55 protein-coding genes and 1 pseudogene (1 of these 56 running past the window's edge) are annotated in these 56,513 nt (G+C 62.7%); 27 read left to right on the forward strand and 29 right to left on the reverse strand.

The genetic code is table 11. The annotated features are described in order from the left end of the window. Positions 1-186, forward strand: a 186-nt coding sequence (locus tag ACXJKO_RS05440) for a hypothetical protein (protein WP_457090068.1), incomplete at its 5' end; no start/stop codon positions are given. A gap of 146 nt (positions 187-332) precedes the next feature. Here the strand turns inward: ACXJKO_RS05440 and ACXJKO_RS05445 are convergent. After that, on the reverse strand, positions 333-710 hold the full coding sequence (locus ACXJKO_RS05445; protein WP_457090069.1) for a TfoX/Sxy family protein: 378 nt from the start codon (positions 708-710) through the stop codon (positions 333-335). A gap of 3 nt (positions 711-713) precedes the next feature. Continuing rightward, the gene (locus ACXJKO_RS05450; RefSeq protein WP_457090070.1) at positions 714-1,097 is read right to left on the reverse strand and encodes a HesB/IscA family protein; all 384 of its coding nucleotides are present in this window, start codon (positions 1,095-1,097) and stop codon (positions 714-716) included. A gap of 174 nt (positions 1,098-1,271) precedes the next feature. Between ACXJKO_RS05450 and ybaL the strand changes: the two genes are divergently transcribed. Then, positions 1,272-3,134, forward strand: a complete 1,863-nt coding sequence (ybaL, locus tag ACXJKO_RS05455) for a YbaL family putative K(+) efflux transporter (protein ID WP_457090071.1) — start codon at positions 1,272-1,274, stop codon at positions 3,132-3,134. An 84-nt stretch (positions 3,135-3,218) separates the two neighbouring features. Here ybaL and ACXJKO_RS05460 read toward each other — a convergent pair whose 3' ends face one another. From ACXJKO_RS05460 to ACXJKO_RS05485, 6 genes are all read right to left on the reverse strand, one after another. After that, a complete protein-coding gene (locus ACXJKO_RS05460) occupies positions 3,219-3,602 on the reverse strand; it encodes an SUF system Fe-S cluster assembly protein (protein ID WP_457090072.1) in 384 nt (127 codons plus the stop codon). Between the two features lie 12 nt (positions 3,603-3,614). Then, positions 3,615-4,850: a cysteine desulfurase gene (locus ACXJKO_RS05465; protein ID WP_457090073.1), complete on the reverse strand. Its 1,236-nt coding sequence runs from the start codon at positions 4,848-4,850 to the stop codon at positions 3,615-3,617. 58 nt (positions 4,851-4,908) lie between these two features. After that, positions 4,909-6,222, reverse strand: a complete 1,314-nt coding sequence (gene sufD / locus ACXJKO_RS05470) for a Fe-S cluster assembly protein SufD (RefSeq protein ID WP_457090074.1) — start codon at positions 6,220-6,222, stop codon at positions 4,909-4,911. Between the two features lies 1 nt (position 6,223). Continuing rightward, positions 6,224-6,976 (reverse strand): Fe-S cluster assembly ATPase SufC, encoded by a 753-nt coding sequence (sufC, locus tag ACXJKO_RS05475; RefSeq protein ID WP_457090075.1) that lies wholly within the window; start codon positions 6,974-6,976, stop codon positions 6,224-6,226. 122 nt (positions 6,977-7,098) lie between these two features. Further along, positions 7,099-8,571, reverse strand: coding sequence for a Fe-S cluster assembly protein SufB (gene sufB / locus ACXJKO_RS05480; protein ID WP_457090076.1), 1,473 nt, complete (start codon positions 8,569-8,571; stop codon positions 7,099-7,101). Between the two features lie 70 nt (positions 8,572-8,641). Continuing rightward, complete coding sequence (locus ACXJKO_RS05485) at positions 8,642-9,814, reverse strand: cysteine desulfurase family protein (protein WP_457090077.1); 1,173 nt, start codon at positions 9,812-9,814, stop codon at positions 8,642-8,644. Positions 9,815-10,045: 231 nt separating this feature from the next. Here ACXJKO_RS05485 and ACXJKO_RS05490 point away from each other — a divergent pair, with 231 nt between their 5' ends. The 3 genes from ACXJKO_RS05490 (at position 10,046) to ACXJKO_RS05500 (ending at position 12,312) form a co-directional block, all read left to right on the forward strand. After that, entirely contained in the window at positions 10,046-10,708 is a 663-nt protein-coding gene (locus tag ACXJKO_RS05490; RefSeq protein ID WP_457090078.1) for an alpha/beta hydrolase, read from the forward strand. A gap of 61 nt (positions 10,709-10,769) precedes the next feature. Next, positions 10,770-12,032, forward strand: coding sequence for a tyrosine--tRNA ligase (gene tyrS / locus ACXJKO_RS05495; protein WP_457090079.1), 1,263 nt, complete (start codon positions 10,770-10,772; stop codon positions 12,030-12,032). A 70-nt stretch (positions 12,033-12,102) separates the two neighbouring features. Then, positions 12,103-12,312, forward strand: coding sequence for a DUF1737 domain-containing protein (locus tag ACXJKO_RS05500; protein WP_457090144.1), 210 nt, complete (start codon positions 12,103-12,105; stop codon positions 12,310-12,312). A gap of 17 nt (positions 12,313-12,329) precedes the next feature. On the opposite strand, the gene ACXJKO_RS05505 is transcribed toward ACXJKO_RS05500, so the two are convergent. Further along, positions 12,330-15,704 (reverse strand): hypothetical protein, encoded by a 3,375-nt coding sequence (locus tag ACXJKO_RS05505; RefSeq protein WP_457090080.1) that lies wholly within the window; start codon positions 15,702-15,704, stop codon positions 12,330-12,332. A 242-nt stretch (positions 15,705-15,946) separates the two neighbouring features. Here ACXJKO_RS05505 and ACXJKO_RS05510 point away from each other — a divergent pair, with 242 nt between their 5' ends. Beyond that, entirely contained in the window at positions 15,947-16,417 is a 471-nt protein-coding gene (locus ACXJKO_RS05510) for a peroxiredoxin (RefSeq protein ID WP_457090081.1), read from the forward strand. 90 nt (positions 16,418-16,507) lie between these two features. Further along, a complete protein-coding gene (locus tag ACXJKO_RS05515; protein WP_457090082.1) occupies positions 16,508-17,929 on the forward strand; it encodes a matrixin family metalloprotease in 1,422 nt (473 codons plus the stop codon). Positions 17,930-17,983: 54 nt separating this feature from the next. On the opposite strand, the gene prfB is transcribed toward ACXJKO_RS05515, so the two are convergent. The 3 genes from prfB to ACXJKO_RS05530 all read right to left on the reverse strand — a co-directional run bounded on the left by prfB (position 17,984) and on the right by ACXJKO_RS05530 (position 23,128). Beyond that, a protein-coding gene (gene prfB / locus ACXJKO_RS05520) for a peptide chain release factor 2 (RefSeq protein ID WP_457090083.1) occupies positions 17,984-19,112 on the reverse strand; the annotation gives its coding sequence in 2 pieces (ribosomal slippage) (positions 17,984-19,042 and positions 19,044-19,112; 1,128 coding nt in all). A gap of 171 nt (positions 19,113-19,283) precedes the next feature. After that, a complete protein-coding gene (locus tag ACXJKO_RS05525; protein WP_457090084.1) occupies positions 19,284-21,737 on the reverse strand; it encodes a penicillin-binding protein 1A in 2,454 nt (817 codons plus the stop codon). A gap of 146 nt (positions 21,738-21,883) precedes the next feature. Then, on the reverse strand, positions 21,884-23,128 hold the full coding sequence (locus ACXJKO_RS05530; protein WP_457090085.1) for an N-acetylmuramoyl-L-alanine amidase: 1,245 nt from the start codon (positions 23,126-23,128) through the stop codon (positions 21,884-21,886). Between the two features lie 611 nt (positions 23,129-23,739). On the opposite strand from ACXJKO_RS05530, the gene ACXJKO_RS05535 reads away from it, so the two are divergent. After that, positions 23,740-26,436, forward strand: a complete 2,697-nt coding sequence (locus tag ACXJKO_RS05535) for an Rne/Rng family ribonuclease (protein WP_457090086.1) — start codon at positions 23,740-23,742, stop codon at positions 26,434-26,436. Between the two features lie 193 nt (positions 26,437-26,629). Here the strand turns inward: ACXJKO_RS05535 and ACXJKO_RS05540 are convergent, their stop codons facing one another. Continuing rightward, on the reverse strand, positions 26,630-27,811 hold the full coding sequence (locus tag ACXJKO_RS05540; protein WP_457090087.1) for a pyridoxal phosphate-dependent aminotransferase: 1,182 nt from the start codon (positions 27,809-27,811) through the stop codon (positions 26,630-26,632). Positions 27,812-28,107: 296 nt separating this feature from the next. Here ACXJKO_RS05540 and ACXJKO_RS05545 point away from each other — a divergent pair, with 296 nt between their 5' ends. The 6 genes from ACXJKO_RS05545 to aat all read left to right on the forward strand — a co-directional run bounded on the left by ACXJKO_RS05545 (position 28,108) and on the right by aat (position 32,895). Beyond that, on the forward strand, positions 28,108-28,899 hold the full coding sequence (locus tag ACXJKO_RS05545; RefSeq protein ID WP_457090088.1) for a DsbA family protein: 792 nt from the start codon (positions 28,108-28,110) through the stop codon (positions 28,897-28,899). Positions 28,900-29,147: 248 nt separating this feature from the next. Next, positions 29,148-29,615, forward strand: a complete 468-nt coding sequence (gene aroQ, locus ACXJKO_RS05550) for a type II 3-dehydroquinate dehydratase (RefSeq protein WP_457090089.1) — start codon at positions 29,148-29,150, stop codon at positions 29,613-29,615. A 26-nt stretch (positions 29,616-29,641) separates the two neighbouring features. Then, on the forward strand, positions 29,642-30,121 hold the full coding sequence (gene accB / locus ACXJKO_RS05555) for an acetyl-CoA carboxylase biotin carboxyl carrier protein (RefSeq protein WP_457090090.1): 480 nt from the start codon (positions 29,642-29,644) through the stop codon (positions 30,119-30,121). Positions 30,122-30,129: 8 nt separating this feature from the next. Beyond that, positions 30,130-31,488, forward strand: coding sequence for an acetyl-CoA carboxylase biotin carboxylase subunit (gene accC / locus ACXJKO_RS05560; protein ID WP_457090091.1), 1,359 nt, complete (start codon positions 30,130-30,132; stop codon positions 31,486-31,488). A gap of 82 nt (positions 31,489-31,570) precedes the next feature. Then, a complete protein-coding gene (locus ACXJKO_RS05565) occupies positions 31,571-32,173 on the forward strand; it encodes a class I SAM-dependent methyltransferase (protein WP_457090092.1) in 603 nt (200 codons plus the stop codon). A 56-nt stretch (positions 32,174-32,229) separates the two neighbouring features. Beyond that, entirely contained in the window at positions 32,230-32,895 is a 666-nt protein-coding gene (aat, locus tag ACXJKO_RS05570) for a leucyl/phenylalanyl-tRNA--protein transferase (RefSeq protein WP_457090093.1), read from the forward strand. 3 nt (positions 32,896-32,898) lie between these two features. On the opposite strand, the gene ACXJKO_RS05575 is transcribed toward aat, so the two are convergent. Next, positions 32,899-33,501, reverse strand: coding sequence for a DUF2155 domain-containing protein (locus ACXJKO_RS05575; protein ID WP_457090094.1), 603 nt, complete (start codon positions 33,499-33,501; stop codon positions 32,899-32,901). Positions 33,502-33,662: 161 nt separating this feature from the next. Between ACXJKO_RS05575 and ACXJKO_RS05580 the strand changes: the two genes are divergently transcribed. Both ACXJKO_RS05580 and ACXJKO_RS05585 read left to right on the forward strand, forming a co-directional pair. Then, the gene (locus tag ACXJKO_RS05580) at positions 33,663-34,994 is read left to right on the forward strand and encodes an alpha/beta hydrolase family protein (protein ID WP_457090095.1); all 1,332 of its coding nucleotides are present in this window, start codon (positions 33,663-33,665) and stop codon (positions 34,992-34,994) included. Then, positions 34,970-35,548, forward strand: coding sequence for a MepB family protein (locus tag ACXJKO_RS05585; RefSeq protein ID WP_457090096.1), 579 nt, complete (start codon positions 34,970-34,972; stop codon positions 35,546-35,548). Before ACXJKO_RS05580 ends, ACXJKO_RS05585 begins: the two co-directional genes overlap by 25 nt. Before the next feature lie 12 nt (positions 35,549-35,560). On the opposite strand, the gene ACXJKO_RS05590 is transcribed toward ACXJKO_RS05585, so the two are convergent. After that, positions 35,561-35,782: a hypothetical protein gene (locus ACXJKO_RS05590; protein ID WP_457090097.1), complete on the reverse strand. Its 222-nt coding sequence runs from the start codon at positions 35,780-35,782 to the stop codon at positions 35,561-35,563. Positions 35,783-35,803: 21 nt separating this feature from the next. Beyond that, a complete protein-coding gene (locus tag ACXJKO_RS05595) occupies positions 35,804-36,217 on the reverse strand; it encodes an NADH:ubiquinone oxidoreductase subunit NDUFA12 (RefSeq protein ID WP_457090098.1) in 414 nt (137 codons plus the stop codon). A 670-nt stretch (positions 36,218-36,887) separates the two neighbouring features. On the opposite strand from ACXJKO_RS05595, the gene ACXJKO_RS05600 reads away from it, so the two are divergent. The 3 genes from ACXJKO_RS05600 (at position 36,888) to ACXJKO_RS05610 (ending at position 42,500) form a co-directional block, all read left to right on the forward strand. Then, the gene (locus ACXJKO_RS05600) at positions 36,888-40,589 is read left to right on the forward strand and encodes a vitamin B12-dependent ribonucleotide reductase (protein ID WP_457090099.1); all 3,702 of its coding nucleotides are present in this window, start codon (positions 36,888-36,890) and stop codon (positions 40,587-40,589) included. A 356-nt stretch (positions 40,590-40,945) separates the two neighbouring features. Continuing rightward, the gene (locus ACXJKO_RS05605) at positions 40,946-41,395 is read left to right on the forward strand and encodes a hypothetical protein (RefSeq protein ID WP_457090100.1); all 450 of its coding nucleotides are present in this window, start codon (positions 40,946-40,948) and stop codon (positions 41,393-41,395) included. Then, positions 41,388-42,500 (forward strand): serine/threonine-protein kinase, encoded by a 1,113-nt coding sequence (locus tag ACXJKO_RS05610; RefSeq protein WP_457090101.1) that lies wholly within the window; start codon positions 41,388-41,390, stop codon positions 42,498-42,500. Before ACXJKO_RS05605 ends, ACXJKO_RS05610 begins: the two co-directional genes overlap by 8 nt. Before the next feature lie 1,016 nt (positions 42,501-43,516). Here the strand turns inward: ACXJKO_RS05610 and ACXJKO_RS05615 are convergent. Then, positions 43,517-44,017, reverse strand: coding sequence for a winged helix-turn-helix transcriptional regulator (locus ACXJKO_RS05615; RefSeq protein ID WP_457090102.1), 501 nt, complete (start codon positions 44,015-44,017; stop codon positions 43,517-43,519). Between the two features lie 97 nt (positions 44,018-44,114). Here ACXJKO_RS05615 and ACXJKO_RS05620 point away from each other — a divergent pair, with 97 nt between their 5' ends. Further along, positions 44,115-44,768: a glutathione S-transferase family protein gene (locus ACXJKO_RS05620; protein WP_457090103.1), complete on the forward strand. Its 654-nt coding sequence runs from the start codon at positions 44,115-44,117 to the stop codon at positions 44,766-44,768. Positions 44,769-44,998: 230 nt separating this feature from the next. Here ACXJKO_RS05620 and ACXJKO_RS05625 read toward each other — a convergent pair whose 3' ends face one another. Then, positions 44,999-45,880 (reverse strand): LysR family transcriptional regulator, encoded by an 882-nt coding sequence (locus ACXJKO_RS05625; RefSeq protein ID WP_457090104.1) that lies wholly within the window; start codon positions 45,878-45,880, stop codon positions 44,999-45,001. A 104-nt stretch (positions 45,881-45,984) separates the two neighbouring features. On the opposite strand from ACXJKO_RS05625, the gene ACXJKO_RS05630 reads away from it, so the two are divergent. Beyond that, complete coding sequence (locus tag ACXJKO_RS05630) at positions 45,985-46,692, forward strand: glutathione S-transferase family protein (RefSeq protein WP_457090105.1); 708 nt, start codon at positions 45,985-45,987, stop codon at positions 46,690-46,692. 203 nt (positions 46,693-46,895) lie between these two features. Here the strand turns inward: ACXJKO_RS05630 and ACXJKO_RS05635 are convergent, their stop codons facing one another. Together ACXJKO_RS05635 and ACXJKO_RS05640 are read right to left on the reverse strand one after the other, a co-directional pair. Further along, positions 46,896-47,477, reverse strand: coding sequence for a YdeI/OmpD-associated family protein (locus tag ACXJKO_RS05635; protein WP_457090145.1), 582 nt, complete (start codon positions 47,475-47,477; stop codon positions 46,896-46,898). 268 nt (positions 47,478-47,745) lie between these two features. Continuing rightward, positions 47,746-48,549, reverse strand: coding sequence for an SDR family oxidoreductase (locus ACXJKO_RS05640; RefSeq protein ID WP_457090106.1), 804 nt, complete (start codon positions 48,547-48,549; stop codon positions 47,746-47,748). 590 nt (positions 48,550-49,139) lie between these two features. On the opposite strand from ACXJKO_RS05640, the gene ACXJKO_RS05645 reads away from it, so the two are divergent. Continuing rightward, on the forward strand, positions 49,140-49,571 hold the full coding sequence (locus ACXJKO_RS05645; protein ID WP_457090107.1) for a hypothetical protein: 432 nt from the start codon (positions 49,140-49,142) through the stop codon (positions 49,569-49,571). Here ACXJKO_RS05645 and ACXJKO_RS05650 read toward each other — a convergent pair. Next, positions 49,552-49,869: a hypothetical protein gene (locus tag ACXJKO_RS05650; protein WP_457090108.1), complete on the reverse strand. Its 318-nt coding sequence runs from the start codon at positions 49,867-49,869 to the stop codon at positions 49,552-49,554. The two genes, ACXJKO_RS05645 and ACXJKO_RS05650, sit on opposite strands and share 20 nt — an antisense overlap. A gap of 276 nt (positions 49,870-50,145) precedes the next feature. On the opposite strand from ACXJKO_RS05650, the pseudogene ACXJKO_RS05655 reads away from it, so the two are divergent. The 3 genes and pseudogenes from ACXJKO_RS05655 to ACXJKO_RS05665 all read left to right on the forward strand — a co-directional run. After that, a pseudogene (locus ACXJKO_RS05655) lies at positions 50,146-50,301 on the forward strand (DUF6894 family protein); the annotation flags it as partial. Positions 50,302-50,390: 89 nt separating this feature from the next. Further along, positions 50,391-50,612: a hypothetical protein gene (locus tag ACXJKO_RS05660; protein ID WP_457090109.1), complete on the forward strand. Its 222-nt coding sequence runs from the start codon at positions 50,391-50,393 to the stop codon at positions 50,610-50,612. Beyond that, positions 50,609-51,160 carry a sigma-70 family RNA polymerase sigma factor gene (locus ACXJKO_RS05665; protein ID WP_457090110.1) on the forward strand — a complete coding sequence of 184 codons (552 nt, stop codon included), beginning with the start codon at positions 50,609-50,611 and terminating at the stop codon, positions 51,158-51,160. The genes ACXJKO_RS05660 and ACXJKO_RS05665 overlap by 4 nt, the downstream gene beginning before the upstream one ends. 37 nt (positions 51,161-51,197) lie before the next feature. On the opposite strand, the gene ACXJKO_RS05670 is transcribed toward ACXJKO_RS05665, so the two are convergent. The 3 genes from ACXJKO_RS05670 to ACXJKO_RS05680 all read right to left on the reverse strand — a co-directional run bounded on the left by ACXJKO_RS05670 (position 51,198) and on the right by ACXJKO_RS05680 (position 52,564). Further along, positions 51,198-51,590, reverse strand: coding sequence for a response regulator (locus ACXJKO_RS05670; RefSeq protein ID WP_457090111.1), 393 nt, complete (start codon positions 51,588-51,590; stop codon positions 51,198-51,200). Position 51,591: 1 nt separating this feature from the next. Then, entirely contained in the window at positions 51,592-51,990 is a 399-nt protein-coding gene (locus tag ACXJKO_RS05675) for a response regulator (protein WP_457090112.1), read from the reverse strand. Positions 51,991-52,411: 421 nt separating this feature from the next. Further along, positions 52,412-52,564 (reverse strand): hypothetical protein, encoded by a 153-nt coding sequence (locus ACXJKO_RS05680; RefSeq protein WP_457090113.1) that lies wholly within the window; start codon positions 52,562-52,564, stop codon positions 52,412-52,414. A gap of 614 nt (positions 52,565-53,178) precedes the next feature. On the opposite strand from ACXJKO_RS05680, the gene ACXJKO_RS05685 reads away from it, so the two are divergent. Beyond that, complete coding sequence (locus tag ACXJKO_RS05685) at positions 53,179-53,316, forward strand: hypothetical protein (RefSeq protein WP_457090114.1); 138 nt, start codon at positions 53,179-53,181, stop codon at positions 53,314-53,316. Positions 53,317-53,378: 62 nt separating this feature from the next. Further along, complete coding sequence (locus ACXJKO_RS05690) at positions 53,379-53,996, forward strand: hypothetical protein (protein WP_457090115.1); 618 nt, start codon at positions 53,379-53,381, stop codon at positions 53,994-53,996. Between the two features lie 208 nt (positions 53,997-54,204). Here ACXJKO_RS05690 and ACXJKO_RS05695 read toward each other — a convergent pair whose 3' ends face one another. From ACXJKO_RS05695 to ACXJKO_RS05715, 5 genes are all read right to left on the reverse strand, one after another. Next, positions 54,205-54,384 carry a hypothetical protein gene (locus ACXJKO_RS05695; RefSeq protein ID WP_457090116.1) on the reverse strand — a complete coding sequence of 60 codons (180 nt, stop codon included), beginning with the start codon at positions 54,382-54,384 and terminating at the stop codon, positions 54,205-54,207. A gap of 242 nt (positions 54,385-54,626) precedes the next feature. Beyond that, the gene (locus ACXJKO_RS05700; RefSeq protein WP_457090117.1) at positions 54,627-54,974 is read right to left on the reverse strand and encodes a DUF2853 family protein; all 348 of its coding nucleotides are present in this window, start codon (positions 54,972-54,974) and stop codon (positions 54,627-54,629) included. A gap of 63 nt (positions 54,975-55,037) precedes the next feature. Beyond that, positions 55,038-55,553, reverse strand: coding sequence for a YidB family protein (locus ACXJKO_RS05705; RefSeq protein WP_457090118.1), 516 nt, complete (start codon positions 55,551-55,553; stop codon positions 55,038-55,040). A gap of 130 nt (positions 55,554-55,683) precedes the next feature. Beyond that, positions 55,684-56,151, reverse strand: a complete 468-nt coding sequence (gene mscL, locus ACXJKO_RS05710; protein ID WP_457090119.1) for a large conductance mechanosensitive channel protein MscL — start codon at positions 56,149-56,151, stop codon at positions 55,684-55,686. 332 nt (positions 56,152-56,483) lie between these two features. Then, a protein-coding gene (locus ACXJKO_RS05715; RefSeq protein WP_457090120.1) for a DUF3597 domain-containing protein crosses the window boundary here: on the reverse strand, positions 56,484-56,513 show its end. 414 nt of this gene lie beyond the right edge of the window; only the last 30 of its 444 coding nucleotides appear in the window; its start codon lies off the right edge, out of view; it ends in the stop codon at positions 56,484-56,486.

Raw genomic sequence — 56,513 nt, forward strand, 5'->3', positions numbered from 1 at the left:
GCCTGCCTCGATCTGCTCCAGTTTGCGCTCGAAGGTGGCCCAGCGCATGCCTTTGGGCTTGTCGATGGGATCTCCAATGCCACCATCAGCTCCGAGACGCCTTCAGCGCTTGAACGCCTGACTGACGGCGCGGTCATAGGGGCTTTGGCGCTGGCAGCGGTAGGCGAAGTCGCCGCATCACGCTAGACGAGGCTCTTAGGGAAGACTTGAGGGTTAAGGCTTTCACGTCATCATCGCCGGCCTCGTGGCGGTGATCTCGATTGTTCAAGCGCGGCGTTTTTCAGAAGCAGAATGGCTGGAACAAGCCCGAACCTGACGGAGAATGCTACCCCTCAAGCCGGATCGCGCGCTCTCCGAACACCCGAGCTTTTCTTAGGCTTCTTTGCCCCAGCCACTTTCCGGCGCTGTGCGGCCTGAACCGCCATCCTGCCCAACTGCGCCGCCTCATCTGAATCATCCAGAGCCGATTCCGGCATGAGCCAGTAGCTCATGAGCGTAGTCCTGCCGTCCTTGGTCGTGTAGGCGAAGGGGCGTGAGCCGAGATCGCGGAAGGTCGCGATGCTTTCGTCATCGACCTTCAGGTACAATTCGCCACCGGCTTCCAGGGCAAACATCAGCTCGCCCTGATAGACGCCTTGCCCGCCGAACATCCTGCGAATGTGAATCGGTCCGAGGCCTCGGAAGACATCGCGAATGGCCCCGGCGTCCATGAGCTAGCTTGCCGATGATTGAAGATTCGAAGGCGTGGCGGGCGTGATGGCGACGGATTCGCCACAGCCGCAGGCCGAGGTCTGGTTCGGGTTGTTGAACACGAACTGGGACGACATCTTCGAGGTCTGGAAGTCCATCTCGGTGCCGAGCAGGAACAGCACCGCTTTCGGATCGATGAGCACGGTCACGCCCTTGTCCTCGATCACCTCGTCGAGCGGGTTGATGCTCTCGGCATATTCCATGGTGTAGGACATGCCGGCGCAGCCGCCGTTCTTGACGCCGACGCGTACGCCGACGATGGGCCTCTCGGCCTTTGCGATGATATCCTTGACGCGGGTTGCTGCCGCGTCGCTCAAGGTGACGACCTTGAAACCGGGTAGAGCCATTGGCCTTCTCTCCTGGCAGCCGGGTTCAAGGCCCGGGCAGAACGAGTACGATTACCCTTAGATAAGAGATGAGAGGGCAAACGTCGAGACCGTTCGGGGTTGTGCATACGGCCTAGGTAGACCATATGGGGTGAGCCTTACCCATAAGGAAATCCCACCCATCGAGGAGAACAGATGCCGCACCATACGCCGCTGATTTCAACCATTGTCGTCGGCCTGGTCCTGGCATTTATCTTCGGCGCCTTAGCACATCGCGTCCGCATTTCCCCCCTCGTTGGATATCTCATCGCAGGCGTTCTCGTTGGCCCCTTCACACCGGGCTACGTGGCGGACCAGGGTCTCGCCAATCAGCTCGCCGAAATCGGCGTAATCCTGCTGATGTTCGGCGTCGGCCTGCACTTTTCTCTCAAGGATCTCCTCTCCGTCCGCGCCATCRCCATCCCTGGAGCCGTGGTTCAGATCGCCGTCGCCACGGCTCTCGGAATGGGGTTGGCCTGGGTCATGGGCTGGAGCATCGCGGCGGGCGTGGTCTTCGGCCTTGCGCTCTCGGTCGCCAGTACCGTGGTGCTCCTGCGCGCCCTCCAGGAGCGCCGCCTCGTCGAAACAGAGCGTGGTCATATCGCCGTGGGCTGGCTGATCGTCGAAGATCTGGCGATGGTGCTGACCCTGGTGCTGCTGCCGGCCTTCGCCAATGCTACCTCCAGCGCCTCGGCGGATATGGAATCCATCGTGATTTCGCTGGGCCTCACGCTAGGCAAGGTCGTGGCCTTCGTGGCCATCATGCTCATCGTCGGCCGCCGGGTGATCCCCTGGATCCTTCACTACGTGGCGCATACGGGCTCACGGGAGCTGTTTCGCCTCTCGGTCCTCGCCATCGCCCTCGGTGCCGCGTTCGGCGCGGCCGAGCTGTTCGGCGTGTCGTTTGCTCTCGGCGCATTCTTTGCCGGCATGGTGTTGAGCGAGTCGGAGCTCAGTCATCAGGCAGCTTCCGAGTCTTTGCCCCTGCGCGACGCCTTCGCGGTGCTGTTCTTCGTGTCGGTCGGCATGCTGTTCGACCCGATGATCCTGGTGAACGAGTTCGGCCCGGTGATGGCGACCTTCCTCATCATCGTCGTCGGCAAGTCGCTGGCGGCGTTTGCCATCGTCAGGCTGTTCCGCCACCCCGATTCCACGGCGCTGACCATTGCGGCGAGCCTTGCGCAGATCGGCGAATTCTCCTTCATCCTCGCGGGCCTCGGCGTCGATCTTCAGCTGCTGCCCGAGCAGGGCCGCGACTTGATCCTGGCCGGCGCCATTCTCTCGATCCTGGTCAACCCGTTTCTGTTCACCCTGCTCGACCGCTGGTTCTCGAAGGGCGAAAAGGCAAAGGCCACTGCGAAGGCAGAGGCCGTCAAAGCCGAAAAGGAAGCTGTCGCGGCGGAGAAGGCGGCTGCCGCCGCACGGGAGCCGCTTCCAGTTACGCCACTCACCGATCACGTCGTTCTCGTGGGACACGGACGGGTCGGCAAGTTCATCAGCCACAAGATGACAGCCGCCGGCACGCCCTATCTTGTGATCGAGACCGAGAAGAATCAGGTTACGGATCTGCAGAAGGAAGGCTCGCCGGTCATTATCGGTAACGCCGCCGATCCAGAGGTCGCTGCAGCGGCGAACATCAAGGAGGCCAGGTGCCTCCTGGTAGCGATCCCGGACGCATTCGAGAGCGGCCAAGTCGTCGAACAGTCGCGCAGGCTCAATCCAGATCTGCCCATTATCGTGCGGGTTCACTCCGACGCCCAGGAGGAACACGTCATGAAGTATGGTGCCTCCCGAATCGTCATGGGCGAGCAGGAGATCGCGCGGGCAATGTTCGCCGCCGTGCCCGACGCACCCCGCGAGCCGGTTCTGTCGGCCGTCGAGGATGCCAATGAGCACCCGGAAGTGGCGGCCCAGCTATCAGAGGATGAGGCAGACGTGAAGGCCCATGCCAGACCGACGGCCGAGGAGCCGGTGATCGAACGGCCGCTCGACAAAACGGCGGACGATTCGGGGCGCTGAGACCCTCACAACTCTTCCAGACATAAAAAAGGCCGGGACGAACCCGGCTATTTTCACGAATTGCGTATCGAGCCTACGACGGCCCTACCACATGTCGAGCGCGACACGGGCCTCGTCGGACATGCGGCTCTGATCCCACGGCGGGTCGAACACGATGGTGGCCTTGACGCTCTGGACACCCGGCACGGCCGCGACTGCGTTCTCTACCCAGCCCGGCATCTCGCCCGCGACGGGGCAGCCCGGTGCCGTGAGGGTCATGTCGATGGCCACGTTGCGGTTGTCGTCGATATCGACCCGGTAGATCAGACCAAGCTCGTAGATGTCGGAGGGGATCTCAGGGTCATAGACGGTCTTGAGGGCTGCGATGATGTCGTCCGTCATGCGGTCGAGCTCTTCGGGCGGAATCCCTGCGCCTGGGGAGACCTGCGGTGCGTTGGGCCCGTCATGGATGGGTGTCTGGTCGTTCACAGGTTTGATCCTTCAGGCAAACAGGGTTTCCGCCTTCTGCAAGGCGTCCGCCAGCTTATCGACTTCTTCCATGGTGTTGTAGAGGCCGAATGAGGCGCGGCAGGTGGAAGTTGCGCCGAACCGCTCTAGCAGCGGCATGGCGCAATGGGTGCCGGCACGAACCGCCACGCCCTGCCGGTCGATGATGGTCGCGACGTCATGGGCATGGGCGCCCTTCATCTCGAAGGCGAGAATTGGACCCTTGCCCTTAGCTCTACCGATGATGCGGATGGAGTTCATGGCGCCGAGYCGCTCATGGGCATAGGCCGACAGGGCCTCCTCATGGGCGCGGATATTCTCCCGGCCCAGGTGCAACATGAAGCGCAGAGCGGCATCGAGCCCGATGGCCTCGATGATGGCAGGAGTGCCGGCCTCGAAGCGGTGCGGCGGATCATTGTAGGTGATCGCGTCCTGGCGGACCTCGCGGATCATCTCACCGCCGCCGGAATAGGGCGGCATCTTCTCGAGCAAAGCGCTCTTGCCGTAGAGAACGCCGATACCCGTGGGGCCATAGACTTTGTGGCCGGTGAAAACATAGAAATCCGCATCGAGATCGCGCACGTCCACATCGAGGTGCACGGCGCCCTGTGCACCGTCCACGAGAACGGGCACGCCATGCGCATGGGCGATGCGGATGATGTCCTTGATCGGCGTCACCGTGCCGGTCACGTTCGACATATGCGTGATGGAAACGATCTTGGTGCGCGGCGAGATCAGCTTCTCGAATTCGTCGAGGAGGAAATTGCCCTCGTCGTCCACCGGCGCCCACTTGATCACCGCGCCTTTGCGCTCACGCAGGAAGTGCCAGGGCACGATGTTGGAATGGTGCTCCATGATGGAGAGGATGATCTCATCACCCTCCCCGATATTCATGCGTCCGAACGAATCCGCCACGAGGTTGTAGGCTTCCGTGGCCGACTTGGTGAACACGATCTCGTTGACGGACTCGGCATTGAGGAACGCACGCACGGTCTCACGCGCCTGCTCGAACCCTTCGGTCGCCGCGTTCGCCATGAAGTGCAGGCCGCGATGAACGTTCGCGTAGCCCGTCTGCATGGTGTTCACCATGGCGTCGATCACCGCGAGCGGCTTCTGGGCCGAAGCGGCGTTGTCGAGATAGACGAGGGGCTTGCCATAGACCTGCTCGYCCAGGATCGGAAACTGCGCCCGGATCGCTTCGACATCGTAGGGCTTCACAGGTGCGTTCATTGCCTGATCCATTTCTCTGACGTCATGGCCGGGCTTGTCCCGGCCATGACGTAGTGTCTTACGAACGAGCCTTCAGCCAGCCCTCGACGGTGCCGATCAGGGCCTCGCGGGCGGCTTCGTTCTCGACGAACTCGATCGCCTCGCCGAGGAAGGCCTGAACCAGCAGGCTCTCGGCCACCTTCTTCGGCAGGCCGCGAGCCATGAGGTAGAACAGGAGATCCTCGTCGAGCTGGCCGCAGGTGGCGCCGTGGGCGCACTGCACGTCGTCGGCGAAGATTTCGAGTTCGGGCTTGTTGTTCATCGACCCGCCCTCCTCCAGGAGGAGCGCCGCCGACATCATGCGGCCGTCGGTCTTCTGGGCGTGATGCGGAACGATGATCTTGCCCTGGAAAACGCCGGTCGCCTCATTGTCGATGACTGTCTTGAACAGCTCGCGGCTCTCGCAGTGGAGCGCATTATGCTCGACCACCAGCGTGGAATCGCTGTGCTGCGTACCTTTAAGCATCGTTGCGCCGTTGACGCGCAGGTTCGTGTTGTCGCCATTGAGAATGGCGTAAACCTGATGGCGGGACACGGCTGGGCCGGCCACCACGTTGATGCTGTTGAACAATGCATCGGCGCCGACCTTCAGGGCCAGCGTCGACAGGGCCAGCGACTTGTCGCCTTCCGCATTCACGCGCACGTGCTGCACGTTGGTACGGTCGCCCGCGATCAGCTCGATCACGTCGTTCGGCTGATGGTTCGCGCCATCGGTGCTCTCGTGGCTCTCGAACAGGGTCACGGATGCACCCTCCTCCACCACCACCAGAATGCGGGTCGCGGTGGCGACCGCCGAAGCGGAAGCCGTGACGAAGCGCAGGTGAACCGGGGTCTCGACGGGGCCGGCCACGCGGATCATGACGCCATCGGCCATGAACGAGGTGTTGAGCTGGTAGACCGGGTTCTCGCTCGCCCACGGAACCGGGCTGAGCTTGGCCAGCCATTCGTGGCCGTTCGCCAGAGCCTCGGCCAGGGGCACGATCTCGACGTTCTCGGGCAGGTTATGGAAGTCCACCGCATCGCGCACGAAATGGCCGTTCACGAACGGCACCTCAAGCGCCTCAATGCCCGCGAGCGTCTTGGCGTTCCGGAGAGCGCTCTTGGCCTCGTCCGCGGAGGGCACGCCAGCGAAGGGGGCGACCTCGCGCATCAGGGCGCGCAGATCCGTGTACTTGAACTCCTCGACCCGGCGGTGAGGAAGGCCGCGCGAGTTGAACTGCTCGAAGGCCTGGGCGCGCGATTCCGCATTGCCCGGGAGCACGGACTTCGTGCTCTCGAAGGCCTGCACCAGCGCTGTTTCCGCCGGCGTCTTCATGAGGGTCACGTCAGCCATGTTAGGCGGCCTCGCTTTCCCGGTAATCGGCATAGCCGTTGGCTTCGAGCTCGAGCGCCAGATCCTTGCCACCCGAGCGCACGATACGGCCGCCATGCATCACGTGCACGCTATCGGGCACGATGTGGTTCAGGAGGCGCTGATAGTGCGTGATGACGAGGAAGGCGCGATCCGGCGAACGGAGCGAGTTCACACCTTCCGACACGATGCGCAGCGCGTCGATGTCGAGGCCGGAATCCGTCTCGTCCAGGATGCAGAAGGACGGCTGGAGCAGCGCCATCTGCAGGATTTCCATGCGCTTCTTCTCACCGCCGGAGAAGCCGACGTTCAGGGCGCGCTTGAGCATGTCCTTGGGAATTTCGAGCTTCGCGGCGGCTGCGTTCACCTGCTTGATGAAGTCGGGAGTCGAAAGCTCATCCTCACCGCGCGCCTTGCGCTGGGCATTCATGGCGGCCTTCAGGAAGGTCATCGAGCCGACGCCGGGGATCTCCAGCGGATACTGGAAGGCCAGGAACACGCCGGCGGCGGCGCGCTGATCGGCCTCCATCTCCAGCAGGTTCTCGCCGTTGAGCAGGATCTCACCGTCGAGGATCTCGTAGTCCTCCTTGCCGGCGATCACATAGGACAGGGTCGACTTGCCCGAGCCGTTCGGGCCCATGATGGCAGCGACCTCGCCCTTGTTCACGGTGAGGTTGAGGCCGTTGAGAATGCGCTTGTCCTCGATCTGGACAACAAGGTTCTTGATTTCGAGCATTTGTGAATTCCATCCACGTCATCCCGGACGGCTTGAAAGCCGATCCGGGATCGTTATCCGAATTGAACTGGTTTTCGCGATCCCGGTTCTTAGCTTCGCTTGGCCGGGATGACACGTGTTCCTTAACCGACCGAGCCTTCCAGCGAGATCGAAATCAGCTTTTGCGCTTCCACCGCGAACTCCATCGGGAGCTGCTGCAGCACGTCCTTCACGAAGCCATTCACGATGAGCGCGGTTGCCTCTTCTTCCGAGAGACCGCGCTGCTGGCAGTAGAACATCTGATCCTCGGAGATCTTCGATGTCGTCGCCTCGTGCTCGAACACGGCACTCGCGTTCTTCGACTCGATGTAGGGCACCGTATGCGCGCCGCACTGGTTGCCGATGAGGAGCGAGTCGCAGTTCGTGAAGTTGCGCGCGCCGGTCGCCTTGCGGTGAGCCGACACGAGGCCGCGATAGGTGTTCTSSGACTTGCCSGCSGCGATGCCYTTSGAGATGATCCGGCTCGTGGTGTTCTTGCCSAGATGGATCATCTTCGTGCCGSAATCGACCTGCTGCATGCCGTTCGACACAGCGATCGAGTAGAACTCACCACGCGAGTTGTCGCCGCGCAGGATGCAGGACGGRTAYTTCCAGGTGATCGCCGAACCSGTCTCCACCTGAGTCCAGGTGATGACCGAGTTCTTGCCACGGCAATCGCCGCGCTTGGTCACGAAGTTGTAGATGCCGCCCCGGCMCTCGGCGTCGCCGGGATACCAGTTCTGCACCGTCGAATATTTGATCTCGGCATCGTCGAGGGCGATCAGCTCGACCACGGCGGCGTGAAGCTGGTTCTCGTCGCGCTTCGGGGCCGTGCAGCCTTCGAGATAGGACACGTATGAGCCCTTGTCCGCGATGATCAGCGTGCGTTCGAACTGGCCGGTATTCTTCTCGTTGATGCGGAAGTACGTGGACAGCTCCATCGGGCAGCGGACGCCCGGCGGAATGTAGACGAACGAGCCGTCGGTGAAGACAGCCGAATTCAGCGTCGCGAAGAAGTTGTCTGTCACCGGAACCACGGYGCCGAGATACTGGCGCACGAGGTCGGGATATTCGCGGATGGCTTCCGAGATCGGCATGAAGATCACGCCTGCCTTCGCCAGCTCTTCCTTGAAGGTCGTGGCAACCGACACGGAATCGAACACCGCGTCGACGGCGACCCGGCGCTCCGGCTCGACGCCTGCGAGGATTTCCTGCTCGCGCAACGGAATGCCGAGCTTCTCGTAAGTCTTGAGAATCTCAGGGTCCACCTCGTCGAGGGACTTCGGCGCCGGGTTCATCTTCGGAGCGGCGTAGTAATAAATGTCGTTGTAGTCGATCTTGTCGTACGACACGCGCGCCCAGTTCGGCTCGGTCATGGTGAGCCAGCGCTTGTAGGCGTCGAGGCGCCATTGGAGCATCCACTCCGGCTCGCCCTTCTTGCCCGAGATGAAGCGGATTACGTCCTCGGAGAGGCCCTTCGGCGACTTCTCCATCTCGACTTCGGTCTCGAAGCCATACTTATACTGGTCGACGTCGATCAATCGAACCTGATCGATGGTCTCCTGCACTGCAGGCATCTGTCTCTCCCACCGCTCACGGCTTCAAGGGCCGGGGGTTGATATGGACATGGAAAACTGGCGGAGCCGTTCAGGCCGCGCTCGCCTTCCGCTTATATAAGGTGCCGACCACCCTTTCGCACGCCTCCGCGAAGCGGATCACGTCCTCTTTTGTGGTCGTCCACCCCAAACTCACTCGCAAAACGCCCTCGGCAAGCGCCGGCTCGACGCCCATGGCATCGAGCACATGCGACCGCTTGACCTTTCCGGACGAGCAGGCCGAACCGGAGGACAGGGCAATTCCCGCCAGATCGAAGGCGATCAACGCCGTCTCGGCCTTGAGGCCGGGTATGGCAAAGGCGAGAGTATTAGGCAACCGTTCAACGCCCGCACCCACAACAAGAGCGTCAGAAGCAAGCCGGAGAACTTCGGTCTGAGCCTCGTTCCGCAGGGCCTGGAGCTTTTCGGTCTCCGTATCTAGCCCTGCGAGGGCAAGCGTGGCCGCCGCGCCGAAGCCGGCGATACCGGCCACGTTCTCGGTGCCGGCCCGGTAGTTCTTCTCCTGCCCGCCACCCCGGATCAGCTTTTCAGCGATCTCGTATTGTTCGGAGGCCAGGACAAGAGCGCCAACACCCTTTGGCCCGCCGAGCTTGTGCGCGGACAGGGTCAGCGCATCGACGCCAAGAGCGGCGATATCAACCGAGATTCGGCCTGCCGCCTGGACGGCATCCGTATGGACGAGGCCGCCATGCTCATGAACGAGCGCTGCAATCTCAGCCACGGGCTGGATCACGCCGGTCTCGTTGTTGGCCAACTGCACGGAGACCAGAACTCGCTCCCCACCCGCCTGTTCGAGGTGGACCTTGAGCCAGGCCAGATCAAGGATTCCGTTGGAATCGACAGGAATGAGCCCAACCCGGTCGGCAGTAAAACGGTGTCCGTTGAGAACGCAAGGATGCTCGGTCGCTCCGATAAGGAGCAGTGGCGTGCTCGGCTGGCCCAGCCTGCGGAAGGACGGGGTCAGCACCAGATTGGCGGCCTCGGTGCCGCCACTCGTGAACACGGTGTTTTTGGCCTTGGCTCCAACGAGCCTGGCAACGCTTGTCCGCGCGGCTTCGATCTCGGCCCGTGCGGCACGGCCCTCGGTATGAATCGACGAAGCATTGCCCGGCATCTGAAGCGCCCGCAGGACCACCTCCGCCACCTCGGACCGCAAGGGCGAAGTGGCATTGTGGTCGAGGTATGTGCGCTGGCCGATTGCCATGGATACCGCCTAAGCCTCACGAAATTCTTGCAATTGACCCTGGGTGCCGTGCTAAAGCACCGCAACCGCATGTGTTCGATGTTTTACGGGGGCGCTATTGCCCCGCCATATTGAAACATCAGAACATTTTAGAAGAATTCTAAGGGTTTTTTATGAGAATCCCTGGCCTTGGTCAAGGTCGCATGGGGTTTTCCCTCTCCCGAGCGAGAGGTGAGCAAGAGGTTCGCGTACATGCCTGAGGTTATCTTCACGGGTCCTGCCGGCCGCATCGAAGGCCGTTACCAGCCCGCCAAGGAAAAAGGCGCTCCGATCGCCATCATCCTGCATCCGCACCCGCAGTTCGGCGGCACGATGAACAACCAGATCGTGTACAACCTGTACTATGATTTCGTGAAGCGTGGCTTCTCGGTGCTGCGCTTCAACTTCCGCGGCGTCGGCCGCAGTCAGGGCGCCTTCGACCACGGCCAGGGCGAATTGTCGGATTCCGCCGCCGCCCTCGACTGGGCGCAGGCCATGAACCCTGACGCCCGCGCCTGCTGGATCGCCGGCGTGTCCTTCGGCGCTTGGATCGGCATGCAGCTTCTCATGCGTCGCCCGGAGATCGAGGGCTTCATCTCGATTGCCGCCATGGCGAACCGCTACGACTTCTCGTTCCTCGCCCCCTGCCCTTCCTCCGGCCTGTTCGTGCATGGCTCGGAAGACCGCGTGGCCCCGGTGAAGGACGTGGTCAGCGTGATCGAGAAGGTGAAGACGCAAAAGGGCGTGAAACTCGAGCACGCGGTTATCGATGGTGCCAACCACTTCTTCGACGGCAAGGTCGACGAGCTGATGGTCTCCGTGGACGAATACCTCGACAAGCGCCTCGGCGCGGCCGCGGAAGCAGAGCAGATCTGATCTCAAGGCTCCTGAAGAGGGGCCTTCCAACAATCACGATAGACGACAGACGAGAGCCGCGATGAACGCGCCACGTTCCGAATTCCTCAAGGTCCTCACCGAGCGAGGCTTTATTCACCAGACGTCCGATTTCGAGGGCGTGGATGAGGCAGCGCTGGAGAGCCGGCTCACCACTTATGTCGGCTATGACTGCACCGGCCCGTCGCTGCATGTGGGCCACCTGCTCTCCATCATGATGCTGCACTGGCTGCAGAAGACGGGCGCTGGCAAGCCGATCACGCTCATGGGTGGCGGCACGACTCGCGTGGGCGATCCTTCCGGCAAGGACGAGAGCCGCAAGCTCCTGACCGTCGAGCAGATCGAGGCCAACAAGGAGAGCATCAGGACGGTGTTCTCGCGCTTCATCTCCTTCGGTGACGCCAAGTCCGATGCGATGATGGTCGACAATGCGGAGTGGCTGACCAAGCTCAACTACATCGAGTTCCTGCGCGATGTGGGCCGGCACTTCTCGGTCAACCGGATGCTGTCCTTCGACAGCGTGAAGATGCGCCTCGAGCGCGAGCACGAGTTGTCCTTCCTGGAATTCAACTACATGATCCTCCAGGCCTACGACTTCGTGGAGCTGAGCAAGCGCTACGGCTGCGTGCTGCAGATGGGCGGCTCGGACCAGTGGGGCAACATCGTCAACGGCATCGATCTCGGCCGCCGCCTCGGCACGCCTCAGCTCTACGCCGTGACCTGCCCGCTGCTCACCACCGCATCCGGCGCGAAGATGGGCAAGACGGCGTCCGGCGCCGTGTGGCTCAACGCCGACATGCTGAGCCCTTACGATTACTGGCAGTTCTGGCGCAACACCGAGGACGCGGACGTTCCGCGCTTCCTGAAGCTGTTCACGATCCTGCCGATGGAGGAGATCGCCAAGCTCTCCGCGCTCCAGGGCGCCGAGATTAACGAGGCGAAGAAGGTGCTGGCAACGGAAGCCACCGCCCTGCTCCACGGCCGCGAGGCGGCGGAGCTGGCTGCGGAAACGGCACAAAAAACCTTCGAGCAGGGCGCGCTCGCCGAGAGCCTGCCCACCATCGAAGTGCCCTCCAATGTTCTTGCAGAGGGCCTCGGTGTTCTCACCGCCTTCGGCCCCGACTACGCCAAGCTCGTGCCCTCCTCCAGCGAGGCGCGGCGTCAGGTGAAGAGCGGCGGCCTCAAGGTCAATGACCAGACCGTCTCCGACGAGCGCGGCACGCTTGGCCCCTCGGACCTGACAGCCGAAGGCGTGATCAAGCTCTCCTTCGGCAAGAAGAAGCATGTGTTGCTGCGGGCTGTTTGAGATACGATTCGAGATCGCGTTATGACGACGCAATAACGTAACTCCCGGCACAGATGGATGCCGGGAGAACATCACGAAACTTTTTCGCTATTTTACAGGCCCCGATGACCCGAGCTTCTGCGAGCGAGTCACTGCTGCCTTGAATGCGGACTGGGAGCTATATGGCACCCCTACCCTCACCTACAGCGAAGACAGACGGCGCGTGATCTGCGGGCAGGCACTGGTCAAAGAAGTCGAGGGCGTCGAATACACGCCAGACATTGACCTTTCGAAGCAATAGCCTATCTCGAAAACCCACTACCGCTCGGGCGTCGCAGGCGCCAAATCCGTCTGCGACGGTTCCGCTCCCACGCCAAATAACTTGCGCAGGAAGCCTGGCGCGACCGCCGAGAGCGGGTTGACGGTCAGCGTCGGCGCGCTGGCCTGTCCGCCGACGCGGAAATTGACTGCGAACAGGCCCTCGTATTGTCCGCCACCCAGCAGGGGCCCGAAGAGCGGGACTTGGGCGAAGACGTTGTTCAGGCCGTAAGCCGGAACGAAGGTGCCGGAGATATCCATCCGATCGCGGCTGTAATCGATGAAACCACCGAGAGTGAAGCCGATCTGGTTGCCGAAGATCGCAGCGTCCTTGAAATCGACGCGGCCTGCCGCGCGGGTGAATTCCACACGCGCCTTGGTGAACGAGATCTCGTTGACATCGACGCGCACCGCCTGCGGATTGCCGGCACGGTCCTGCCCGGCAACGACCTGGGTCTGCGTGGGAATGATCCGGCGCAAAGCGGGCTCGTTCACGAGAGTGAATGAGCGCAGCATCACGAAGCCGCTCTGCGGCCCCTCGCCTGTCGCCATCTGAAGGATGAGATCGCCGCCRACCATGCGCCGATAGGTATCGGTGAAGCGCAGCAGAGCGCCCGCGTCGTCGGCCTGCACGACGATGACCGAGCCTGTCCGCCCCTGCGCATCGGTGCGGCCGATGACGTTGGTGGCGCCGAGCCGCCCCTTCATGTCGAGCTGGCGCAGCACCTCTTTCCGCATCGAGGCCTTGACCGAGGCACCGGTGATGGCCTCGTTGTTGTAGCCCGTCAGGATATTGAGGTTCAGGTCGAGATCGACATCCTTGGACGACGATCCGTTGCGACTGGGCGATGAAGATTGCCCACCGAAATCCTTCAGGAATGGACGCGCATCGCCCGTATTGCCCCTGATCGTGACCTTATAGGCGCCGTTCGCGCGCTCCAGTTGTGCGCGCATGTCGTCGCCGGGCGAGATCTTGAAGGTGGTCAGGTCGGCCTTTTCGAGATTGCCTTCATCGGACAATGTCGCCGTGCCGCGTAGCTGCACCGATCCGCTGTCGAGCTGGAGATCCTGGATCTCCGTGCCCTGTTGGGTATCGAGCATGGTAAAGGTGATCTTGCCCGGCCGGCCCGCGGCCTTGGTCCAGCCGGGGATCAATTGATCGACGCCCGTTTTCGCCAGATCCGCCTCCACGAGCGTGCCGGCGGGAGCGGGTTGCCCGAGCGGGAGCGTGGCCTTGATCGCGACGCTGCCGGTCAGCTGCGAGCCGAAGGATAGGCCGCGTTTGGAGCGTGCGGCTTCGTCCAGCGCGAAGGATACGACCGCCTGCCCATTCTGGCGGCCCTTCTGCACGTCGATGGCGGCAGCGCCGCCGCCGATCTTGCCATCGCCCTTGATCGCCAGATCGCCCTTGTCATAGGCGAYGTTGAGATTGGCGGCCTCGAGCTTGTCCTTGCCGAAAACCTTGTCGATGCTCAGGTCGTTCAGAGTGCCTGCGATTTTGATGGGCAGGTCTTGGACCGCCGGAATGTTGGCCACCGGCAGGCCGATGCCGACGCGCAGATCCGCCTTGCCCTTCATGGTCGCGGGATCGACCTCGAAACCGGCGAGTTCCTTCACGAGCGGAGATTGCAGAAGCGCGCCCACGCCGTCAGCTCCGCCGGTGAGCCGGAAGTTGATGCGCGCCTGTGCTTTGTCATCCCAATAATTGTCGAGGGCGAAGGTGCCCTCTGAGGCGTTGAGGTTGTGGGCGCCCGCCATCTCCACATAGCCCGTGGGCGCGCGCAGGGAGACCTTGGTGCCGGAGACCTGCCCGGTCACATCCATGCGCGAGATCGGCGGAAGTCCCTCAGCCGCTTGGAGGATGCCTTGAGAGATCACGAAGTTGATCTTCACCGAGTCATCCGCGATTGGCCCGCCCAGCATGGATTTCTCCACGTCGGCGCCCTTCATCGCGACCTTGAGGTCGAAGCTTTCCAGCAGCCCACCCTTCAGGTTGGAAACCAGAAAACGTCGCACAGGCGGCGCGACGGCTTCGGGCCAGATACGCAAGGCGGAGCGCAAGTTGGTCTTCGAGGCCGTCACATCGAATTTGATGCCCTTCGGATCGTCGGCAGACGCCACGGCGCCGCTGACATCCACGTTGAGATCAGGCCCGCGCAGCTTCAAGGACTTGATCGCGATGCCATCCGGGCCGGACAGCTCCGCTTCCGCCATGCCGACCTGTAAGGGCGCGTCGCCGGGTGCGGCACCCGCCCAGGCGAGGTCCTTGCCGCTCAGGCGCAGGCGCCAGGGATCGCTGACGGTCGGAGCCGCAAGCTGCCCCTGGAGCTTGAGGCGCGTTTCGCCGCCCTTCATCTCGATGGTCGGCAGGTTGAGAGTTTTTTTCGCCTCGTCCCAATCGGCCACGATGGTGGCGCGCTCGACCGGCAGGGCCGAAGTATCCTTGTCCTCGATCTGGATCGTGCCGGCATTGCTGTCGAGGCGTGTCTTCAGCTCCGTCACGCGGCCATCGGCATAGGCCACATCGAAGCGGCCCGAGAATTCAAGATCGGTTGCGGCCGGCAACTCGGACAGGCCGCTCAGCAGCAGGATATCCTGGATCGGCGCGGCATCCGCCGAGACGACTGCGCGATAAGCCCCGTTGCCCTCGTCCCTCGCATCGCCGCTCAGCTGCCAAGGCCCCTGGTCGCCCACCACCGTCGCCGCGAAATGGCGTCCGCCATCCCCGGCCCAGTCGAAGGTCGCATCCACGCGCTGATAATTGGCGCGCTCGCGCAGATCCGCATCGATGAAGACGAGTTGCGCATTGGTCAGCTGCGCGCGGCCGAGCGAACTGAGAATGCTGCGCGGGCCGACCACTAGATCGAAGAGGGACCCGACCGTGCCCGAGACCTGCGAGGGTCCGTCGGTCTTGACGGCGAGCGCAGCGGCAGCCTCCGTCGAGGGAGCGGGCTTGGCGGCGGGAGGCGTGGAAGCCTGCCCTTCTTCGCCTGCCGGAACCGGCGAGAAGGCCAGCGAGCCGTCCCGGTTGACCAGGACCCGCAATTGCAGGTCCCTCACCTCGATGGATTTCGGCTGGAGATTGGCAGTGACCAGGGACAAAAGGTCCATGCTCACCAAGGCATAAGGAGCCCGCAGCACGAGTTCGCCGCCGGGGGCGCGGATGTCCAATCCGTTGGCGCGCAGGGCCGGCACGCCGTCCTGCAGCTCGATGGCGGTATTCCGAAGCGTCACCGCCCAGCCGGGGCCGATGCGGGCAGCAATCGACTCCGCCACCCGCTCGGGCAGGCGTCCGAAGCTCAAGGGCGCCGCCGACAATCGCAGATAGACCAAGCCGAAAGCCACGCCCAGGAAAACGACAAGCCCAAGCTTCACATACAGCGCACCACGAAGCATCCTGCGCAGGACGCTTCGTTTGGCCGGTTCTCGCCGGGACAACGTAGTGCGGAATGGCAATTTCATTCTATGATGTCGGGCAGCCGGTTTCTTGTACGTTCGCGACGCGAGGGAATCAGGGGGAGACCTTAGCTGTCCTGGGAGCCCCCCGCGACCGCCTCTTTCCCGTCGTGCACATCAGAGGTTCCAACCAGTATATTCCGCCAAAAGGAAGGCGAATAATGTCTCTAATTCTTGGAAAACAAGCCCCAGCCTTCTCTCTTCCCGCCACAGGAGGCCAAGCGATCACCCTCGACAGCCTCAAGGGCAGAAAGATCGTGCTCTACTTCTACCCGAAGGACGACACGAGCGGCTGCACGCTGGAAGCCAAGGATTTCCAAGCTCTCAGGAAGGAATTCGCGGCCGCGGACACCGAGGTTATCGGCGTCTCGCCGGACTCCCTGAAGAGCCACGACAAGTTCCGCACGAAGTACGGCCTCGATTTCACCCTCGCGTCGGACGAGGCCAAGACGATGCTGGAGGCCTATGGCGTCTGGGTGGAGAAGAACATGTATGGCCTCAAATACATGGGAGTGCAGCGCACCACCGTGCTGATTGACCGGGACGGCAACATCGCGCGGATTTGGAACAAGGTGAAGGTAGCGGGCCACGCCGAGGAAGTACTGGAGGCCGCCCGGGCTCTTCGCTCGTGACAGAATAGGCCACCTTTACTTATTGCAACCTCAAAGTGAAACGTTGTACGGTTTCAGAAATATCGTTTTTCACGAGTAAAGCTTAGCCAAATGCCGGACCACAAAGCCATCCTTTCGGGCCAGAGCTGGAACGCGCTTCCCTCTCTTAAGAACAACAAGCAGCCGGTGTTCCTCACCTATACATTTAATAGCCTGATGTGGGGCGCGACGAGATTTGGTGGCGAAGACAAGGCTATGGCGCGCAAAGCCTTGAAGATGTGGGGAGATGCCTCCGGCATCCGTTTCATTGAGGTCAAAGGGAAAAGTGCCGAGCTGAAATTTCAGTGGAAATACGATTGGGGAGACCACAGCGCCTGGGCGGAATTCCCGAAACTCAGCCGCGAGAATTCCGACGAGGGACTCGTTCGGGACTTCGACGGCGGCAATGTTTACATGAATGCCCGGTATCGCAGCGACTTTTCACAACACCAGCCGTTCAAGCTCTACATTCTGCTGCATGAGATCGGCCATGCGCTCGGCCTCAAGCATCCCTTCCACAAGATGCCTTACAACAAGCAATTGTTGAGGTCTGACCTCGATCACGTGAAGCACACCGTGATGAGCTACACGGGGGGCGACATCAAAATGCAGCCGGTCGGCCTCGGCGCGTTGGACATCCAGGCGATCCGAGCTCTCTACGGCAACCCGTCGCAGGATGGAAAACAGGTCGCGACGTGGAGCTGGAGCAAGGCCACGCAAACCCTAACCCAGATCGGCAAGAGCACGGCGGACGTCATCCATGGCGTCGCTGTCAAGGATATCATCCAAGGCGGCCATGGTGACGACAAGATCTATGGCTTCGACGGCAACGACACTCTCTATGGAGAGACCGGCGATGATTTCCTGAGCGGCAGCGACGGCGATGATCTCCTCTACGGCGATATCGGCAATGATGTCCTGAGAGGTGGATACGAGAACGACACGCTGTACGGAGGTGCCGGCAACGATGCCCTCAGCGGCGGCTATGACGATGACATCCTGTACGGAGACTTCGGCAACGATATCCTGAAGGGCGGATATGGCAATGACATGCTGCACGGTGGAGACGGCAACGATTATCTGGACGGTGGAGATGATGATGCCAGTATGTCCATCTACTGGGACAATGACGACACCTTAAAAGGTGGCGCAGGAAGCGATACCCTGAAAGGGAGTAAGGACAGCGATCATTTTGTTTTCGATACCTGGTTCAATGGTGTCGACGATGTCGATCTGATCGTCGACTTCGACAATTCGGATGACATGATCGTCCTGTCCTCGACCATCTTCGGCACCCTTGCGAAAGGCACGTTGCTTTACGACGCTTTCGTGACAGGCCCAACCGCGGCGGATCTGAATGACCGGATCATATTCAACGATGTTGAGCACTCTCTTGCTTATGATCCTGACGGCACCGGCCCCTCGGCAGCCGTACGCTTTGCGAAATTCCAAGAAAGGGTGAGCATCTACAACAACGACATTCTCGTCGTTTGAGCCGGGACACCCGCAACGGAAAAGGCCCACTCGATCGAGCGGGCCTTTTCCATTTTAATCGATGTCCTCGACTTCCTCAGCCCCACCATAGACGCGTTGGGCGAGAGAGGCTTCGATGAAGGGGTCGATGTCGCCGTCGAGCACGTCCTGCGGGGTCTGGGACTGGGTGCCCGTGCGCAGATCCTTCACGAGCTGGTAGGGCTGCAGCACGTAGGAGCGGATCTGGTGGCCCCAGCCGATATCCGTCTTGGACGCGGCTTCGGCGCTCGCCTTTTCCTCACGCTTCTTCAGCTCCGCCTCGTAGAGACGGGCGCGCAGCATGTTCCAGGCGGTCGCGCGGTTCTTGTGCTGCGAACGCTCCTGCTGGCAGGCCACGACGATACCGCTCGGGATATGCGTGATGCGCACCGCCGAGTCCGTGGTGTTCACGTGCTGGCCGCCTGCACCGGATGAGCGGAACGTGTCGATGCGGCAGTCCGATTCCTTGACCTCGATGTTGATGCGGTCATCCACCACCGGATAGACCCACACCGAAGCGAAGCTCGTGTGGCGGCGCGCGTTCGAGTCATAGGGCGAAATGCGCACGAGGCGGTGCACGCCCGACTCGGTCTTGAGCCAGCCATAGGCGTTGTGACCCTTGATCAGGAGCGTAGCGCTCTTGATGCCGGCCTCTTCGCCGTCGGTGATTTCGAGCAATTCGACCTTGTACTTCCGGCGCTCGGCCCAGCGGGCATACATGCGCTGGAGCATGTTGGCCCAGTCCTGGCTCTCCGTGCCGCCGGCGCCGGAATGCACTTCGACGTAGGTGTCGTTGGCATCGGCTTCGCCGGAGAGAAGCGTTTCCACCTGGCGGCGGGCAGCCTCTTCCTGAAGGGTGCGGATCGTCTCCTCGCCTTCCTTGATGGTGCCCTCGTCCTCTTCCATTTCGCCGAGTTCGATCAGCGTGATGGCGTCGTCGAGTTCCTGCTCCATGCGCTTGATGGCGGAGATCTGGTCCTCCAAGGACGTGCGCTCGCGCATGATCTTCTGCGCGGCCTCCGCATCGTTCCAGAGGTTGGGATCTTCGGCGTTGGCGTTCAGTTCGGCGAGGCGGCGCTGGGCATTATCCCAGTCAAAGATGCCTCCTCAGCAGCCCGACTGACTGCTTGGTCTCTTCTACGAGGTGTTCGATTTCGGCGCGCATTGTGCTGGTTTCTATGCCTTGGTTCGTGGCGGTCTTAAGGGGAGCGCTCCGTGGTGTAAAGCAGCCCTGCCCTCAAAAACCGATGATCGCCGCGGCACAAATCATACCTGCAGCGACCATGAGGTTTTCGTTCAGGAGATGCGGCTCATATGAGGGCCGCACGCATTTGGATCAATACAATCCGGCTGGTCCGACGCCGACCGCACGGCGGGCGGGCTCAGGTGGCGGGGCCGGCTCATATTCCGCCTGAGGCGCTGCCTCCTCCTCCGCTGGTGCGTAATAGGCGGGCGGGGACTGGCCTGGTTTAAAGGCCTCGAGGATCGTGCCGCCACCTTCGCCACCGGCTCTGGTGCCGGTGGACGCGTTGACCCTGATCAGCTTGATGCCGGCGGGCACACGGAACGGCGTAGCGGGCTTGTCCTTCAGGGCCATCTGCATGAAGTCGCGGAAGACCGGCGCGGCATACTGGCCGGCAGTGGCCGCGTTGCCCAGCGACTTCGGCTGATCGAAGCCAAGGAAAACGCCGACCGCGAGATCGGGCGAGAAGCCCACGAACCACACGTCTTTCGCGTCGTTGGTCGTTCCGGTCTTGCCGGCGAGCGGCTTGCCGACGGCTTTGACCGTCTGCGCCGTGCCGCGCTGAACCACGCCTTCCAGGATCGAGGTGATCTGGTAGGCGGTGAGCGGATCGATCACCTGCTCGCGGTTTTCCGTCAGCTTGGGCGCGGCATTGCCATCCCACTTGTCCGCATCGCAGGAGGTGCATTTGCGGTCGTCGTGGCGGTAGATCGTGCGGCCGTTGCGGTCCTGGATCTGGTCGATCAGGGTTGGCTTGATGCGCCGTCCGCCGTTCACGAACATGGAATAGGCCGCCGTCATGCGCATGACCGTGGTCTCGCCCGCGCCGAGCGACATGGAGAGCAGCGGCAGCAGGTCGTCATAGACGCCGAAGCGGCGGGAATATTCGGAGACGGCAGGCATGCCGATCTCGTTGGCGAGACGCACCGTCATCAGGTTCTTCGAATGCTCGATGCCATAGCGTAGGGTGCGAAGGCCCGCGGCCTTGCCGTCGTAGTTCGACGGCGCCCAGGCGGCCTGCCCCGGCCCCATGTCGAGCACGAAGGGTGCGTCCAAGATCTGCGACGATGGCGTGTAGCCGTTGTCCAGGGCCGTGGCATGGACGAGCGGCTTAAACGAGGAGCCCGGCTGGCGCATGGCCTGAATCGCCCGGTTGAACTCGCTCTGGTCATAGGAGAAGCCGCCGACCATGGCGTGAACGCGTCCCGTATTGGGATCCATGGCGACGATGGCGCCGGAAATCTCAGGATACTGACGCAGACGGAACTGACCCTGCTTGCCCTCGATCGGCTCCACATAGACCACGTCGCCGACGGACAGGGCGCGTTCCACGGGGCGGCGGGTCCATTTGACGCCATCGGCGGTGACAAAGCCGGTCTCACGGTCGCGAACCTGCTGGCCGGACGCCTCGCGGCGCGGCTGGAGGCCGACACGGGCGCGCCCGCCGGACACTTCCAGCACGACGGCCAGACGCCAGGGCTGCACATCGCCGAGGGTCTGCACCTCGCCCAGAGCCAGGCCCCACTCGCGGCCGGTCAGGTCGATCTTCTGCTGGGCTCCGCGCCATCCGCGCGCCTCGTCGAAGCGCACGAGACCGTCCACCAGCGACTTGCGGGCCATGGCCTGCATCTTCGGGTCGAGAGTCGAGCGGATCAGAAGGCCACCTTCATAGAGGCTTTCCTCGCCATAGCGCTCGGCGATGTCGCGGCGCACGCCCTCGGCGAAATAGCCGGAGGCGATGCTGTTCGGGGACACTAGGCGCGGCTTGACGTTGAGCGGCTCGTTCTTGGCGGCCTCGGCCTCTTCCTGTGTGATGTAACCGTTCACGGCCATGCGCTCGATCACCCAGTTGCGGCGGTCGATGGCGGCCTTACGCTGACGGAAGGGATGATAGTTGTTCGGGCCCTTCGGCAGCGCCGCGATATAGGCGGCCTCGGCGATTGTCAGTTCCTGAATGGACTTGCCGAAATAATCGAGGGCCGCAGCGGCGATGCCGTGCAGGTTGCGCCCCGGCGACAGGGTGCCGAGGAAGATCTCGTTCAGGTACAGCTCGAGGATCTTGTCCTTCGAGAACGTGGTTTCGATGCGCAGCGCGATCAGCGCCTCACGGATCTTGCGCTCGTAGCTCCGCTCGTTGCCGACGAGGAAGTTCTTGGCAACCTGCTGCGTGATCGTCGACGCGCCCTGCTCACGCGAGCCACCCGAGCGGAGGTTCACGACGACGGCGCGCACCAGACCCTCTGGGTCGATGCCCACATGCTTGTAGAAATTCTTGTCCTCTGCCGAGAGAAACGCGCCGGTCACGAGCTTCGGCACGGCACGGATCGGCACGTAGAGGCGCCGTTCGCGGGCATATTCCGCAATCAGGCTGCCGTCCGAGGCGTGGACGCGCGTCATCACCGGCGGCTCGTAATTGGCGAGCTGGGCATGATCCGGCAGGTCCTTCGAGAAGAACCAGAATCCATAGGCCAGCCCCACGGCGCCGATCAGGAAGAAGATCGCTCCGATGCTGAACAGGAAGCCGAAGAATCGTAGGACAAAGCGCATCCGAAAGTGTTTCCGTTGTCAGTGCCTTCCCGGCACCTCTTCATGCAGATCCTGAAAGCCGGTTCTCACGCAACAGCACCGAGGCCAACCTGCCCCGCTCTGTTAACCGAGGAATCGCGCCCCCGCTACGGGTATCCACACTCTATCTATGGTAAAACTGCGGCAGAGCCCTGTCGGGCGAACCGTGTTGCAAAAAAGCGATCCACGGCCACGCCGATGGCCGAGACCATCTTTCCCCGCCATTCCTCGGACATGATCAGATCCAGATCCTGCTTGCTGGACAGGTAGCCCAGCTCCACCAGAACGGACGGKACGTCATGGGCGCGCAGCACCTGGAAGCGGGCCTGCCGGTGTGGATTCTTGTTCAGGCGGGCCACGGAATCGAACATGCCCACGAGGCGGGTCGCGAAACTGTGAGAGAAGCCCCGCGTCTCGCGTAAGGTCAGCTCCGCCAGAATATCGGACACATCGTCCGCCACTTCCGTGGATTCGATGCCCGCGACCGCATCGGCCTTGTTTTCGCGGTCGGCCAGCCGGGCTGAATCGGCGTCGGAGGCGCGCTCTGCTCCGGTATAGACGGTAAGCCCCCTCACCTCCTGTCCACCGGAAATCGAGTCCGCGTGGATGGAAATGAAGAGGTCCGCCTGCGCGGCCKTCGCCACCTTGACCCGGTCGCCCAGGGAAATGAACACGTCCTTCTCGCGGGTCAAAAGAACCTTGTAGCGGCCGCTCTCTTCCAGCTTCTTCTGAAGCCGCTGGGCGAAGGCGAGCACAATGTCCTTTTCCACAACCGAGCCGGAAGCCGCAGCCCCCGGATCAATGCCGCCATGGCCAGGATCGATCATGATCACGGGCCGGGCATCCTTGGTCTCGGGCCGTATTTCGGGAGCAGCCGCCTGCGCCGCCTTGGCCGCGCTCTCGGTCGCCGCGCGGCGAAACTCGCCCCGCTCCGTCTGGGTCAGCTCGATGGTCAGGAGGGCAGCGCCGCCCGCCATATTGGGTTCGACGGTCATGCCGGAGACCACGGCGGGCTGGGTCAGATCCATCACCACCCGGGAACGGCCGGGGGCGAAAAGGCCATAGCGATAGGAGGAAATCAGCCCGGCCTTCTGGCGCCCCGACTCAGGCGGCAGATGGAAGGCAACCTCGGGAAGGTCGATGATGAGCCGGTCCGGCCGCTCCATCAGGGAGGCCTCAGCCGCCACGGGCTTGGAAAGAGTGATTCTGAACCGGGTCTTGGGGCCATCCACCTCAACGGAAACATCCGCCGCGATGGCGGGCCCGGCGGCCTTCGCCTCGGGGGCATTGGCCCACGCATGGCCTGCGCCTGAAGCGACGAAGATCGCCAGGAGGCCTGCACCGATGAGGCGTATGAAAGGTTTCAGGTTCATCGCTGTCGCTGGAAGTCCGGGGCCCCCTTCCTATCTCATAGGCAGCCTTTGGTTAATGAAGCTTTCCCTCCGGAAGGTCGTTATCGAGACACTGTTGCATTAACAACACATTGTCTCTGCATCTTGCCAAATGCCCCATTCGCTCTGTAATGATCATGACCCGTCCGGCATGGCCGAATCTGACGGCGGACCTGGGGAGACGGTTGTGTTGACCGATCCTCAAGGACCCCCGTCACCCTCGACAGGCGCTCGGAAGGGTTCAATTGGCGATAAAGTTCGCCGCTTTTTTACCGGTGGCCGGACCTCAATCTGGTTCATCGTTTCCTAGAAAGGGCCGTCTTGAATGGTTGCGCACACGAAGTCAGTTCTGACTCTCGTCTCGGCACCGTTCCAAGCGCGCGTTTCTTTTCGCGCACGCCCTTCCCTCACCTCATCCGGCTCCGTGCCGGCCCGTTTCAACCCAGAATGCGCCCCGATGAGGCGCACGATGGCGATCGACAGCACTCCGAACGCAATGCCAGCCCGCCGCTTCTTCTTGCGGCGTGGCCAACCGCCTTCACTGCGGCCCCTGCCTCAGGTCCTGCCCTCGATCGCCATGTCGAGAGTTCAACATGGCAAACAAGATGCTTATCGATGCCTCCCACCCGGAAGAAACCCGGGTTGTGGTGGTGCGTGGACAGAAGGTCGAAGAATTCGACTTCGAATCCGCTAACCGGAAGCAGTTGCGCGGGAATATCTATCTCGCGAAAGTCACCCGCGTAGAGCCGTCGCTTCAGGCGGCCTTCGTGGAATACGGCGGAAACCGTCACGGGTTCCTCGCCTTTAGTGAAATTCATCCCGATTACTACCAGATCCCGGTCGCCGACCGTCAGGCTCTCCTTGAGGCCGAAGCCGAGGCCCAGGCCGAAGAAGAGCGCGAGGAAGAGCGCCGTCGCAGCCGTGGCCGCCGTCGCTCGTCCCAGCGCCGCGCGCCGACCGGCGACGCGGTCGTCTCCTCCGAGGCTGAAGCCGGCACGGAAGACGGCACCGAGGCCCAGGCTCCCGCCGAGGGAACGGACGAGACCATCGACCTGATTGCCGCCGCCGGCGATTTCGAAGTCGAAACGGTTGAGCCCACCGAGACGGTCGAAGCTGCCGAGGGCACCGAAGAGGTCTCGGCTCTCGTGGTCGAGGCTGATGCCGCGACGTCTTCCGAAGAGTCCTCCGAGGTTTTCGAGGCTCAGGCCGATGCTTTCTCCGAGAGCGACGAGGACGAGGAAGACCACGACGACGAGCACGCCGAGGGCGAGGACGAGGATCACGTCGAGCAGCTCGGCGGCGGCGACGCGATGGAAGACCTTCCCCAGCGCCGCACCCCGCGCAAGCAGTACAAGATCCAGGAGGTCATCAAGCGCCGCCAGATCCTGCTGATCCAAGTCGTGAAGGAAGAGCGCGGCAACAAGGGCGCTGCTCTCACCACCTACCTGTCGCTCGCAGGCCGTTACTCGGTGCTCATGCCCAACACGGGCCGTGGCGGCGGCATCTCCCGCAAGATCACCAACGCCGCCGACCGCAAGCGCCTGAAGGAAATCGCCCAGGAGCTGGAGGTGCCCGAGGGAATGGGCATTATCCTGCGCACGGCTGGTGCCTCGCGCACCAAGCCGGAAATCAAGCGCGATTACGAATACCTGATGCGCCTGTGGGAGAGCGTGCGCGAGCTGACGCTCAATTCGGCTGCTCCCGCTTTGGTCTATGAGGAAGGCTCGCTCATCAAGCGCGCCATCCGCGATCTCTACAACAAGGAGATCGACGATATTCTCGTCTCCGGCGAGGATGGCTACCGGGAGGCCAAGGACTTCATGCGCATGCTCATGCCGAGCCATTCCAAGATCGTCCAGCCCTATCGCGAGCCACAGCCGGTCTTCGCCAAGTTCGGCGTCGAGGCCCAGCTCGACGCGATGTTCTCCAATGTCGTGACGCTGAAATCCGGCGGCTATCTCGTCATCAATCCGACGGAAGCCCTGGTCTCCATCGACGTGAACTCGGGCCGCTCGACCCGCGAGCACAACATCGAGGATACGGCGCTTCGCACGAACCTCGAAGCATCGGAAGAAATCGCGCGCCAGCTGCGCCTGCGCGATCTTGCCGGCCTCGTGGTGATCGACTTCATCGACATGGAAGAGAAGCGCAACAACCGCGCCGTCGAGAAGAAGCTCAACGAGTGCCTGAAGAACGACCGCGCCCGCATCCAGGTGGGCCGCATTTCGCCCTTCGGCCTTCTCGAAATGTCGCGCCAGCGCATCCGCACCGGCGTGCTCGAATCCTCTTCCGTTCCTTGCGCGCATTGCGCCGGCACCGGCTTCGTGCGCTCGACGCCGTCGGTGGCGTTGCACGTGCTGCGCTCTATCGAGGAAACGCTCATCAAGAATGCCGGCTACAACCTCATCGTCCGCACGCGGATGGAGGCGGCCTTCTACATCCTCAACCAGAAGCGCGTTCACCTGCGTGAGTTGGAAACCCGGTTCGGCGTCGCGATCTCCATCGTGGCGGACGAGACGTTGACCGGCACCACGAACTACACAATCGATCGTGGCGAGCCTGCGCTTCGCCTCGAGCACAAGTCCGCCGCCACCGGCATCCAGATCGACGCCATCGTTCCAGTCGACGAGCCTGAAGAGGCCGAGGTCGAAATCGAGGCCGAGGACGAGGATCAGGCCACGGAAGAAACCAGCGCCTCCGAAGAAGGTCGCGATGAGGACAGCGAAGGCGGTGGACGCCGTCGCCGCCGTCGCCGTCGCCGTCGCGGACGTGGTGATCGCGAAGCCGGAGTCGAGGCGTCCCAGGGCGAAGAAGGCTCCGAAGGCGAAGCTGCCGAGGGCGATGAGCAGGAAGGCGCCGAGGGCGAAGCTTCCGGCGAAGCTGCGGATACGGTGGAAGCGGACGCCGACGCCGATGGCGAAGGCCGCAACCGCCGCCGCCGTCGTGGCCGTCGCGGCGGCCGTGGCCGTGGTCGCGACGAGGCTGCCGAGGAGTTCGCCTCCGAGGAAGGCTTCGTCGCCGTCACCGAGGCTGTCGCGGAAGCGGTTGGCGTGTCGGATGATTCAGATGAAGCGGTGTCGCAAACCCCGGCGCCTGAAACCCCGGCCCGGGAGCCCGTGGCTGCCCAGGAGCAGATCCTGACAAAGCCCGCGCCCGAACCGGTCGAGGAACCCCGCCCGGTGATCCCGGAGCCCGAGCCCGTCGCCGTCGTGCTGACCCCCCCCGACCCGGAACGCCCGAAGCGCGCCGGCTGGTGGTCGAAAGCCAAGTCGGTCCTCAGCGGATCGTAAAGATTTAAAGATAGCTAAGTGCCCGGTCCCAACCGGGCACTTTTTTGTTGCTCGCTCTATCGTCATGCCCGGCCTTGTGCCGGACCCGAAGTGCCGCGCCGCAGGCGTGGAACTCCACGTCTTTGAAGCGCGACGGATCCCAAGACGTGGATGGCCGGGACAAGCCCGGCCATGACGGTGAGGAGGTTAGCCTCTACTTCAACCAGCCCTTCAACCGCGCCACCGTCTCGCGGCAATCGTTTTCCGAGCCGGCGAAGGACAGGCGCATGTAGTGCGAGCCTTCGATGGGATCGAAGTCGAGACCGGGCGTTGCCGCCACGCCGGTTTCCTCCAGCATGCGCTTGCAGAAGCCGATGGAGTCGTTCGTGTAGCGGGCAATGTCGGCGTAGATGTAGAACGCGCCGTCCACCGGATGCATCTCGGCAATGCCGGCCCTCGGCAGTTCTTCCAGCAAGTACGCGCGGTTTCGCGCATATCCCGCTTTCACCGCCTCCAGTTCCTCACCCGCATCGAAAGCGGCGAGCGCTGCGACCTGCGAGAGGTAAGGCGGCGAAATGTAGAGGTTCTGCGCCAGCCGCTCGATGGGCCGCACGAGGCGCTCGGGCACCACGATCCAGCCGATGCGCCAGCCGGTCATGCAGTAGTATTTGGAGAACGAGTTGATGACGATCGCATCGTCGTCGGAGGCGAGCGCGGTCGAGGCGGCCTCGCTGTAGGTCAGTCCATGATAGATTTCGTCCGACACGAACCACAACCCTAAGCGGCGGCAGGTCTCGCCGAGTTCGGCCAGCGCCTTTTGCCCGATCATCGTGCCGGACGGATTGGCGGGGCTCATGGCCAGGATGCCGTGGAGTGGCTTCTCCGCATGCGCCTTCTCGATGGCCTGCGCCGTCATGATCCAGCCATCGGCCYTGGCGAGTGGGATCGTGACCGGCTCGATGCCGAGAGCCTCGAGGATGTTGCGATAGGCCGGATAACCCGGCGCCGTGATGGCAACCCGCTGGCCGGGATCGAAGAGGCTCAAGAAGGCCAGGACGAAGCCCGCCGAGGAGCCCGTGGTGACGACCACCCGCTCCGGGGCGATGGAAACGCCGTAAGCCTCGCGGTAATGCCGGGCGATCCGCTCTCTCAAGGCCGAGATGCCGAGCGCCTCCGTGTAGCCGATTCGGCCCAGATCGAGCGCGGCCTTGGCCGCCTCGCGGGCCGCCCGGGGCGCCGGTGCGGAGGGCTGGCCGACCTCCATATGGATCACGCTGCCCCCTCGCCGCTCCTTCGCCGCGGCGGCGCTCAGCACATCCATGGCCAGGAAGGACGAGACCCGCTCCATGCGGCGGGCGATGGCGGGCGATTGGAGATCGGCGGATGATTTTGTCATGGAGAAGCTCGTATTCCTTTGAAAAGCTCGCCTCAAGATCAATGTTAGACCGTTATGGTCAAGCTTAACCAGACCATACACGTCTCCCTCGCGTGCCGTGCTCTTCACCCTGACCCTGAGGAGGGTATGCGTATTTAGGCGAGATGCTGGAATAAGGCTGGGGATGGCACCGTCACCTCAACAAAGGCGTGATTTGACGCCACGCTCCACAAACCGCTAACTCGCGCCACATATGATTTTAGGTAAGGCCCCTCTCCAAGGGCCAAGCTTCGACAGATATTCCGAAAAGGACCGACATGCGCTTCTCGCTTCCCCAAATCGGCAAGGCCGTGGCCCTGATCGGCGCGCTGGCGCTTGCTCCGGCGGCCCAGGCCCAGAGCCAAGCCCAGAGCAACGTCTTCACCGAGCAGCAGAAGCAGGCTATCGGCGAGGTCGTGAAGGACTATCTCCTGAAGAATCCCGAGGTGCTGACCGAGGTGATCTCCGAGCTGGAGAAGCGCCAGGCCGAAGCGCAGCAGGTTTCCCAGGCAAGCGCCGTCAAGGAAACCCAGCAGACTCTGCTGAATGCTCCACATTCCTATGTGGCGGGTAATCCTTCGGGCGACGTCACTCTCGTCGAGTTCTTCGACTACAATTGCGGCTACTGCAAAAAGGCGCTCGCCGATGTGCAGGCCCTCATGAAGAGCGATCCCAAGCTCCGAGTCGTACTAAAGGATTTCCCCGTCCTCGGACCTGATTCCGTCGAGGCCAGCCGCGTGGCCCTGGCGGTCGGAAAGCAGCTCCAGGGCGACAAGATGCTTGCCTATCACGTGAAGGTTCTGGAGAGCCGTGGCCGGGTCAACGGCGAGCGCGCCATGGCAGTCGCCAAGGAGATGGGCGTCGACATGGCCAAGGTCCAGAAGGACATGGAAGGCGCCGATGTACGCAACGCCCTTCAGGAAAACATGGCACTCGGCGACAAGCTGAGCCTCACCGGCACCCCCGCCTTCATCATCGGCGAGGCGATCATTCCCGGCGCTGTCGGCTTGGAGCCCCTCAAGCAGGTAGTGGACAATGTACGCACCTGCGGCAAGGCAAGCTGCGGCTAGCTTCTGTCGTCATCCCTGGACTTTGAGGATTCACGCCTTCGGGCGCTTTAAGACGTGGATGGCCGGATAAGACCGGCCATGATGAGGAATAAGCGCTCCGCTCAAGCGCCTCTCGCGGCCCATTCCCCTAGGGAAGCTCACTCAAGCCTTGGGAAAGTCCCGCTTTTCCCCTTTCCCCATGCCCGCCTTTTGGCTAAGAGGGCGTTTCGGTTCCGCCTCACGGGGCTTCAAGGAATGCTCCTTTCGCAATGATCAACGTCTACGTCCTCAACGGACCCAACCTCAATCTGCTCGGCCGCAGGGAGCCTCAGGTTTACGGCAGCACGACGCTGTCGGACATCGAGAAGCTCGTGCGGGAGAAGGCTGAGACCCTGGGGGCGGCGGTCACGTTCCGCCAGTCCAACCATGAGGGACATCTGGTCGACTGGATCCAGGAGGCGGGAGCGCAGGGTGCGGGCATCGTCATCAATGCCGGCGCCTATACCCATACCTCGATCGCCCTGCGCGATGCCATTTCCGGCAGCGGCGCGCCGACGGTCGAGATTCACATTTCCAATGTTCATGCTCGCGAAGGCTTTCGCCATCGCTCGCTCATCGCTCCCGTTTCCGTCGGTGTCATCTGCGGTTTCGGGCCTATGAGCTATCTGCTCGGCCTGGAGGCGGTTCACCGCGTCATGGTGGAGCGGACGCGGCAAGCCAAACCATCGCAGCATTAGTTCCTCAGGAATAAGAGGTGAGCCCCATGGCCAAGGATACCCCTTTCGATCCCGATCTCGTCCGGGAGCTGGCGAATATGATCGCCGATACGGATCTCAGCGAGATCGAAGTGGAGAAGGGCGACCTTCGCATCCGCGTGGCCCGCACGATCCATGCCGCCGTGCAGGTTCCGATGGCGGCTCCCGCAGCCTATGCGCCGCCGCCGGTGGTCGCACCGCCTCCGGCCGCCGCCGAGGCCCTGGCAGCGGGCGGCAAGCCCGGCGCTCCCCATCCGGGCGCCGTGCTTTCCCCGATGGTCGGCACCGCCTACCGTAAGCCCTCGCCCGAGGCGAAGGACTTCGTCGAGATCGGCTCCAAGGTTCAGGCCGGCGACAAGGTTCTGCTCGTCGAGGCCATGAAGACCTTCAACGAGATCGTTGCTCCGCGCTCTGGCACCGTGACCGCCATCTTTGTCGAAGACGGAACCCCTGTTGAATACGGCGAACCCCTCCTCGTCATCGAGTAAGGCGCGACATGTTCGATAAGATCCTCATTGCAAACCGAGGCGAAATTGCCCTGCGCATCCTGCGCGCGGCGAAGGAGCTCGGCATTGCCACCGTCGCGGTGCATTCCACCGCCGACGCGGACGCCATGCATGTGCGCCTCGCCGACGAGAGCGTGTGCATCGGCCCGCCGGCCGCCCGCGACAGCTATCTCAACATCCCGGCGCTGATCGCGGCCTGCGAGATCACCGGCGCGGACGCCATCCACCCCGGCTATGGCTTTCTCTCCGAGAACGCCCGCTTCGCCGAGGTGCTGGAGCATCACCGCATCGCCTTCATCGGCCCCAAGGCGGAGCATATCCGCATCATGGGCGACAAGATCGAGGCGAAGCGCACGGCCAAGCGGCTCGGCATCCCCTGCGTTCCGGGCTCGGAAGGCGGTATTTCCGATGAGGTGGAGGCCAAGAAGGTCGCCAAGGACATCGGCTATCCCGTCATTATCAAGGCTGCCGCCGGCGGCGGTGGTCGCGGCATGAAGGTCGCGCGCAACGAGGGCGACCTCGTTCACGCGCTCCAGACCGCCAAGACCGAGGCCAAGGCCGCCTTCGGCGACGATGCGGTCTATATCGAGAAGTACCTCGAGAAGCCGCGCCACATCGAAATCCAGGTGCTCGGCGACGGCAAGGGCAACGCCATTCATCTGGGCGAGCGCGACTGCTCGCTCCAGCGTCGCCACCAGAAGGTCTGGGAGGAAGGCCCCTCGCCCGCCCTGAACGTCGAGATGCGCGAGCGCATCGGCGGCGTCGTGGCAAAGGCCATGCAGGACCTGAAATACGCAGGCGCCGGCACCATCGAGTTCCTCTACGAGGACGGCGAGTTCTACTTCATCGAGATGAACACCCGAATCCAGGTGGAGCACCCCGTCACGGAGATGATCACCGGCATCGACCTGGTGAACGAGCAGATCCGCGTGGCGGCAGGCCATCCGTTGTCCGTGAAGCAGGAAGACGTCAGGATCGAAGGCCATGCCATCGAGTGCCGCGTGAATGCCGAGCATCCGTCGACCTTCCGCCCCTCGCCCGGCACGATCAGCTATTTCCACCCGCCCGGCGGTCTCGGCGTGCGCGTCGATTCGGCGGCCTATCAGGGCTACCGCATCCCACCGCATTACGACTCCCTCGTGGGCAAGCTCATCGTGCATGGCCGCACCCGCAACGAGTGCCTCATGCGCCTGCGCCGCGCGCTCGACGAGTTTGTGGTGGACGGCGTGGACACGACGCTCCCGCTCTTCCGCACGCTTGTCCGCAACCCGGACATTCAGAACGGCCAGTACGATATTCACTGGCTTGAGAATTTCCTGAAGACGGGCGGCCTCGGGGACGTAGAATAATCTTGTTATAACATCAGCATGGCTTTACCTTACGAAGGTAAGGAGGCCCTGCGGATGGATTGCAAGCGGGGCAGTTTTGCACATGCCTCGTTTTCTTCACGTCGGGTCCGGCCGTTACCGCAAAGCTCAAACCATTCAAGCCTTCCAGGGGCCCGAATGGGAAGAAGTCTCGCTCGACATCGACAAGAAGGTGAAGCCCGACATCGTCGATAAGCTGCCAGTCCTCGCCAAGGTCGAGGCTGACAGCTTCGATGCGGTTTATTCGAGCCACAGCATCGAGCATCTCTATCCGCACGAAGTGCCTGTTGCCCTGAAGGCCTTTCAGCGGGTTCTGAACGGCGACGGCGTCGCGATCATCCGCTGCCCGGACCTGCAAACCATCGGCGAGGCTCTTGCTGCGGGCGAGATCGACAAGCCCCTCTATGTCAGCGGCCTTGGGCCGGTCGCCCCTCTCGACATGCTGTACGGCTTTCGCCCCGCCATGGCGGATGGGAACCTCTACATGGCCCACCACACCGGCTTCACCGACAAGACGCTTGGCGAGGCCTGCGCCAAGGCAGGCTTTCGCAGCGTCCTGTGCTTTCGCATGAAGAAAACCCGCGAACTGTGGCTGGTCGCGACGAAAAAGGCCATCAGCAAGGACGAACTCAACGAACTCGCGAAAATCTACATCACGCCGGTCTGACTTCCGGCACAGATGTATCTATTTATGGCATGATCCCGGTTCGGATCTGCGAGTAAATGGCCCTGTCTCCCGACGATACCATCACCATCACGCCTGAGATCCTGCTGAAGGCCTATGCCGCGGGCATCTTTCCGATGGCGGAGGATGCAGATGACCCGTCACTGTTCTGGGTGGAGCCCCGCGAAAGGGGCATCATTCCGCTCGACGGGTTTCATCTGCCCAAGCGGCTCGCCCGCACGATCCGCTCCGACGAGTTCACGATCCACGTGGACCGCGACTTCGATGCGGTGATCGCGGGCTGCGCCGCGCCGGGAACCGACCGGGAGAAAACCTGGATCAACCGGCGGATTCGCGATCTTTACGGCCAATTGTTCGACAAGGGCTTCTGCCACACGGTCGAGGTGTATCGGGAGGACCAGCTGGTCGGCGGCCTTTATGGCGTGCGCCTGCGGGGAGCCTTCTTCGGCGAGAGCATGTTCCACCGCGAGCGGGACGCCTCGAAGATCGCGCTTGTCCATTTGGTGGCGCGCCTTAAGCGCGGCGGCTTCACGCTGCTCGATACGCAGTTCGTGACCTCGCATCTGTCCCAGTTCGGCGCGGTCGAGGTGCCCCGCCGCGAATACAAGCAGATGCTGCGCAACGCGCTCGATCGCGAGGGCGATTGGTGCGTTTGGCCGCGCGAGCAGGTGGTCAGCGGTGAGGAAGCCCTCGCCGCGCTTTAAACGCTACCGATCCGTATTGACGAGCGGCGCTTCCCTGTTCGGAAGCCGGCGCGCCGGCTGCTGCAGCGGCGCGGTCTGGACGGCGGGCGGAGCGGGAGYGCGCTGCGCGCCCTCGGCCGGGGCCATGATGCCGCCGGAACGCGGGGCAGCGGCCGGCGTGCGGGCCGCGTCCTGCTCGATGGGCGGAGGCGGCTCGACGGCTTCCTTGGGCTCGGCGATCACGTCTGTGCCGCCTTTGCAGTCCACGAGCCAGATATCGTAGACCGGGTGCTGGATGCCATGCAGGCCGGGGCTTGCCGCGAACAGCCAGCCGGAAAAGACCTTCTTGCCTGCTCCCTCGGCGCCCGGCTCCTCGACCTCGACGAAGGAAGTGGTGTTCGGCGTTTCCGTCGGCGGCTTGGTGAAGCACACGCGCGGCGTCATCTGCAGGGCGCCGAACTGCACGGTCTCATCGACCTTGACCTCGAACGACACGATCCGCCCGGTGATCTTGTCGAGCCCCGAGAAAACCGCCGTCGGATTCTTGATTCTGTCCGCCTGAGCGGCCGAGATACCGCCGACGATCGATGCAAGCACGAAAGCCGCCCGCGTCCATCCGAGTTTCATAATCACTGGTCCACGCCTTCATGGCCCGGCCACGCGCGGCCGTTCTCATGTGTCTCGCCACGCGTTAACACGTCAACCGTGTTGGAAAAAGGGCGATGCGTCACAAAGCTTAGCAGTCGGGCCGATATCGGATAAAATAACACCGATAAAGGATTCGACTCATGCGTCTCTCTGTCCGCGCGCTTCTGGCCGCCACCCTTCTGTTTTCGTTCCATGCCAACGCCGAGAGCGCCGAACTGGCGCGCCGTGCCTTCATGGGAATCGGCATGGCCGCAGTGCCGGAAGCCGTCAGGTCCGAGAACAAGTTACCGACCGGCGAAGGCATTCTCATCGAGCGGGTGATTCCCGGCTCCTCGGCGGAAGCAGCCGAGCTTCAGGCGAAAGACATCGTGATCAAGATCGATGGCGAGACGATCCGCACGATGGCGGATATATCGGCGGCGATTCGCAGGAAGAGGGCCGGCGACAGCTTCACCCTCTCGCTGCTGCGGGCCGGCAAGCCCGTAGAGCAGAAGGTCGGGTTGATCGGCCTGCCTCATGAAACCTCGCCCGATCACGAGGCGATCTACGAAGCGGTCGAGGCCGCCGGCGCCCGCCGCCGCACCATCATCACCAAGCCGAAGCAGGATGGCCGCAAGCCCGCCGTGCTCTTCGTGGGCGGCATCGGCTGCTACAGCATGGACTATCCGTTCGACCGGGAGACGCCCTATCGCCAGCTCATCGAATCCTTCAGTCGCGACGGCTTCGTGACCATGCGCGTCGAGAAAAGCGGCATGGGCGACAGCGAGGGCGAGGCCTGCGCCAAGGTGGATCTGCAAACCGAGGTCGAGGGCTACGTGGCAGGCCTCAAGGACCTGAAGACGAAGCCTTATGTGAACCCTGAGAAGGTCTTCATCGTCGGCCACAGCATCGGCGGCATCGTCGGCCCGCTGGTGGCGGATCGTGAGCCGGTACGCGGGATTGTCGCTGCCGAGACGATCGGCAGCACCTGGTTCGAATACGAACTCGTCAACCGCCGCCGTCAGCTCAAGCTGGAAGGCATGCCGCCGGCCAAGATCGGTGCACAGATGCAGCTCAAGCAATGGTGCATGCACCAACTGCTCATCGCACGTCAGCCCCGCGCGGAAATTCTGGAGAAACGCCCGGCCTGCGCCGAGGAAATGAAGCTTCCTTCCTCCGACGCTTATCTTCAGCAGATCGCGGCAATCGATCTACCGGATTTGTGGACGCGGCTGAAGCCGGATACCCTGCTCGTCTACGGCAGTGCCGATTTCCTCACGAGCGCTGAGGAGCATCGGGAAATTCTCGACACCATCAACGCCGCCCGCCCCGGCRCCGCGACCTTCGTGGAGATCGCCGGTATGGATCACTCCTTCTATCGCATGAAGGACCAGAAGGAGAGCTTCATGGTGCGGCGGGAAGACAAAGAGGGCGAGTATAATCCGGAAGCAGGCCGGGTGATCGGCGAATGGCTGAAGGCGCGGGCCAACTAGGCTCGCGGTTGCAGCAGCATATGGTTTGTGGCCTGGACAGTTCCGAGGCGACAATCCCTCGCGATCTCATGCTGATGGTGAAGCACGTCTTCGCACCTATCGGGCTGATTTGCTCGAAGGTGCATGCCGAGCCGGAAAGCCGCGAGTACGGCGCCGTCATGCTTGAGCTGGGGCATCTCTCCGTCCGCTTCCGCGTCGCCAAAATCACGCCCAGGAAAGTCGGCCAGTTCGTCACGATTTGGAAGAGAATCGGGGACGGTCCGATCCAGCCCTTCGATGAAACCGATCCGGTCGATCTAGTGGTGATCCAATGCCGCTCGGATCATGGCTCAGGGCAATTCGTGTTCCCAAAAGCCGTTCTCTGCCGGTGGGATGTTTTCTCTAAGAATGGTACGGGCGGCAAACGCGCCATTCGCGTTTACCCGACCTGGGACAGGCCGACGAGCCAACAGGCCGTGCGAAGTCAGGCCTGGCAACGCGAATACTTCATGGAAATGCCCGAGGATCGTCCAGTTGATCGGGCCAGGGCGCGAGCGCTCTACGGCATTGATTAAGCCGCCTCCGGCCTAATCGTTCTCTAACGGATTGAGCGCGGGCTCCATCATGGGATCGCCTGCCTTCTCGCGCCGCTCGTGATGCGCGGTGGAGCAGACGATGGAGCACAGAAGTCCGCGATCCGACCAATAGGACGGTCCATTCTCGATCCGGCCGTAATGGTAAGCGAAATCGGTATGGCCGTAAGGCAGGCCACATTCGACACAAGCACGCGGGGTCAAGCGGTTCAGCATGAGACTGCTGGAGCCGAGGCCTTACTCGCCCGGCGTCCAGGGCACGTAGTCGCCCGTGGCGGCGGGGCGCTGGCCTGTCGCGAGTTGGGAGCCCTGCGGACGGTAGGCATAGGGCGTGCCGGTCATGTTGGGGAGATGCGTCTTCTCCCAGGAGTGAGCCTTGTAGCTCTCCTCGCTCGGGGGAACATCGCCGTTGTGGCACAGCCAAGCGCGCCAACCGGGGGGCACCCGCGAGGCATCGGCATCGCCGTTATAGATCACCCAGCGGCGCTCAGCACCGACATTCGAATCGATGGGGGTCGCCTGCGTGTAGCGGTAGTAGGTGTTGCCGAACTCGTCCTGACCCACGAACTGGCCCTTGCGCCAGGTGAAGAATCGCGTGCCGAGAGTCTGTCCGCTCCACCACGTAAAGAACTGAGCCAAAAAGGTTTTCATCGCTACCGCCGAGGGGGTTCTTGAGGTTGCGCGGAATATGGCTTCAGCCTGCCGCGAAGTCCAGCTTTTCCGATCCGGAACCCGCCACTGATTCTCCGATGATTCTACTTGGGCGATTCTAGGGCGCTTTTCCCGGATTCACGGGATTTTCGCGTCGGAGCGGTTTTTTTTGCCGATATGGTTTCCGCAGGGGAAATTGATGCGCCGGCACAACAATTAGGGGCTCTCGTGAACGGCAAAAACGCAAATCTGAGCCGGCCAAGTTTGGTCATTTGAAAAGTGTGATTTGGATTCTGAAAGGAGTCTCTGAGGCTTAGCCACTTTTCCACATTCTTAACACCTGCCCACTATATATAGACGGAACAGAAACTCTCGGCACAAGTTCTTGACGTAAGGCTCGCATCACGACTAGCTTGCCGGGGATCCGATCCGAGACCGGCGACCGACCCGAAAGGGAGGTCGAAATCTCCCCAGAGCGAGCGTTCAGAGCCCGCGGCAAGTTGTTTGCCGCGCGACCTGTGGCGTCTGAAGGGAGGCCGTAACTCGGGCGTGGTGCGTGTGGCGATCCGCAAAACGGATCGTTGGGGTATCGAAAAATTTTTGGGGCTGAAAGCCACAGGCATGTCTTGTGGCGACGGGGACGCTTGTCTCCAAACTTAGGATGTGACCGATGCGGATTGACCGGCGTTATACGAAACCTGGACAGGATCCCTACTCTTCCCTCTCCTTCCGTCTTGCGACGAGCGAGATCCGCAACCCGGACGGCTCGATCGTCTTCAAGCTCGAGAACATCGAGGTTCCGGACACATGGAGCCAGGTGGCATCCGACGTTCTGGCGCAGAAGTATTTCCGCAAGGCCGGCGTTCCTACGCACCTGAAGAAGGTCGAGGAGAACGACGTTCCCTCCTGGCTGTGGCGCTCGGTGCCCGACGAGGCCAAGCTCGCCAAGCTGCCGGAAGACAAGCGCACCGGTTCCGAGATTTCCTCCAAGCAGGTGTTCAACCGCCTTGCCGGCTGCTGGACCTATTGGGGCTGGAAGGGCGGATATTTCTCCTCCGAGGRGGATGCCCGCACGTTCTATGACGAGCTGTGCTTCATGCTCGCCAACCAGATGGTCGCGCCGAACTCGCCGCAATGGTTCAACACCGGCCTGCACTGGGCCTACGGCATCGATGGCCCCGGCCAGGGCCACTATTACGTGGATTACAAGACCGGCAAGCTGACCAAGTCCAAGTCTTCCTACGAGCATCCGCAGCCGCATGCCTGCTTCATCCAGGGCGTCGAGGACGACCTGGTGAACGAGGGCGGCATTATGGACCTGTGGGTCCGCGAGGCGCGCCTGTTCAAGTACGGCTCGGGCACGGGCTCGAACTTCTCCAACCTGCGCGGCGAGGGCGAGAAGCTCTCCGGCGGCGGACGTTCGTCCGGCCTCATGAGCTTCCTCAAGATCGGTGACCGCGCTGCGGGCGCGATCAAGTCGGGCGGCACCACCCGTCGCGCGGCGAAGATGGTCGTGGTCGATGTCGATCACCCGGATATCGAATCCTACATCGACTGGAAGGTGAAGGAGGAGCAGAAGGTCGCGGCCCTCGTGACCGGCTCCAAGCTCGGCAACAAGCACCTCAAGGCCATCATGAAGGCCTGCGTGAACTGCGAGGCCGAGGGCGATGCCTGCTTCGATCCGGAGAAGAACCCGGCTCTGAAGAAGGAAATCAAGATGGCGCGCCGGGTCATGATCCCGGACAACTACATCAAGCGCGTCATCCAGTTCGCCAAGCAGGGCTACACCGACATCGAATTCCCGATCTACGACACGGACTGGGATTCGGAAGCCTATCTCACGGTCTCCGGCCAGAACTCCAACAACTCCGTCTCGCTGACGGACGAGTTTTTGCGCGCGGTGGAGAATGACTCGGATTGGCAGCTCAAGGCCCGCAAGGACGGCAAGGTCCTCAAGACCCTGAAGGCCCGCGACCTGTGGGAACAGATCGGCCACGCCGCATGGGCATCCGCCGATCCCGGCCTGCACTACAACACCACCATGAACGATTGGCACACCAGCCCCGCCGGTGGCCGCATCCGGGCGTCGAACCCCTGCTCGGAATACATGTTCCTGGACGACACGGCCTGCAACCTGGCTTCCGCCAACCTGCTGCAGTTCTTCGACCGCGCCGCGCATAAGTTCGATGCGGAATCCTTCGAGCATGCCTGCCGTCTCTGGACGGTCGTTCTCGAAATCTCGGTGATGATGGCGCAGTTCCCGTCCAAGGAAATCGCGCAGCTTTCTTATGAGTACCGCACGCTCGGCCTCGGCTACGCGAATATCGGCGGCCTGCTCATGACCATGGGCTTGCCTTACGATTCCGACGCGGGCCGTGCCCTTGGCGGCGCACTCACCGCGATCATGACCGGCGTGTCCTATGCCACCTCCGCCGAGATGGCGGGTGAGCTCGGGCCGTTCCCGAACTACAAGGCCAATGCCAAGTCCATGCTGCGCGTGATCCGCAATCACCGCCGCGCGGCGCATGGCGAGGCTCAGGGCTACGAGGGTCTCTCGGTCAACCCGGTTCCGCTCGATCACGCCTCCTGCCCCGACCAGAGCCTCGTCGCCCATGCGAAGCAGGCCTGGGACCGCGCACTCGAACTCGGTGAGAAGAACGGCTACCGCAACGCCCAGTCCACCGTGATCGCGCCCACCGGCACGATCGGCCTCGTGATGGATTGCGACACCACCGGCATCGAGCCCGACTTCGCTCTCGTGAAGTTCAAGAAGCTCGCCGGCGGCGGCTACTTCAAGATCATCAACCGCGCCGTGCCGGATGCCCTGCGCACCCTGGGCTACCGCGAATCCGAGATCGCCGAGATCGAGGCTTACGCCGTCGGCCACGGCTCCATGAAGCAGGCTCCCGCCATCAACCCGGGCTCGCTTGCTGCTAAGGGCTTCACGGATGAGAAGATCGAGGCTGTCGAGAAGGGCCTGAAATCCGCCTTCGACATCAAGTTCGTCTTCAACCGCTGGACGCTCGGCGATGACTTCCTCACCGGCACGCTGAAAGTGCCGGCGGAGAAGCTCAACGATCCGTCTTTCGACATCCTCTCCTTCCTCGGCTTCTCGAAGGCCGATGTGGAAGCAGCCAACATCCACATCTGCGGCGCGATGACTCTCGAAGGCGCTCCGCACCTGAAGACCGAGCACTACGCGGTGTTCGATTGCGCCAACCCGTGCGGCAAGATCGGCAAGCGCTATCTCTCGGTGGAAAGCCATATCCGCATGATGGCGGCGGCGCAGCCCTTCATCTCGGGCGCGATCTCCAAGACCATCAACATGCCCAACGACGCCACCGTCGAGGATTGCAAGAGCGCCTACATGCTCTCCTGGAAGCTGGCGCTGAAGGCGAACGCCCTCTACCGCGACGGCTCCAAGCTCTCGCAGCCGCTCAACTCCGCTCTCATCGCCGATGAGGAGGAGGATTCCGAGGACGCGGTGGAAGCGCTCACCGCCATGCCGGCCGCTGCGAAGGCAGCGCACGTGTCGGAGAAGATCGTCGAGAAGATCGTCGAGCGCGTGGTCGCGATGCGCGACCGCGAGAAGATGCCCGACCGTCGCAAGGGCTACACCCAGAAGGCCGTCGTCGGTGGCCATAAAGTTTACTTACGTACTGGCGAATACGACGACGGCCGTCTCGGCGAGATCTTCATCGACATGCACAAGGAAGGCGCCGCCTTCCGCGCGATGATGAACAACTTCGCCATCGCGATCTCGCTCGGCCTGCAATACGGCGTGCCGCTGGAGGAATACGTGGAGGCCTTCACCTTCACCCGCTTCGAGCCGGCCGGATTCGTGCAGGGCAACGAGCGCATCAAGAGCGCGACGTCGATCCTCGACTACGTGTTCCGTGAGCTCGCGGTGTCCTACCTCGCCCGCAACGACCTCGCCCATGTGGACCCGTCGGAAGCAGGCCCCACCACCATCGGCTCGGGCGAAGCCCAGTCGAAGGCCCCGGAAGCCGCCCCCGCCACCACCGTCGTCTCCCGCGGCTTCACCCGCGGCAACGCCGACCGCCTCATGCTCATCCCCGGCGGCGGCGRCAGCGCCGGAGGCATCGTGCAGCGTCCGAGCACGGTCGGCGCGAACGCTCTCAAGAGCGAACTCGCCCAACCGGCCACGCAGGAAGTGACGGTCGGCGAAGCCGAAATGTCCAAGCTCGCCTTCACCGCTCCCGCAGCCCCCTCCATCGCGGACAAGCGCGCCGAGGCCAAGATGAAGGGCTATGTGGGCGAATCCTGCCCCGAATGCGCGAACTTCACGCTGGTGCGGAACGGGACCTGCTTGAAGTGCGATACCTGCGGCAGCACGACGGGTTGTTCGTAAAATAGGGAGCCCCGGAAGTGAGGATGCACCCAAAGGTTGGTCAGATTAACCGATAGTGCGCCCTCGAATAACCTATCCGTCCGCCGCACCCCAGCGGCGGACCACCTGATGGAGATAGGCAGACGGTCGGAGTGGTCTCACCCCAGCAGCCCGATCCGAATGATCGAACAGTCCGCCGCGCCGCGGCGTCCCCTCAGAAACTGCAATCGCGAGCAGATCTCCGTACTTGGCGCGGGCAATGCAGCCGGATGTAGCCGGACGATCTGACGACGCGAGGAACAGACCGACAGCCGTTACTGCGCAAGACATGGGCCAGGGAATGGCGCGGCGCAGACACGGGTCGGCAAGGACCACTCGTGACTGCAATAGGCTTTAACATCAGCAAGGGTGCCATCTGGTCGTGTGTCGTTGAAGGGACGCGGAGCGCACCGGAATTCCGAGACCTGGGACGGCAGCGGTTCAACCCTGACCAGCCGCGCCCGGATCTCGCCAACTACTTCAAGCAGGTCTTCGGAGAGATCATCGACAGGGTTCCCTCCCCGCAGCTTGCATACCGACTGACGCTCAATGCCAAGAGCGCCGACCAAGTCGCCTATCTCTGCTTTCCCTTCGGCATCCTGAACCTCGTCGCGCATGAGCGCGGACTGGCCATCGATCAGTTCACCACAGCCTCCTTTTCCAAAAAGGCTCTTGGCTTCACCGGTGACAGGTTTGACGCATGCGACACCATAAAGGGACGGCCGGAGAACTGGGACAGGGATGCGAAGCTCGCAGCCCTAAGTGCATGGATGGTGCTCGATGGCTGAACTCACCGCTCCGCTTCTCCAGCCGGGCCAGGTGATCCTGAACAAGTATGAGGTGCTGCGTTTCCTCGGGCGCGGGCACTTCGGCCAGGTCTTCCAGGTCTTCAACCAGAACCTGCAACAGGTTTCCGCGCTGAAGGTAATCCTCGTCGAGAACCCCGAGTCCCACAAGGCCGTCGTGGAAGCCCAAGCCATGAGCCTCTGCGGCCATGACCACGTGGTGAGGATCATTACCGCCGACGTCTTCGACGGCTCCGTCCTGATCGAGATGGAATACATTGAGGGCGGCTCCCTTGGTGATCGGTTGCTGCGGGAGTTCGTCCCCGTCGTCGATGCGGTCACCTACGTGAAGCAGATCCTGTTTGCCCTCGAACAGGCTCACGCTAAGGGTTTCGTGCACCGGGACGTGAAGCCCGGGAACATCATGCTGGCTCCGCGCGCGGCCAAACTGTCCGATTTCGGTACCGCGATCCATACGCCCACAGGCATCAGGGTCATGGACGGCTTCTACCGCCCCCATGCCTCTCCCGAGGCGGTGAACGGCTATGAGTTCTCACCCCGCAGTGACGTGTATGCTGCGGGACTCACCCTCCTACGGGCGGTCAACAACATGGCAGGTTGGGGCCACGCATGGAGAGACGATGTCTCCTTCACTCGAGACATTGCCAACGGGGACGTCCCTGGTCGCATCGGCCACAGGGAATGGGTGCCTCGCGGCCTCAAGTTGATCCTCAATCGGGCGTGTTCCAAGCATCCAGACCGACGGTATCAGAGCGCAGCGGACTTCCGCCAAGCCTTGGAAGGACTTCGATTAACTCGTGCCTGGATCCGGACCTCCCAAGACGAATGGACCTGTAAGTTTGAAGGCCGGGCGGAGATTCTCCGGTATGTCCCGGGCAGGCGTCACAGTGTCGAATACCTCGTCGCGGGCCGTCGCAGAACGGAGCACAGCTCGACTTGGGACACGGAGCGAGACGCCCGCCTCGCTCTCGAGAGAACCGTGGCGGCGCTGACCCTATTGCCCACCCGGTCGAAGCAAGGAGGTGGGCGCGGGAAGCGAATGCCACAGAAAACGGGCCCTGCCCTCCTGCCGGATCACGGCCTCTAGCCGCTCGGTAGTACCACCGTGTCGGCGTCCGAGGCAGTCCGCTGGCATCAACCTCTAACGGTCGATGCTCCCTGAAACCAGGACGCGGTCGTCCGGTCACGTCTCTGTATTTCTGATGGGGAACGTGGTCGGATCTTGCTGCGACTTGATCGAGGAGAACGGCGTCCTGGCGAGGAGGCAGCAGCAATGCCATTGGCGGTTGTCCCCGGGTCGAGAAGTCTGACCCAAACCCGGGGGTATCCTGACTCGAATCGGCGAAAAGCCTGACTCTCCGGTCCTTGCAGCCTTGGGTTGTGTGTGGGCCGATAGGACTGGGCAAATCCGCCAAGGATTGAGAAAGGCCCGCTTCCGTCAGGGAAGGCGGGCCTTTTCTCGTTCGGACGTCCTCCGCGCCCCAGGCGTCGAGTCCTTTGGGCAGGTACGGCCGCTCTCTTCACCGAAGAAACACGGAGATCACGAGGATTCCGACGGCCAGTCCCGCAAGAAATCCAATGCGTTTCACCGATGTCGCAATCCTGTCTGTGTGCTTCCTGATGACGTCCAGGCGCGCCAGGGACGGGTCGGCCTCAGATTGTGCACGACGGCCCTCGCGGGTGTGCCGGACTGGTCGCGCAGGCGGATTCGCTCAATGCGCCGGAGGTCCTCGCCCTCGAAGACGTAGAGACGGTCCTAGCACATGGTTCTTGCTGACTTCCCACTGGAGGGCTTCGTAGGCGTAGCCTTGGGATGGGCTCTGGTAGGACGACACCGACCAGCAGACTCTGTGGGTCTCGCCGGCCCTAGGATTCGGTCGCTGGAGAGCGAATACGCATCCAATACGGAACTGCTGTATCCCGGCTTGTGCTTAGAAATGCCGAACCTCCCCGACGTGAGCATTCTGTCGGGTGATCTGTTCGTGACCTCCACCATCAAGGGACAGAGGGGATCGGCGCAGTCCGTCCTGTTGCCGCTTGTCCACATGACGACCTAGGCCAGTTCCCTTTCCCGCGCCTCGGCCTACTTCGGATGACGAACGCTCAGCAAGGATCCTTCTTTTGCGCGGCGACCTTCTCGTATGCGGCCTGAAGCTCATGCAGCACCGAGCGCTTCGGAGCAGGCGCGCCGAGATGCAGCGCACGGAGCTCCGCCATGAACGCATCCCACAGCGATAGACCGCCCTCCTCCAGCAACTGCGCGCGGATCGACAGCTCCTCCGAGACCGGCCTGTGGCGCCGCCCCCAGCTCCCCATCTGCACGAGCAGGGGCACGAGCTGGATAGCAGGCTCGGTCAGGCTATAGATGGCCTTCTGCTGGTGGGTCGGATCGTCGCTTTTCGTGAGCAGTCCGGCCTCCATCAGCCGCTTGAGCCGAGCGGCCAGAATATTGGATGCGATCCCCTCCTCCGAGCGGTTCAGCAACTCGCGAAAATGGCGCCGATTCCCGAACATGATGTCTCGGATGACGATCAGGCTCCATCGGTCGCCCAGAACTTCGAGAGTCAGGTTGATCGGGCAACCGGAGCGGTGCGCATCGTCCATGTGGATCCTCATCGGAGACTGCTTGCAAAATAGGATCGGTCGAGTTACCAATCAACCAGTTGCATTCTGAAACCAGATACTCCCGCGCGAGGCGACGATGACGTTGAGGCTCTATGCCCACCCCTTTTCGTCCTACTGTCAGAAGGCGCTGATTGCGCTCTACGAGAATGGCACCGCATTCGAGTACCGGATGCTCGACAACGAGCAGGCGAACTCAGAATTGGCGGCGATGTGGCCGATCAAGCGGTTTCCAGTCCTGGTGGACGACGGCTGCCCAATCGTCGAGACGAGCATCATCATCGAGCATTTGGACCTCCATCACCCGGGATTGACGCGCCTCGTTCCGGAGGACGCCCGAGCCGCTCTCGACGTGCGCATGATGGACCGCTTCTTTGACAACTACATCATGACACCGGTGCAGAGGATTGTGTCCGACAGCCTGCGATCCGCAGAGGCGCGAGATCCACAGGGCGTGGCTGAGGCCCGCGAGATGCTCGATAGGTCCTATGCCTGGCTTGATAGGGTCATTGATGGGCGAGAATGGGCGACGGGTAAGGCTTTCAGCCTCGCCGATTGTGCGGCAGCCCCCTCGCTCTTCTACGCTGATTGGGTGCATCCGGCCAGCGAAGCGTTTGGCAACGTCCGGGCCTATCGCAAACGGTTGCTGGTGCGGCCGTCATTCGCACGGGCTGTGGACGAGGCACGGCCGTATCGCCATCTCTTTCCGCTTGGCGCCCCTGATCAGGATTGAACGGGTTTTTTGCATTCCCATCCGACCACAGATGCCAAGGGGAGGATGCGATCCGAGCAACAGCGCCACCATCAGTGATATCCGGCATTCGGCAGCAAAGACCACCGGCTCCGATTGAACCCATCCGATATCCTCGAGGATACTCGGGATGGCGCTCTCCATGTCATGGCCATCGCATACATCCCGCATCCACCGCAGCGGTCCTCGCCGGAGCCATCAACCGCAGGCTGTCAGGCACCTGCCAGGAAATCGATGACGGCCCTGACGGCAGGGAGCTGGCCGCGCCGATGAGGCGTCAGGATCGTGGAGGTCACGATGCCGGCGGCCCAGTCCGGGAGCACCGTTGCCAAGTCCCCGCTTTCGACCAATGCGGCTGTCATCGTCTCGGGAAGGCAGGCGATGCCGAGACCCGAAGCCGCGGCCCGCAACAGCACCGAGGATTCATCGGCCACCAGACGCGCCGCCGGAGCGACTTGAACCTCCAGTCCGTCGTTGCTTTTCAGGAGCCATGTCCTGGACGTTGGAGCCGTCAGGAGCGCGTCATGGCCGACGATGTCCTCCGGGCGCCGGGGCACGCCCCGCCGGGCCAGGTAGTCCGGTGAGGCGACCAGCGTGATCCGCTCGGTKGCCATCCGGCGCTGAAGGAGATCGGAATCGGGCAACGGCGCGAAGTGGCTCCTGATCGCGATATCGAAGCCCTCCCGGACCAGGTCGACGAAGCGGTCGGTGACGTGGAGTTGCAGGTCCAGCTTGGGATAGGCGCGGGCGAGCGTCGGCAGGCGATCGGCCAGATGGAACTGCGCCACCGGCACGGAGGCGGTGATCCTGACCATGCCCTGCGGCTCGGCCTGCCGACGCTGCACCACGCTCTCGGCGGCCTCGGCCTCGATGACGGCGGCCCGGGCATGGTCGTAGAAATCCTTTCCGACGTCGGTCAGCACGAAGCTGCGCGAGGTGCGATGGATCAGGCGAATGCCGAGGTCCGCCTCGAGCTCGGCGACCCGCTTGCTGACCGTCGACTTGGGAACGCCCAAGTGTCGTGCGGCAGCGGCAAAGCCCCCGCTGTCGACCGCTCGGACGAAGATGTGCAGATCGTTGAAGTTGAACCTCATGCGCCATCGTTCACATTTGTGGACTTTAGGTTTCCAAAGTAGCCGCTACAGCGTCAAAGTCCATGGTGCCATCTTGATGTCGTCACAGATACAAGGAGATACACATGGTTCAAACCCTCATGTACGGCGTCCCGTCGGGATGCTCGTTCGGCTCGATCGTCGCGCTGGAATGGCTCGGGGAGCCTTACCGCCTCTGCCGCATCGAGATGCCGGCAGACGTACAGAGCGAAGCCTACCGCCGGATCAATCCTGTCGGTGAGACACCGACGCTGATGACCGCCACGGGCGAGCGGATCAGCGAGAGCATGGCGATCCTTCATCATCTCGGCGCTCGGGGGATCGGCAAGGGGCTGTCCTTCGCCCAGGGCACGCCGGAGTTCGACCGGTTCAACAAGGTCCTGGCGTTCCTGAACACGAGCTTCTTCACCGCGTTCGGCCCGCTCTGGTACGTCTTCGAGCATGGCCTTGAAGGACCTGCGAAGGATGCCCTCAGAGCCTATGGGGCTGCAAAGGTCACCAAGGCCCATGCGGACCTGGAACAGATGCTCGGTGACAAGGACTGGCTGCTGGGCGACCGACCCACGTTGGCCGATGCCTACTTCGCAGGCATCGCGCGGTGGAGCAAGTATCACGACGTCGTCGATCGCCGCGACTATCCGGGCTTGCAGCGTCTGTTCGAGAGGCTGGAGGCGGATCCGGCGGTCAGGTTCGCGCACGCGATCGAGCGTGGCGAACCCGATGTCAGCGTGGGCGGGTTCCAGGGGGAGATCACTTTGGACAATGTCTTGCGCCAGCAGGCTCTCGCAGCTTGATGCAGTGAAGGCCCGCCTCACGATTTGAGGCGGGCCTTCTGCCAGCAATGGCAGTAGGTGACTGGTCCGAGGAGGCCGCCCCGCATCCCGTAACGAACCTGTCCGCGAGAGCTCCTTTGGAGATGCCGTCCCAATGAGAACCTTGATCGCGCAGCTACACTGCTTCCGTAAATGCTTCTTCGAAATTCGCCAGGGTTCGCAGTTCAGTGAAACCGCTCGCCACGTTCAAGCTGCGCGAGGATCTGAGCGATTCTTTTCGCTCGCGTCTCGGGCCGTTTCGCCGTTTGGAGCCGATAGTAGATCGAGTAGAGGTTCTTGCGGTCGAGCGTCTCGAAGAACGCCTTGGCGTCCGGCATCGTCTCCAGCGCGTCAAGGAAGTCTTGAGGGATCACCATCGCCGCCGATCCTGCGTAGGCGCCTTCCCAGCGCCCATCCGCCTTTGCCGCATCGACATGCGCGAGCCCAGCAGGCGTCATCCGCCCTTCCGCGATCAGCCTTGTTGCATGCTCTCGATTCCTGGCTGACCAGTTCGACTTCGGCTTCCGCGGCGTGAGCCGCTGGAGGAAAGACCTGTCATCGAGCGGTTGCTTCTGGCCATCGATCCAGCCGAACCGGATCGCCTCTACAACACACTCAGTCCAGGTGACGGACGGATGGCCGGAGTCGGCCTTGAAGATTTGGACCCACAGCTCGCTCCTGCTGTGGTGATGCTTCGCCAGCCACTCACCCAGCTCTCGCGCCTCTCGAAACGCCACTGGCGTGCGTAATTTCTCAACCATGGTCATAGGTAGCAACTGATATCTCTTTTTGGAAGCAGCGAGGCGGCGCCAGAGTCGGATCATTCCCGCAATTGAGCCTGGAGCCTAGGCTCGCGCAGGCGCTCCGGCGGCCGACATCGCAGTACCGGTGCTGCTGCTGGCAGGGCAACGAGCCGCCGGAGCCGACCTGGGAAGGCGATCCGGCGGCAGTTCCCGAATAGGGGCAGCTTCAGGAACCCACATGTTTTGCGCGACCGGGCTCGCGCACTGGGCGCGAACCCGCGCTTCCCGAGCCCTACGTCCGGGTTATGGAAATACCTCCATCGACGACAAAGGCGCTCCCCGTCACGAAGCTCGAGGCATCCGATGCCAGGAACAGGACTGCCTTCGCGATTTCCGCCGGGGTCGCAAGCCGCTTGAGGGCATGCAGCCCCTCGACGAAGGTGCGGACCTCCGGAGGCGATCCCGGCGCGTTGACGATGTTCGACGGGGTATCGGTCCCGCCCGGCAAGATGGCGTTCACGCGAACGCCCCTGGCCCCGAACTCGGTCGCAAGAACCTGGGTCAAACCGATCAGGCCCGCCTTGCTCGCGGCGTAGGCGGCCATTCCGGGCATTCCAGCCGAGTAGCCGACAAAGGTGGAGGTGAAGATCAACGAGCCGCCGCCCCGGTCCAACATTGCGGGCACCTGATACTTGGCGCCAAGGAACGCGCTCGTCAGGTTGATCTCGAGCGTATCGCGCCATCCATCCAGCGACAGGCCCGAGACCGCTCCGGTGTCGCCCACGACACCAGCATTGTTGAAGGCGATGTCGAGACCGCCGAAGCGCTCGACCGCGGTTCTGACAAGTGTCTCCGCCAGTGCCTCGTCCCTCACGTCGCCCGCAACTGCGACGGCAGCACCTCCGGCCTCCCTGATCTCAGCAACCAGCGCTTCCAGTTCATCGGCTCGGCGCGCCGTGACGAGCACATTCGCCCCTTCCTGCGCAAAGAGTTTGGCCGTTGCGTATCCAATGCCGGAGCTGGCCCCCGTTACGATGGCCGTCTTGTTCATGAGCGTAGTCACTGATGGAAATCCTTCTTTGGGCTCAATGCCCATGACGGATTTCTCAGATCGGATGGTAAGCGGCGACCCGTTTCCTGCGCCCGATTCCTGTGATGCAGTCGTCCACCGCTCCCGAGGGAGCAATCCAAACAAAGACTGCTCTAGGCTATGCTGCGCCCTGCCAAGGGTGCTTTCGGCAGTCGAGGGTGCCGCCCTGACGGACGTGACTGCGCTTCATCAGGGAGTTCAGACCAGCCGGGACATGCGTCACGAAACGGGAAGCGCCGGATCGTAGGTGACACGGGCGCCGCGCCATATCATCCCGGCACGGTAGCGACCGCAACGCCGACGACAGGCCGGAAACACGCGCAAGCCACCGTTGCGAAAGCGGGCGCCCCTCGGCCGCCCGCAGCCCACTGCCGTGTGATGAAGGACAAGCCTTTGGACTCCCCACCGGACCGGGCAAGTAAAGCTTCGGCACCTTCCAGACTCCCTTCCGCCGGACTCCTGGAACGGAATACGGACCTGCGCAAGGATTCCCACCGGCAAGATCCTCGCCAGGGTCGATGAGTCCCTCCTTCCGCCGCTCGGTGCGCGGAGACCTTGGGAAGGGCGTTAACCCAGTCGGGTGGAATCCGGCTCTCATGGCTTCCACTCCCGCCGTGATCCACCTAAAGCCGTTGCCGAGTTCCCTGACCTCGTCGAAGGACAACCAAGACATGCCAGTGTTCATCGAAAACACCAGGAACGGGAAAGCCGTCTATGAGGTCGTCGACGTGGACGGGAGAATCATCGACTCCTATCCTGTCGAGGAAGGGCCCGATCGCGCCATCCAGGTATGCACAACCACCGCGATCCGCGGCCGGATGTTCATTCCAATCCCGGCGGAGCTGCCCAAAGGCTATTCGGTTGTCCTCGTCATCGACGGACCGAGAAGATACTTCTTGGTCGCAGCCCCAGGGGTCGGCTTTCTGGAAGGCGGCCATCCCTCGTTCGAGGCTGCGGTATCCGCAGCTTGGCGCGACTCAGAGCTTGGACCGGAGGCAAAGGATGCGTCTACGCCTCCGGGAATGTAGAACTCCGATGTCTTTCCGCGGCCTGGATTTCCCCTGCCGGAATCAGTCGTCCTCCCGCGATGAAGTGGCGAACCGTCGGGTGATCGAGGTCCAGGAGACTTCCCCGTCCGTGAGTGCGTTCATACTCGAATCCCGGTGCGGTCCGCTTGATCAGCTCCCGGTACCGCTCACCGGCGGCGCGGTTCTCTGATCGCTCGAGGCGAGGCCCGATCTCCCTGATCTGGGCAGCGAGGACGCGGTAGTCGCCCATCTGCTCCGCAAACTCCATCATGGCGATGGCAGCATCGTCCCGATCCATCACGCACTCCGCTCAAGGCCTTTCCCTGCGTCCAGTCTTGAGGGATGGGGCCGTCGGCGCAACCGGCGCAAATGGTGGACCAGAGCGCCTTCCGACGTACGTACGCCTCATGCAATGGCCGGGCTCCCCGGGACTCGGGACGATCCCATCCCTGCCCGGAGCATGCGTCCGTGGCTTGAACGATTTCCTGCCCCCTGAAGTTGACTGACACCATCTGTCCGCCAGCAGGAGAGGCCAGGTGCCCCGCTACTTCCTTGACGCCCCGATGGCGATCGGCTCCTCCAGGACACCAAAGAGCTTGAATGCCAAGATCATGCGGGAGTACGGGCCGAGGCCCAGCGTGCCTTGCCGTACATCGCGCGGGATGCACTGCCAGAGGCGATCAGCAAACCTTCATCGCGAGCGTCAGAAACGCGAGAGGGCATTTGGTGACCAGATCTGCGCTCACGCTCATTGTCGAGGATGCTTTCAAGAGCCTGGTGGATTAAGACCATAAGATCATCCCTCACGACGAGGCTCCCATGGACGATGACGAGGCTCCTGACGACATCACCCTTTGGGACCGCAAATTCCCTCAAGGTTGGAATATCGATCCCAAGTCCAGTGACCGGCTCGGCGCTGCCGACCTGGACTGGATCGAGCGTGAACTGCGGGTCTACTACACCGACCTCCTTTGCGAGCCCGTACCGCACCGGCTCCTGGCTCTGGTCGACCTGAGCCTTAGTCGAAGGACGGTCCATTGACACTCGATCCATCTTTGCGAGATGAGATCCTGGCGGCTGTGCCAAGCCTGCGCGCTTTCGCCATGTCCCTGGCGGGTAAGACTGATCGGGTCGACGATCTGGTTCAGGAAACGCTTGTGCGGGCCGTGACCAACATTCACCACTTCGAGGCTGGGACAAACCTCAATGCCTGGCTGTTCACGATCCTGCGCAACCTCTTTCACTCCGAGTACCGGAAGAGACGGCGCGAGGTCGAGGATGCCGACGGCTCCTACGCGGCCCGGCTCTCGGCCCCACCCGAACAGGGAGCGCGGCTCGAATTCGAGGATTTCCGGAGGGCTCTGGCCCACATCCCGCTCGACCAGCGCGAGGCCCTGCTACTGGTCGGGGCTGAGGGACTGTCGTATGAAGAGGCTGCCCAGGTGTGCGGGGTCGCTGTGGGGACGGTCAAGAGCCGCGTCAACCGGGCCCGTGCCAGGCTTGCTCGGATGCTCGACGTCGAGCACGGCCAGGAGTTCGACCCGGACCCGACGATCAAGGCTGCCCTTCAGGGGCCGTTTGAGATCTGAAGGGCTCATGCCCGTTCGGGCCCACGTGCTACCCTTCTCACTTCTCTTCTGAACCCACCAGCTCATGAACGTGCCTGACGAGCGTCGCAGCATGGTAGGGCTTTGGCACGAAGCGGCCATCGTCCGGGATCTCGTGATGCTTGGGGCGTGCGTAGCCTGAGGCGATCAGCAGCCGAACGTGCGGCCATCGGGCATGGACCTGCTCAGCCAGCTCCATGCCGTCCATGGAGCCGGGCATGTGCACGTCCGTGAACAGCACCTGGACCTCGTCGGATCGCGCCTCCAGCACCTTGAGGGCGACGTCCGCATTGGCCGCCTCCAGCACCTGGAAGCCTGCCTCCTCCAGTTCGTCGGCGGCGGTCATCCGCACCAGCAATTCGTCTTCGACGAGAAGAACAACGGGTGGATCGTTGCTTGTACCCTGCGCCATATCACGTCACCGGAGGCTGAGGGTCATGAATGGCCTTCTCGGCCTGGACCAGCACGTCAAGACCGCGCCAGGGGTTCGGCATGAAGGTGACGCACTCGGGCAGATCGCCCAACTGGGCACTGGGATCGCCTGAGGTGAGCACGACTCTGACCGTCGGCCAGAGCTTGCACGCGGCCTTGGCGAGCTGGACCCCATCCATCTCTCCCGGGAGTCGCACATCGGCGAACATCATTGCCACCTCGCCCCCGCGTTCCTGGAGGCAGTCCAGGGCCGCTTCCGCGCTTTCGACCTCTACCACCTCGAGGGGCGTCTCCTCCAACAAGGCGCCTGCAAGTGCCCGGACATCGGGATTGTCCTCGACGATCAGAGCCACATGCGGCTCAGGCTGAAGAGCGTTCATGGTCAATCTCCCTGATTTCCATCTGGCGCAGGATGGCCACGAGGGGGTCTGGGACTGTTGGCTCAAGTACGTCCCGGTAGGTCTCGGCAAACGCACGGGCGATCATGAATGTGGCGACGTCCGGATGGACGTCGTTGACATGGGGAGGCGCAGGTCGCCTGAGGCGTCGTGGGGCATCGGCTCTCTCCTTAAATACTGGTCTCGTGTGCCCGTCGCGGCAGCTCATGCCTGCTGCGGGTATCACAGATTAGTGAGGGGAACCGCCGACCCGACGATGGGTTTCAGCGTGGCGGCAGAATGTCTCGATCCTCAACGGCGCTCGCGACGTCTACACTAGGCAACTTGTCTCGCGGCTCTCGACGAGCATGTCCGAAGTGGCGGGCACGTCCCTTCGGAACGAGAACCCTGGGGCATGCTTCCGTCACTGCCGTGGCCGGCGGTTGAGCCAGACGGTCGCCTGCATGCTCGTCCACGCCGTCAGCACCAGGAACTCGTGCCAGTCGCCGTCGGGCGCCAGGAGTCGTCGCACCTCATAGTCCGCGGTTGCCTCACCGGGAGGGGATCGTACAGCCACCTCATGCTGCTTTGACAGCCGGACGCGCCGTTCCTCGCACATGGTGTGAAGCATGCCGTCGCACGGGCCTCCCACACACCGATAGGTTCGCTCCCGCGTGGCCATCACGAACGCTCCGTTTTCCCGGCCTGTGCCGGTCGTCCCTGAACTGACCAATCGACGACCGCCAGTGCCGGTTCCTCGGTCAAGCATGGCGGACGATGGGTACCAGCTAAGCTCTGCAAGGACCTCGTCAGCCGACCGGAAAGGTTCGTCGTGGATACGGCTGGAGCGGGCTTCGCCTGCCCATTGGAGATCGCATCAAACGAGACGCTGAAGGCAAGCTCACCTTCGGTATTCTCGATCTCAAGGGTGCAGTCATGAGGGTTTTGATGCCGGGCCACACGCAGGGACTCGTGGAGCTGTCATCACATCGGGGAACTTGAGGCCCAGATCGCCGTGGCTCAAGGTCTCGCCACGGTACCGGGCATAAAAAAGGCGAGACGTGGCCTTCTACAACCCACCCGGCCCAGTCGCGTTTCAGTGTGCGGGCAGGAGGAGAGGCCGGTAACGCCACCATCAGCCCCCTCCCCACCTGGCCCCGAACACCAAGGGATTCGCCGCATCTCCAAGGCATGCAAACCATAGCCGCCTTCAAGCATCCTGGCATCAGGGCGATTCCCCTATCCGAGGATGTCAGCCGCTGGGCCAATGCCTTTCTGGCTCCGCCTGTCATCGGGTTCACGCCCGGCAACGGGGTTTTTCGCCTCTAGTCCGGATGGATCAGCAACCTGGGGAGCCAAGGCCACGTTGCTCCTCATCAAGTGAGGCGGGAATGTCAAAGCCCCGAAGCCGGCTCGCGTCGTTGGCGAGATCATGCAGCGTGCTGGCCGTGGCCCTGATCCTCCCGTTCACGATCGGCGCCGTTCCTGCCCAGGCGCAGGGCATCTTCGGGTTGTTCAGGGCCTTCTCCCAGCCGGCAACCCCGGCCCCGGTGCCGCAGTCGTTCGGGTATCAAGCCGATCCGGAGGTCGAGAAGCCTCGGCGCAAGGTCCGCCCTCGGCCAAAGCCCGTGGCCGTCGAGCAGCCTGAGATCAAGAAGCCGATCGAACCGAAACCCATGGGAGAGATCGACAACCCCGTTCCGGCGCTCCTGGCCGACAGCACGTTGCGCCGGGGCGACATGGTGATGTTTCCCGACGGGCTGCGGGTCTTTGCAGGACGCCCTGGCGGGCCACACAAGCTCACCGACTTCAAGCCTGTCGCTCAAGCAGGGAAGCTCCTCTCGCGTGAGACACGGAAGCTGGTCAAGCACCTGCTTCCGAGTGAGAACATCGCCTGGAGCACGGATGCGGTCAGGTCCGGCGGCAAGCTTGCTGTCAACACCGACGATGTCGCGACAACCGGAAGCGTGAACCGACCCAAGGGTCACAAGGGGTCAGGCTCGCGCTGAAGGCATCCTACGGTACGGTCCCGCCTGGAGCTGTTCGACATCGGCTTCGTTGAGGCTTACCAGGAGTGTGACGACGATCACTGGTCATTCGTGTCATCTCGGATCGCGACCGCTCTGCCCCTCCGCATTCTCTGACGGCGGTGTGGTACCCGCCATTGACGTAGGCCCGCCCCGGGACGGGCCTTCGCGCTTTCAGACTTCCTGGGGGTCAAGGACAGAGATAGCCGCGGTTGCCGTCCGAGACGCACCGTGCCCCGTTGGGGAGGATGATCCCGCCCGTGCCGTCAGGCGGCACGACCACCCCATTCGACAGCGTGAAGCCGCCACCCGGCTGTGCAGCCACCGTCGTGCCGTCGGGCAGGGTGTACCTGCCGTCGCTGTAGGTCACGCGTCTCGTGTACGTGGGTGCGGATGTCGGCGCCATGGGCGCCGAAGGCACTGCTTGCGCGGATCCCAGGTTCGCGGGCGGCACAGGGATGGCCTGCCGCTCGCCTGACGAGACGCACGCGGACAACGCGCAGGACATCAACACGATAGGCGGCAGGCGCATGAAGCCTCTCAGGTCAGACCAGGAACGTTACGCGGTCGTTGAATGCAGCCGCGACGAGGACAAAAGGGACGTCCGAGAGCTCAGCTCTTCCCCGCAGCAGAGCCGGGGCCACCGAACATCGACAGCTTCCCGAAATGCTCGGCCAACAGGTAGTAGACCGTGACCCTGTTCTTCGTCCGGTCGCCCTTCAGCTTCTCGCCGACAGCCATGATCGCCTTGTCGAGATCAGCGTCGGTATCGGCCAGACCGAGCTTCTTTTTCAGGAAACTCTCCCGCACCCGCGCGACCTCTTCCCTATCACTCAGCGAGACCAGGGTCGAATCCCGCTTTTGCAACGCGATGCCGCAGTAACGGACAATCCCATTGATCGCATTCTGGTCCGCGTTTGCGGAGTATTTCTGCACGTCCGACGCCCAGTCTTCAGCCATCATTTCCTCCCGCACCTATCAAGTGAACTTTGCAGTCCCATGACACTCTCCTTGGATGCCCGATCAGGAACGCGGCAGGTCCGTCGCGTCAGGCAGGTGCCCGTCGGGGGTGACCTTATCCACGGTTTCCGGCAACAACGTCGTGAGCCGCGACAGGAGTTCCTCGCGCGACAGCCCGGTCTGCTGGGTCAAGGTCGCGAGCACCTCGGGACCGATGGCTTGTTCGAGCTGCTCGGGAGCGATGGGCTTGTTCGGTCCGGTGCCGACCCAGGACTCGGCGACGTCGCCTTGGCCTTGCTGCCTGAAGCTCTCCATCAACTCACCGAGCCCGCCGCCACCAAGGCCGCCGAGCAGCCCGCCGAGGCCAGCCTGCTGATTGCCTCCGCCCGCCGTGCCGGGACTGCCACCCAGGCTGCCGAGAAGACCGCCCAGGCCACCCGGCTGGCCATCTTGATCCGGAGCGCCAGGGTTGCCCGAACCCGCTCCCCTCAGCATCTCGGCGATCTTGTCCCGGTGTTGGAAGCCTGCCACAGCGAGCAGGCCCAGCAGGGCCGTCATCGATGGAAATCCGCGGCTCATTGCAATGCTCCTCGGGTTGGTGGGTGCGGCAGAAGTAACGTCAGACCTTCAACAGGGTTCAGGGCGCTCCTGCCGTCACCCGAACACTCCAAAGCAATAGGGTTCCTCACCTTGCCGCTCCGCCGACGGTTCAGGAGCCTCTCACCGGCTTGATCTCGGCACGTCCTATCCCCTGACCCGTCGCCAAGAGGTCTCGGATCTCCGACAGCAGCTTCACGTCGGCCGGGATTTCCGGGGCCTGGGGAACATCGACCTTGGCATCTTCCTGACGCTTCAACTTGTTCATCGCCCGGATCACGAGGAACAGCACCCAGGCCACGATGATGAAGTTCAAGGCAACCGTGATGAACTGTCCGTAGCCGATCACGGCTCCCTGCTTCTTGGCGTCGGCGTAGGAGGCTCCGTCCTGCACGGCCGAGGACAGCGGCAGGTAGTAGTTCGAGAAATCCAGCCCGCCGGTGACCGCGCCGATGATCGGCATGATGATGTCTTGCACCAAGGATGTGACGATGGCCCCGAACGCCACGCCGATGATCACGCCGACCGCGAGGTCGACCACGTTCCCGCGCAGGGCGAACTTCTTGAACTCCTCAAGCATGAGGCTGTCTCCATCTGGTTTGATCGACGATTGGCTTCGGAATTTCGACTGCGGCAGATGGCGAACCTGTTCTTGAGGGAATTCGCGGTGCAAGTCTTGCAGAGGCGTCCGCCATCGGCATCACGCCAAGGCAGGTGACGACCGGCAGCTCGGACCAGAACCTCATGTTGCGGCTCTCCCAAGGCAGGAACGGCGGTGCAACATAGGTTAATCTAGGGAGTTGGCCCGGTTTCACCATCAGGGGCGCACCGGCTCTTTCGGGGGAGGCCCCCGAGCCGCCCCAGACGGTGGCACCAGCAGGGATGCGTCGGCGCGGGAAACCCGCCGCGTTCCTAGCTTCTCAGATCGTCGGGAACCTTGCC

This window comes from Microvirga sp. P5_D2 (assembly GCF_054049475.1).

What these genes read in the sequence shown, in the direction of transcription:
- aat (WP_457090093.1), top strand. Translation starts at nt 32,230, where the DNA reads ATGGCCCTGTCTCCCGACGATACCATCACCATCACGCCTGAGATCCTG.
- ACXJKO_RS05640 (WP_457090106.1), bottom strand. Translation starts at nt 48,549, where the DNA reads ATGGGCATTGAGCCCAAAGAAGGATTTCCATCAGTGACTACGCTCATG.
- ACXJKO_RS05535 (WP_457090086.1), top strand. Translation starts at nt 23,740, where the DNA reads ATGGCAAACAAGATGCTTATCGATGCCTCCCACCCGGAAGAAACCCGG.
- ACXJKO_RS05685 (WP_457090114.1), top strand. Translation starts at nt 53,179, where the DNA reads ATGCAAACCATAGCCGCCTTCAAGCATCCTGGCATCAGGGCGATTCCC.
- ACXJKO_RS05675 (WP_457090112.1), bottom strand. Translation starts at nt 51,990, where the DNA reads ATGAACGCTCTTCAGCCTGAGCCGCATGTGGCTCTGATCGTCGAGGAC.
- sufD (WP_457090074.1), bottom strand. Translation starts at nt 6,222, where the DNA reads ATGGCTGACGTGACCCTCATGAAGACGCCGGCGGAAACAGCGCTGGTG.
- ACXJKO_RS05635 (WP_457090145.1), bottom strand. Translation starts at nt 47,477, where the DNA reads ATGACCATGGTTGAGAAATTACGCACGCCAGTGGCGTTTCGAGAGGCG.
- ACXJKO_RS05450 (WP_457090070.1), bottom strand. Translation starts at nt 1,097, where the DNA reads ATGGCTCTACCCGGTTTCAAGGTCGTCACCTTGAGCGACGCGGCAGCA.
- ACXJKO_RS05650 (WP_457090108.1), bottom strand. Translation starts at nt 49,869, where the DNA reads ATGGATCGGGACGATGCTGCCATCGCCATGATGGAGTTTGCGGAGCAG.
- accB (WP_457090090.1), top strand. Translation starts at nt 29,642, where the DNA reads ATGGCCAAGGATACCCCTTTCGATCCCGATCTCGTCCGGGAGCTGGCG.
- ACXJKO_RS05660 (WP_457090109.1), top strand. Translation starts at nt 50,391, where the DNA reads ATGGACGATGACGAGGCTCCTGACGACATCACCCTTTGGGACCGCAAA.
- ACXJKO_RS05485 (WP_457090077.1), bottom strand. Translation starts at nt 9,814, where the DNA reads ATGGCAATCGGCCAGCGCACATACCTCGACCACAATGCCACTTCGCCC.
- ACXJKO_RS05610 (WP_457090101.1), top strand. Translation starts at nt 41,388, where the DNA reads ATGGCTGAACTCACCGCTCCGCTTCTCCAGCCGGGCCAGGTGATCCTG.
- accC (WP_457090091.1), top strand. Translation starts at nt 30,130, where the DNA reads ATGTTCGATAAGATCCTCATTGCAAACCGAGGCGAAATTGCCCTGCGC.
- ACXJKO_RS05565 (WP_457090092.1), top strand. Translation starts at nt 31,571, where the DNA reads ATGCCTCGTTTTCTTCACGTCGGGTCCGGCCGTTACCGCAAAGCTCAA.
- ACXJKO_RS05595 (WP_457090098.1), bottom strand. Translation starts at nt 36,217, where the DNA reads ATGAAAACCTTTTTGGCTCAGTTCTTTACGTGGTGGAGCGGACAGACT.
- ACXJKO_RS05515 (WP_457090082.1), top strand. Translation starts at nt 16,508, where the DNA reads ATGCCGGACCACAAAGCCATCCTTTCGGGCCAGAGCTGGAACGCGCTT.
- ACXJKO_RS05620 (WP_457090103.1), top strand. Translation starts at nt 44,115, where the DNA reads ATGACGTTGAGGCTCTATGCCCACCCCTTTTCGTCCTACTGTCAGAAG.
- ACXJKO_RS05445 (WP_457090069.1), bottom strand. Translation starts at nt 710, where the DNA reads ATGGACGCCGGGGCCATTCGCGATGTCTTCCGAGGCCTCGGACCGATT.
- aroQ (WP_457090089.1), top strand. Translation starts at nt 29,148, where the DNA reads ATGATCAACGTCTACGTCCTCAACGGACCCAACCTCAATCTGCTCGGC.
- ACXJKO_RS05590 (WP_457090097.1), bottom strand. Translation starts at nt 35,782, where the DNA reads ATGCTGAACCGCTTGACCCCGCGTGCTTGTGTCGAATGTGGCCTGCCT.
- ACXJKO_RS05525 (WP_457090084.1), bottom strand. Translation starts at nt 21,737, where the DNA reads ATGCGCTTTGTCCTACGATTCTTCGGCTTCCTGTTCAGCATCGGAGCG.
- mscL (WP_457090119.1), bottom strand. Translation starts at nt 56,151, where the DNA reads ATGCTTGAGGAGTTCAAGAAGTTCGCCCTGCGCGGGAACGTGGTCGAC.
- ACXJKO_RS05705 (WP_457090118.1), bottom strand. Translation starts at nt 55,553, where the DNA reads ATGAGCCGCGGATTTCCATCGATGACGGCCCTGCTGGGCCTGCTCGCT.
- tyrS (WP_457090079.1), top strand. Translation starts at nt 10,770, where the DNA reads ATGAACGCGCCACGTTCCGAATTCCTCAAGGTCCTCACCGAGCGAGGC.
- ACXJKO_RS05585 (WP_457090096.1), top strand. Translation starts at nt 34,970, where the DNA reads ATGGCTGAAGGCGCGGGCCAACTAGGCTCGCGGTTGCAGCAGCATATG.
- ACXJKO_RS05615 (WP_457090102.1), bottom strand. Translation starts at nt 44,017, where the DNA reads ATGGACGATGCGCACCGCTCCGGTTGCCCGATCAACCTGACTCTCGAA.
- ACXJKO_RS05645 (WP_457090107.1), top strand. Translation starts at nt 49,140, where the DNA reads ATGGCTTCCACTCCCGCCGTGATCCACCTAAAGCCGTTGCCGAGTTCC.
- ACXJKO_RS05545 (WP_457090088.1), top strand. Translation starts at nt 28,108, where the DNA reads ATGCGCTTCTCGCTTCCCCAAATCGGCAAGGCCGTGGCCCTGATCGGC.
- ACXJKO_RS05690 (WP_457090115.1), top strand. Translation starts at nt 53,379, where the DNA reads ATGTCAAAGCCCCGAAGCCGGCTCGCGTCGTTGGCGAGATCATGCAGC.
- ACXJKO_RS05630 (WP_457090105.1), top strand. Translation starts at nt 45,985, where the DNA reads ATGGTTCAAACCCTCATGTACGGCGTCCCGTCGGGATGCTCGTTCGGC.
- ACXJKO_RS05670 (WP_457090111.1), bottom strand. Translation starts at nt 51,590, where the DNA reads ATGGCGCAGGGTACAAGCAACGATCCACCCGTTGTTCTTCTCGTCGAA.
- ACXJKO_RS05700 (WP_457090117.1), bottom strand. Translation starts at nt 54,974, where the DNA reads ATGGCTGAAGACTGGGCGTCGGACGTGCAGAAATACTCCGCAAACGCG.
- ACXJKO_RS05490 (WP_457090078.1), top strand. Translation starts at nt 10,046, where the DNA reads ATGCCTGAGGTTATCTTCACGGGTCCTGCCGGCCGCATCGAAGGCCGT.
- ACXJKO_RS05510 (WP_457090081.1), top strand. Translation starts at nt 15,947, where the DNA reads ATGTCTCTAATTCTTGGAAAACAAGCCCCAGCCTTCTCTCTTCCCGCC.
- sufC (WP_457090075.1), bottom strand. Translation starts at nt 6,976, where the DNA reads ATGCTCGAAATCAAGAACCTTGTTGTCCAGATCGAGGACAAGCGCATT.